Origin of the sequence: Kitasatospora griseola (genome assembly GCF_044999035.1) — a bacterium.
Lineage (GTDB): Bacteria > Actinomycetota > Actinomycetes > Streptomycetales > Streptomycetaceae > Kitasatospora > Kitasatospora griseola.
On record NZ_CP173360.1, the window covers coordinates 5,797,479 to 5,854,356 of the forward strand.

Genomic DNA, 56,878 nt, shown 5'->3' on the forward strand with positions numbered 1-56,878 from the left:
ACACCGCCCGCGGCACCGTCCCGCCCGCCGACCCGGGGCACGCCGCGCTGGCCGCCCCCTACTCGCACTGCACCGCGCCGTTGCGCCGGCTGGGCGACCGGTACGCGTTGGAGATCTGCCTGGCGGTGGCCGGCGGCGTCGATGTGCCGGGCTGGGTGCGGGACGCGCTGCCGCTGGTGCCCGGGCTGCTGGAGGGCGGTGACCGCCGGGCGCACGAGGTGGAGCGGGCCTGCGTGGACCTGGTGGAGGCGGAGCTGCTGCGCGGCCGGGAGGGCGAGGACTTCCCGGCGGTGGTGATCGACGTGGACGAGCGCCGGCCCACCGTCGGCACGGTGCAGCTGCGCCGGCCGGCGGTGGTCGCCAAGTGCGACGCGGCGGACCGGCTGCCGCTGGGCCGCCGGGTGACCGTCCGCCTCACGTTGGCCGACCCGGTCACCCGGACCGTCCGGTTCGCGCTGGTGCCTGGCGCACAACCGTCTTCGAATGCGGCCGGAGCCGGTGCGATGATCGGGGAATGAGCCGATCGATCGCTGTCACCGACCGCCGTCACCGGCTTCTCGTCCTGGCCATCTGCTGTCTGAGCCTGTTCATCGTGGGCCTGGACAACACGGTGGTGAACATCGCGCTGCCCGCCATCCAGCACGACCTGGGCGCGTCCGCCTCCGGCCTGCAGTGGGTGATCGACGCCTACACGTTGGTGCTGGCCTCGCTGCTGATGCTCTCCGGCTCGATCGCCGACCGGATCGGCCGCAAGCGGGTGTTCCAGACCGGGCTGGTGCTGTTCGTGCTCGGCTCGCTGCTGTGCAGCCTGGCCCCGGGCCTGGGCTGGCTGATCGCGTTCCGCGCGGTGCAGGCGGTCGGCGGGTCGATGCTCAACCCGGTGGCGATGTCGATCATCACCAACACCTTCACCGACCGGAAGGAGCGGGCGCAGGCGATCGGCGTGTGGGGCGGCGTGATCGGCGTCAGCATGGCGCTCGGGCCGCTGATCGGCGGGTTCCTGGTGGACAGCGCCGGCTGGCCGTCGATCTTCCTGATCAACATTCCGGTCGGGCTGGCGGCCTTCGTGCTGACGTACCGTCACGTCCCGGAGTCCCGGTCACCGCGGCCCCGTCGGCTGGACCCGGTCGGGCAACTGCTGATGGTGCTGCTGCTGGGCTGCGGCACCACCGTGATCATCGAGGGGCCCGGCCACGGCTGGACCTCGCCGGTCATCCTGGCGCTGGCCGCCGTCGCGCTGGTCGCGCTGCTGGTGTTCCCGTTCTGGGAGCGGCGGGTGCCGGACCCGCTGATCGACCCGCGGTTCTTCCGCAGCGCCCCGTTCACCGGCGCCACCGTCACCGCCGTGTGCGCGTTCGCCGCGCTGGCCGGCTTCCTGTTCCTGAACACCCTGTACCTGCAGAACGTGCGCCACTACAGCCCGGTGGTGGCGGGCCTGTGGACGCTGCCGATGGCCGGGCTGACGCTGCTGACCGCCCCGCTGTCCGGCCGGATCGTCGGCAACCGGGGCCCGCGCCTGCCGCTGCTGGTGGCCGGTGCGGCGATCGCCGCCAGCGGGGTGCTGCTGACCGGGCTGACGGCCGACTCCTCGGCGTTCCTGCTGCTGCCCGCGTACGCGCTGTTCGGGCTGGGCTTCGGCATGGTGAACGCGCCGATCACCAACTCGGCGGTCTCCGGCATGCCGCTGGCGCAGGCCGGGGTGGCCGCCGCGGTGGCCTCCACCAGTCGGCAGGTCGGCCAGTCGCTGGGCGTCGCGGTGATCGGCACGGTGGTGGCCGGCGCGGTCGCCTCGGCCGGCGACTTCACGGCGGCCTCGCACACCGGCTGGTGGATCATCGCCGGCCTGGGCCTGACGGTGTTCGCCCTCGGCCTGGTCACCACCACCCGGTGGGCGGCCGGGACGGCGGCCCTGGTGGCGGCCCGCTTCGACCGGGCGCCGGGCGGCGTACGGGGACCGTCCGTGGAGCGGCTACCATGACCATTACGGCGGACGAGCCGGCCGGGCGGTCGCGTCGGGTCCCTTCTGGGGGCCCGCCGAGGAACGTCCGGGCTCCACAGAGCAGGGTGGTGGGCAACACCCACCCGGGGTGACCCGCGGGACAGTGCCACAGAAAACAGACCGCCCACCGCTTCGGCGGCGGGTAAGGGTGAAACGGTGGTGTAAGAGACCACCAGCGACCGAGGTGACTCGGCCGGCTAGGTAAACCCCACTCGGAGCAAGGTCAAGATCGACACCCTCGGGTGTCGTGCGCGGATGTTCGAGGGCTGCTCGCCCGAATTCGCGGGTAGACCGCACGAGGCTGTCGGCAACGGCAGCCCTAGATGGATGGCCGCCTCCCCGGGCCGCGCAAGCAACCCGGGAGACAGAACCCGGCGTACAGGCCGACTCGTCCGCCGCCCTTTCGCTTTCCGCGCCCGAGGGCGTGGATCGCTCTCGTGCCGAAGGGCCCGGCCGCCGTACGGGACGCTGTTGGTAAATCCGGGCTTGTGCGTGACGTCGGTCTTCAAGACTCAGTTGTGGTCTTGAAGGCCGACGTTGTCGTTTGGGGTGGGTGCGGGTGTCGATGCAGCCGAAGGGGTCTGGGGAGATCCCGGCGGAGACGGTGCGGGTGGCGCGGGCGGCGTTCCCGAAGGGGAGCCTGGCGATCCGGGTCAGGGACGAGCTGGGGCCGCTGTTCACCGATGAGGGGTTCGTGGGCCTGTTCGCGGTGCGGGGCAGGCCTGCCTGGTCGCCGGCGCGGCTGGCGCTGGTGGCGGTGCTGCAGTTCGTCGAGGGCCTGACCGACCGGCAGGCCGCCGAGTCGGTGCGGGCCCGGATCGACTGGAAGTACGCGCTGGGGCTGGAACTGACCGATCCGGGCTTCGACTTCTCCGTGCTGTCGGAGTTCCGGGACCGGCTGGTGGGCGCGGACGGCGGCCGGTCGGTGCTGGACGGCATCCTGGCCGCCGCCCGGGAGAAGGGGCTGGTCGGCAAGGGCGGCAGGGCCCGGACGGACTCCACCCACGTGCTGTCCGCCGCGCGGGAGCTGAACCGGCTGGAGCTGGTCGGGGAGAGTCTGCGGGCGGCGCTGAACGCGGTGGCCCGAGCCGAGCCCAACTGGCTCGCCGTCCACGCCCCGCCGGAGTGGTTCACGCACTACGCGACCCGGATCGAGGACTCCCGCTTCCCGAAGGCCCAGGCCAAGCGGGCCGAGGTGGGGCGCCGGATCGGTGCGGACGGGACGCGACTGCTGGAGATGACCCGGGCGGACGGAGCGCCCGCCCGGCTTCGGGCACTCGCGGAGGTGGAGTTCCTGCGCAGGCTGTGGGTCCAGGAGTTCCACCTGGTGGAGGGCGAGGTGGTGCCGCGGGACCCAAAAGACCGGCCGCCGGGCGCGAAGCGCCTGGTCACGCCCTATGACCCCGACGCGAGGGGCAGCGTCAAGCGCGACACCTTCTGGGACGGCTACAAGGTCCATCTCACCGAGACGTGCGAGCCGGGGCACGTGCACCTGGTCACGAACGTGGCCACCACCGTCGCCACCGTCCCCGACGACCGGATGGCCGCCGTGGTCCATGCCGGCCTCGCGGGGCGCGACCTGCTGCCGGACGAGCACTGGGTCGACACCGGCTACGCCAACAGCGGCGCGATGGTCGCCGCCCGCCGTGACCGCGGGGTCGCGCTGCACGGGCCACTGAAGGCCGTGACCGTCCCGCACGCCCGCGGCGAGGCCGCCTTCGGACAGGACGCGTTCACCATCGACTGGGACAACCGGCGCGTGACCTGCCCGAACGGCACCACCAGCACACAGTGGCACCAGCGCCGCTCGGAGGACGGCCTGCCGACCGTCCGGGTCCGCTTCTCCCCGGCCGACTGCCGCACCTGCCCCCAACTGCGGCAATGCGTCAACTCCCCGACGGCCCAACGCCGGGAGATCAACCTCAGGCCCCGCGACGAATACGAAGCACTCCAACAGGCACGAGCTCTCCAGCGGACCGACGAGTGGAAGGACCGCTACAAGATCCGCGCAGGGGTCGAGGGGACCGTCTCCCAAGCAGTACAGGCCTGCGGCCTGCGCCGATCCCGCTACCGAGGCCTGCCGAAGACCAGCCTCCAACATCAACTCACCGGCGCCGCCGTCAACCTGATCCGCATCGACGCCTGGCTCACCGGCAAACCCCACGCCCGCACCCGCACCAGCCCCCTGACAGCACACCGCCCCGCCGCATAAGCAACGGGGCGAAGTGCCATCAGGCCCGCATTAACCAACAGCGTCCCGTACGGCGGCCGGGCCCTTCGGCGTCAGCGGGGTCAGCCCACCGAGCTGTTGTAGCTCTCGATGGCGGGCTGGAGCTCCTTGGCGGCGTCGGTCAGCGCCTGCTGGGCGGTCTTGGTGCCCGCGATGGTCTGCTCGATCGCGGTCTCCACGCCCTTGCGGGCCTGCGGCATGACGCCGAGCGCGCAGCCGGCGGTGGCCTGGGTGGGCTTGGTGCCCTTCAGCTGGTCGATCGCGGTCTGGAACTGCGGGTACTTGGCCACCCACTCCTTGTCGGCGGGCAGCTCCAGGGCCTTGGAGTTGACCGGGAAGTAGCCGGTGCCGGTGTGCCAGACGGCCTGCTGCTCGGGGGCGGTGAGGAACTTCTCGAACTCCCAGGAGGCGCGCTTCTGGGCGTCGGAGTGGCCGGGGCCGGAGATCCACAGCGAGGCGCCGCCGATGACCGGGCCGCCCTGGTCGCCGGCGGCGGTCTTCGGGAACGGCGCGGTGCCGACGGTGAACTTGGCGGCCTCGGTGTAGCCGCGCAGCACGCCGGTGGACTCCAGGTGCATGGCGACCGTGCCGGCCTTGAACGCGGCCTGCGCGTCCGGGGTCTGCCGGCCGGTGTTGGCCGCGTAGCCGCCCTTGACCAGGTCGGCCCACCACTGGACGACCTCGGCGCCCTTGGCGGAGTCGAAGGTGACCTTGCCGGCCTTGCCGGAGCGGCCGTTGTCGGAGTCGCAGTACAGCGCGCCGTTCTCGGCCAGCAGCTGCTCGACGAACCACCCGTAGATGGCCGCGCCGAAGCCGTACCGGACGGTCTTGCCGCTGTCGTCCTTCTTGGTCAACTTCTGCGCCATCTCGCCGAGTTCGGCGAGCGTCGTCGGCGGCTTGGCCGGGTCGAGGCCGGCCTCCTTGAAGGCGTCGTCGTTCAGGTAGAGCAGCGGCATCGACGAGTTGAACGGCATCGACTGCAGCTTGCCGCCGAAGGTGTAGTAGTTGCGGATGTTCGCCTGCAGGTCGTCCAGCGAGTAGCCGTCCTTGTCGGCGAAGGCCTGCGCCGGGACGATCTGCTTGGAGTCGACCATGAAGCGGCTGCCGATGTCGTAGACCTGCACCACTGCGGGCGTGGCCTTCTGCTGCACCGAGGCCTTGTACTTGGCGATCAGGTCGTCGTAGGTGCCCTGGAACAGCGGCTTGACCTCGATCTTGCCCTGGTGCGCGGCGTTGAACTGGTTCACCAGCGCGGTCAGCGCGTCGGCGTTCTTGCCGGTCATCGAGTGCCAGAACTCGACGGTGGTCACGCCGGACGCCTGGTCCAGCGCGGAGGCGGCCGGGGCGCCGGAGTCGTCGGAGGAGCCGCCGGAGCCGCTCGAACTGCAGGCGGTCAGGGCCAGGCCGGACACCAGCAGTGCGGCGAGCGCGCGGGCACTTCTCTTCACGGGTTCTCTCTCTTCTGCGAGGGTGGGTACCGGGAGCGGTGTTTCGTACGAGGGAGGGTGATCCGCCGTCAGCGGACCGCGCCCGCGGTCAGACCGCGGACGATGAACCGCTGGCCGAACAGCACCAGCGCCAGCGTGGGCAGCAGCGACAGCACCACGCCGGCCAGGATCAGACCGGGGTCGGCCATCTCGGAGTCCCGCAGCGAGGACAGACCGATCTGCAGGGTCTGCATGTTGGCGGTGCGGGTGATGATCAGCGGCCAGAAGTACTGGTTCCAGGAGGACAGGAACACGTAGATGGCGAGTGCGGCCAGGGCCGGCTTGTTCAGCGGCACCAGGATCCGCCACAGGAAGCGCCAGTGGCCCGCCCCGTCGATCCGGGCGGCGTCCCGCAGCTCGCCCGGGAACTGACGGAACGACTGCCGCAGCATGAACGTCCCGAACCCGGACGCCAGGAACGGCAGCACCAGGCCGAAGTAGGTGTTCCCCAGCCCCCAGCCGGACAGCGTCAGGTAGTTGGGGATGATGATGGCCTCCCACGGCACCATCAGGGTGGCCAGGAACAGGCCGAACACCACGGACCGCCCGCGCATCGGCAGGAACACGAAGGCGTACGCGGCGAGCACCGAGGTGAACAGCTGCGCCACCGTGATCAGGCCCGCCACCAGCATCGAGTTGCCGTACTGGCGCACCAGCGGGATGGCGTGCACGGCGCCGGAGAAGTTGTCCCCGGTGACCGAGTGCGGGACCATCGCCGGCGGGTAGCTGGCGATCTCGTCCGGGCGCATGAAGGCGCCGGCGAAGACGTAGTAGACCGGGAAGACGACCGTCAGCACGGCCACGGCCAGTACCGCGTAGACCCCGGCGCGGCCCAGCAGGGAGCGGAGGTGCAGCGGCCGGCGGGCGGCGTGGGCGGGGTCGGCGACGGCGGGCGTCTTGGCGAGGGTGGTCATGCGTAGTGCACCTTCCGCTCCAGGACTCCGAACTGCACGGCCGTGCAGCACAGCACGACCACCATCAGCACCACGGCCTGCGCGCTGGCGGTGCCGAAGTCGCTGGAGCCGTAGGCGAACGCCTTCTCGTAGACGGAGTACACCAGGGTGCGGGTGGCGCCGTCCGGGCCGCCCTTGGTGAGGATGTGGATCTGGCCGAAGCTCTGCAGCGCGTTCACGGTGGAGATCACCACCAGGAAGAACAGGCTGGGGCCGAGCATCGGCACGGTGATCGATCGGGCCAGCCGCAGGCCGGACGCGCCGTCCAGCCGGGCGGCCTCGGTGATCTCGCCCGGGATCGAGCCGATACCCGCGGAGAGCACCAGCACGTTGTAGCCGAGGTTCATCCAGATCGTGGAGATCGCGATGGAGACCAGCGCGTACTGGGAGTCCGTCAGCCAGCCCACCGGGCCCAGGCCGACGTGCGACAGCAACCCGTTGAGCACCCCGCTGGCGGGGTTGTAGAAGACCGAGAAGACCACCGAGGCGCTCGCCACCGAGAACGCGAACGGCAGCGCGAAGGCGGACCGCAGCAGTCGTACGCCGCGGATCCGGCTCTCCATCAGCAGCACCAGCAGCAGCGCCCCGAGCACCCCGGGGACCACCGTGAACAGCACGAACAGCCCGGTGGTGACCAGGGTGCGGCCGAAGTCGGCGGAGGCGAACAGGTCGGTGTAGTGCTTCATCCCGACGAACCGGGAGGGCGCGCCGAACAGGTCGTTGGCGTGCGCGCTCAGGTAGAAGGTGCGCCCCAGCGGATACAGGATGAAGAGGGCGAAGACCACTACCGAGGGCAGCAGGAACGCCCAGGCGAGCCCGTGCTCGCCGAGACGGCGCCGCGGCTCGGGTGGGCTTGATGCGGTCGGCATGGTGCGCGTCCGCCTTTCATGACGTTGGTTCCGGCCAAACCGTTTCGTCCTCGGACGACGGGTCGGCGAGGAGAGGGTGAGCGGAGGGTTGCGCGCATGTTGCGCGTTCGCGTCACATCTGCCGTGCCGGGCGCCGCCACACCCGCTCCGGCCAGTTCTGCGTTCTCCGGGGCCGATGTCCCGTCAGGTCTACCGGCCGGTAGGAATACTGACTTCTGCTCACTGTGCGTGGCAAGGCTTCGGACGCGTCCGATCGATCTTCAGTTGTCCGGGAGGTGGGCCGTCGCCCGGTTCGGTCAGCGCAGCAGGCGGCGCTCCTTGGCGATCGCGACCGCGCCGGAGCGGGTGTCCACGCCGAGCTTGGCGTAGATCCGGCCGAGGTGGGTCTTCACGGTCGCCTCGCTGATGAACAGCGCCCGAGCGATCTCCCGGTTGCCCAGGCCGTGGCCGAGCTGATCGAGGATGTCCTGTTCACGGTCGGTGAGTTGGGGCAGGGGGGAGCGCATCCGGGCCATCACCCGGGACGCCACCGGCGGGGACAGCGCCGGCCGGCCCGCCGCGGCCGAGCGGATCGCGGCGAACAGCTCGGCCGGGCGCTCCGCCTTCAGCAGGTAGCCCGTCGCGCCCGCGTTGATGGCCCGGCTGATGTCGGCGTCGGTGTCGAAGGTGGTCAGCACCAGCACGTGGCTGTCGCCCGGCCCGGCCATGATCCGTCGGGTGGCCTCCACCCCGTCCATGCCGTCGCCGAGTTGAAGGTCCATCAGCACTACGTCGGGCTGCAGGCGGGCGGTCAGCGCCACGGCCTCCTCGCCGGTGCTGGCCTCGCCGACCACCTCGATCGCGCTGTCGCTGGAGAGCAGCGCCAGCAGCCCGGCCCGGACCATCGCGTGGTCGTCGCAGATGAGCAGTCTGACCCGGTCGTCGTCGTTCATGGACCCTCCTGCGGCGGCGGTGCGGCGGTGCGGCGGTGCGGCGGTGCGGCGGTGCAGCGGTGCGGCGTGCTGTCAGCTGACCTCCGGTGGGCTCTCCAGCGGGACGGCCGCCGAAACCACGGTGCCCTCGCCCGGGGCCGACTCGACGGTGAGCGTGCCACCCAACTGTCTCAGGCGGGCCTGCATCGCCGGCAGCCCGTGGCCGCGCCCGCCGCCCGGGACGGCCGGGTCGCGCCCGGCGGGGCCGCCGGGGCCGCCGGGGGACGGGGTGAAGCCGCGGCCGTCGTCCGCGACGTCGAGCACCGCCTGGTCGCCCAGGTAGGAGAGCGTGATCGAGGCGCGGTGGGCCCGGGCGTGCTCCCGGACGTTGGCCAGCGCGCCCTGGGCGATCCGCAGCAGCGCGGACTGCGCGGCGGCCGGCATCGGCACCGGGCTGCCGTCCAGCTGGAAGCGGACCGGCAGGCCGCTCTCCGCCGCCTCCCGCTCGGCCAGGGCGGCCAGCGCGGCCTCCAGGGTGCCCTGCTCGGCGAGGTCGGCCGGGGCGAGGTCGTGCACGAAGCGGCGGGCCTCGGCGAGGTTCCGGGCGGTGATCGCGGCGGCCGTCCGGACGTGGCCGCGGGCGGCCGCCGCGTCCTGCTCCCAGGCGAGGTCGGCGGCCTGCAGCAGCATCTGCTGGCTGGACAGGCCCTGGGCGAGGGTGTCGTGGATCTCGACGGACAGCCGCTCGCGCTCGGACAGCGCGCCCTGCCGGCGCTCCACCGCGGCCAGCTCCCGCCGGGCCCGGATCAGGTCGACGATCAGCTTCCGCTGCCGGGCGCCCTGCCGCTGCATGTACAGGAACACCGCGGTGGCCAGCGCGGCGACCGCCGGCGGCAGCAGCACCAGCGTCGGATCGGCGCCCGGCAGTCGCGCCTGGGCCACCATGACCAGCGCGGTGAGCACCGTCACCAGCGGGATCGCCGCCCGGGGCGGGAACGCCCGCAGCACCGTGTACACCAGCGGGACGGCGCACCAGGCGAAGCTCGGCGCCATCAGCACCAGCACCGCCCATGAGCCCAGCACCGCCGCCAGCCAGGCCGGCCGGCGCTCGGAGAGGCCGGACAGGTGCCCCGCGGCGAGGGCGACGCTCAGCGCGATCACCCACGGCGTCAGCGGGCTGGCGAGGTGGTGCGTCAGGTAGCGCGTCAGCGAGGTGCCCAGCAGCAGGACGAAGACCAGCCGCATGACGGCGGAGAGCCAGCCGGCGTCCGGGTCGGCCGCCCGGGACAGGGGGTGGCGCATCAGGGCCGGCCTCCTTTCGCATGCGGTCGGCGCCCGCCGGCGGGTGCCGGCACTTGGATGGTGCCCGCGGATCGCGGGGCGTACATCAACCGATCGGCTGACACGGTTGTCGTCCATCCTGCTCCGCCGGTCCAGCCGGTTCGCCGATCCGTGGCGGGGGTCCGGCCGCGAACCATGGAGAGCGAGGCCGGAGCACCCCAGCGATCCGGCGCCCAACCACCGATCCAGGAGCCGAAGATGAAGAAGCTGAGCACTCGTACCCGCGTTGTCACCGGTGCCGTCGCGGTGGCCGCGGTCGGGGCGAGCGTGGTCGGCGCCGTCTCCGCCGGCGCCGAGACGCCGAACGCGGCCCCCGCCACCGCCGCCTCGTCGGACGTCCAGAACAAGAACACCTTCGAGACCTCGCACCTGACGGTCGAGGCCGCCACCAAGGCCGCCCGGGCCAGCCTGGACGCCGCGGCGAAGGCCGGCCAGAAGATCTCCGTCGCGGTCGTCGACCGGAACGGCAACGTGATCGTCGAGCTGCGCGGCGACGGCGCCGGCCCGCAGTCCTTCGAGTCCGCCGAGCGCAAGGCCTACACCGCGGTGTCCTGGAACGCGCCGACCTCCGAGCTGGTCAAGCGCCTTGCCCAGGCCCCGAACCTGAAGGACATCCCCGGCACGCTGTTCCTCGGCGGCGGCGCCCCGGCCCAGCTGAAGGGCGCCCCAATCGCGGCCGTCGGCGTGGCCGGCGCCCCCAGCGCCGACCAGGACGAGCAGTTCGCCCAGGCCGGTGTCGCCGCGCTGAGCAAGTGACGCCCGGCCGGCGGCAGGGCTGAGCCGATGGCGCGCTCCCAGGAGGAGCGGGCCACCGGCTCCGGCCGTTGTACCGCGGTGCGAGGGTTCGGACCTCGTGCTGCGGCGGTTCAGGCCTCGTGATAGGCGCACAGCGCCCAGATGATGAAGACGTCCAGCGCGATCACCACCACTGACCACAGCGGGTAGTAGGGGATGGCGAGGAAGGAGTCCACCACGCTCACCGAGGCGATGACGATACCGGCGATCCGGGCCCACGCCAGGCCTCTGATCACGAACAGGCCGGTCAGTGCGACCAGCGCGCCGACCACCACGTGGATCCAGCCCCATGAGGTCAGGTCGAACTTGAAGACGTAGTTGGGGGTGGTGACGAAGATGTCGTCCCGCGCGACCGCCATGATCCCGCGGAACAACTCCAAGAGACCGGTCACCAGCATCAACACACCGGCGAACAGCACCATCCCGGGCACCCAGGGATTGTGCCCCGGCGCCGGTGAACCGCGTGACCCGGGCGGTGCCGGGGTCGGGCCGACGGACGAGCTCATGGGACCTCCTTGGCCGAAGTGGACCTGGGTCGACCCTCGGCCCGTCCACCCGCCGGGGCACACCGGACGACCCCGTTCGGGTGACCTTCCCGACGCCCGCGCACCCGTCGCGAACCCGCCCGCGACAGCCCCGCCACGGCCCCGTCGCGTACCGGATAGCCCCGGCCCCCCGCGCTGTGTTTACTGGTCACAGTGCCCGGGCGCCCGGCGAGGAGGTGCCGCAGCCATGGCCGACACCCGCTGGAACGACCTGCCGCAGCCGCTGCGCCGGCTGCTGGACGGCACGCCCGCCGCCGTCGCCGTCCTCGACTCCCGGCTGCGCTTCCGCTACGTCAACCCGGCACTGGCCGTGATGAACGGCCTCCCCGCCGAGAGCCACCTCGGCCGCACCGCCGGCGAACTGCTGCCCGGCCTCGACGCCCGCGAGGACCTGCTGCGCGCCGTGCTCGCCGACGGCCGCCCCCGCGAGATCATCTCCAGCGGCCACACCCGGGCCGGCTCCCCGCAGCACCTCCGGCACTGGCACGGCGCCTACCACCGGCTGGAGGAGGACGGGCGGCCCGTCGGACTGGTCGGCATCCTGCTGGAGGTCACCGCCGCCCACCGGCAGCAGCACGAACTCGAACAGGCCCGAGCCCGGCTCGCCCTGCTCGACCAGGCCGCCACCCGGATCGGCACCACCCTCGACGTCGAGACCACCTGCGGGGAGCTCGCCGCCTTCCTGACCGACCACCTCGCCGACGCCACCACCGTCGAACTGCTCCCGCACCTCGACAGCCGGCACGCCCGCCCGCTCCCCGACGGCGGCCGCCGGCTGCTGCGCACCGCGATCGCCGCCAAGCCCGAGCTGCTGGAGCAGGTCCGCCAGGTCGGCGAGCGCGGCGAGTACGTCGACTACCGGCCCGACTCCGCCGTGCCGCGCTGCCTGGCCGAGGGCCGGCCGGTGATCGAGAACCTGCTGACCGAGGCCGAGCTGCGCCGCACCGCCCCCAACCCGGAGCGGATCGCCGACATCCGGGCGATCGACATCCACTCCGGCATGGTGGTGCCGCTCACCGCCCGCGGCCACCGGATCGGCACCGTCACCCTGCTGCGCGCCGACCCCTCCCCGGGCTTCGACGAGGACGACGCGGTCGCCGCCCAGGACCTCGCGGTGCGCGCCGCCATCACCCTGGACAACGCCCGCCGCTACAGCCGCGAACACGCGGTCGCCGTCGACCTGCAGCGCGCCATGCTCGCCGAACCCGGCACCCCGCACCCCGACCTCACCGTCGCCTTCCGCTACCGCCCGGCCGGCACCGGCGCTCTGGTCGGCGGCGACTGGTACGAGACGGTGGCGCTGCCCGACGGCCGCACCGTGCTGGCCATCGGCGACGTGATGGGCCACGGCATCGAGGCCGCCGCCCACATGAGCCACTACCAGGCGATGCTGCGCGCGATGGCGCTGCTGGAGCCGACCGCCGACCGCCTGCTGACGCGGATGGACGGCCTGGCCGGCGACGTGCACGACTACCGTCCCTCCACCTGCCTGGCGGTGTACGCCGAACCCGCCCGCGGCCGCTACTGCTTCGCCAGCGCCGGCAACCTGCCGCCCGCCGTGGTCCGCCCGAACGGCGAGGTGGCGCTGCTGCCGGTGGAGCCGGGCCCGCCGCTCGGCACCGGGCAGAACGGCTACCTGCCGAGCATCGCGGTGCTGCCGCCCGACCACACCCTGCTGCTGTTCACCGACGGCCTGGTCGAGCGCCGGGGCGAGGACATCGACCGCTCGCTGGAACGGCTCACCGCCCGGCGGCTGCCCGCCGGGGCCGGACCGGACCGGCTGCTGGACGCGGTGCTGGCCGGCGCCCCCGACCCGGCCGAGGACGACATCGCGCTGCTGGCCGCCGCCCCCGCCCGGCCGCGGCCGGGCCAGGTCCGCAGCCGGGAGGTGCTGACGGTGCTGACCGGCGGCCGCTGGCAGCCGCTGCGCTGAGCGCCGCGGCGGCGCTCAGCCGGTGAGCGTGCGCAGCGCGAGGGTGCGCAGGTCGGCCAGCCGGGCCCGGTCCCAGCCGTGGTAGACGGCGTTGGTGCAGAGCACCACGTAGCGGCCGGTGGCCGGGGCCAGGAAGAGGCTGGTCCCGGTGAAGCCGTGGTGGTAGGCCGCCCCGCCGTCGTCGGTGACCAGCCAGGCGAGGCCGCGGTGCAGGCCGGGTTCGACGGCGGCGCGCGGGCGGCGGCTCTCGGCGAACCAGTCGGCCAGCGGGCTCGCCCCGGTCAGCAGGTGTTCGGCGTAGGCGGCGAGGTCGTCGGCGCAGGAGAACACCCCGGCGTGGCCGGCCACCCCGCCGAGCAGGGCGGCGCTGGGGTCGTGCGGGGCGCCCCAGGTGCGGGGAGCGTCGCGCAGCCGCTGTTCGGTCGGGGCGAGCTGCGGGTCGCGGGGCAGCGGCCCGTAGGCGGTGCGGGTCAGGCCGAGCTCGCGCCACAGGTCCTCGGCGAGCAGGTGCAGGGGGCGGCCGAGGACGGCGGGCAGCAGCAGGCCGAGCAGGATGAAGCCGCGGTCGATGTAGCGGTGACGGCTGCCGGGCGGGCTCACCAGCGGCTCCGCGCACAGGTGCTCGATCAGCGGCCGGCCGGAGTGCTCGTAGCGGGCCAGCCCGGTCTTCGGGAGCAGCCCGGAGGTGTGGGTGAGCAGCTGCCGAACGGTCAGGTCGCCGCCGGGGGGTGGCAGTTCGGGGAGTGCCGCGCGCAGCGGCGCGTCCAGGTCGAGCAGGCCGGTGCGGACGGCGGCGCCGACCAGCGGCCAGGTGGCGAGCACCTTGGTGAGCGAGGCGAGGTCGTAGCGGGTGTGCGGGCCGGGCCGGGCGTCGCCGCACTCGGGGGCGACCAGGCCGTGGCCGACGGTGACCCGGTCGCCTCCTGCCCGACCGACCGTCAGCACGCCGCCGGGGAACAGCCCGCCGTCCACGGCCTCGGCGAGGGCGGCGCCGAGGTCGGCGACGGTGGCGGCGGTCCAAACGGAGTCCTGCACGGCGTCCCTCTCGTCCCGGCCGGTGTTGGCGTCCGTTCGGATTCTCGCCCGTGCCGGACGCCGGAAACCGGGCTGCCGACGAGGCGTCAGGCGTGCCGTGCGCCCAGGGCGTCGAGAGCGGCCAGGGCCCGGTCGGCGTCGGCGGCCGGGACGAACAGGTGGTCGTGGTGGAAGCCGGCCACCACGTTGCAGCTGATGCCGTGTTCGGCGAGCGCGGTGGCGACGGCGGCGGTCAGGCCGACGGCGTCCAGCGCGGAGTGCACCCGCAGGGTGATCCAGGCGGCGGTGAACGCGTGCGGCAGGCCGAGCGAGTCGGCCTCCTCCTCAAGGACGACGAACGTGACGCCCTCGGGTTCGGCCACCGTGACGACCGGCCGCAGCCCGGCGGGCACCCGGCCCGGCAGCGTGCAGTACACGTAGCGGCCGGGGTTGAGGACGGGGCTCAAGCCGGAGAGCAGCTGTCGAAGATCGCGTTCGCCTGCCATGGCCGTCACCGTAGTGGCTCCGGGCGACGACCGGGGCGCTGCGGGGGCGTGTCGGGACGGCCGGAACTTTCGGCCGGAGGCGCCGTCGCCCGGAGCGGGCTCGCGTGCGCCGGCTCGCGCGCCGGTGCCGGCGAGCTGTGCGCCGGGTGGCTCCGACCGTCCGGGATGATCGTCAACTCCCTTCATGCGTAAGGTTTTTGTTTGCTCTGCGCGGACGGTGGTACCACCTCTGTGGTGAGTTCTGTCGCGTGCTGTGTTCTGTGCCGCAGGTAGTGCTCAAGGGGGGTGACATGACCACGGACCCGAACAACAAGGCGCCCGGGAACGCCGTGCCGCCGATGAAGCCCACGTTCGCGCCGCCCGATCCGCCGGCCGGCGCTGCGGCGGGGCCTTCGTCCAGCACCTGGGCGGTCGCTCCCCAGGCCCCGCTCCGGCAGCCTCCGCGGTCGGCGGCGGACGCCACCCGCTACCTGTGCGTCGCCGTCCAGCTGGACAGCAAGCTGTGCGACCGGGCCATCGAGTCCGTGCTCAAGGAGCCGCACCGCACCGTCGCGTTCTCGCCCGGCGTCGACCTGGTCTGCGTGCTGCGGTACGCGATCGCCGCGCAGGTCCGGCAGGCCGCCACCCGGGCCCTGCTCACGCTGGTCGCGCTCGGCGTGGTGGCCTCCTTCGCCTTCCAGTCCTTCCCGGACAGCGCGGAGACCGTCCTGCCGGTGCCGCTGCCACCGCTCGTCGTCCCCCTGCTCTGCGTGGCCTGGGGGATCGTGCTGGCCGAACGGCTCATCACGTTCTACGGCGTGCTGAGGGCCAAGCTGAGCCGGGACGCCTTCGACCCGGCCCGGGCTCCCCGTGGCGATCCGCACGAGGAGAAGCTGCTGGGCCAGGTCGCCGCCGAGCAGCGGAAGGGGAACGTCTCGGTCTTCTCGGGCTTCGAACCGTTCCTCGGCTACGGCAGGCTCGTCTCCCCGTGGAACTTCACCATCGCCGTGGACCGGCCCGACGAACAGTCCGACCACGTCGTCCCGTTCACCCTCCAGGAGTTGACCGCCGAAGTCACCGGCGCGCTCCAGGCCCTCGGGCTGCCCGGCGTGGCGGTCTCCGAGCGGGTCTTCGTGAACGGCGCCGACCTGGCCCAGGGGCTGGACCCCGCGCTCCGCCGGCTGCTGCTTCCCCAACCGGACGGCAGGCCGCGGACGGAACTGCGCCCGGACGTGCTCGACCGGCTGCGGGAGGACGGCTCGGGGCGGGCCCGCCCCTACCTGGTCACCACGGTCTCCGGGTGGAGCGGCGAACTGGTGGCCGGCTCCGTGGTCCGGTTCTCGCTGAGCGCTGCCCGGGACCTGCTCTTCGTCGAGGGCGGCACCACGCTGCTCCCCCCGATCCACCACCGGTACCACCAGGTCGACCACCTGCTCGACCACCCCACCTGGCGGCAACTGCTCGCCCTCGTCGCCTCCTCGGCCGGCGCCGTGCCGCGCGGACTGATCGTCAGCCCGTTCAAGACGCTCGAACTGCTGGTCGGCGGCCTGACCGACCGTCAGAAGAAGAAGGAACAACTGCGCCTGATCGCCCTCGGGGCCTTCAACCACGGCGCCGAGCTGAGCATTCGGGAGGCGGCGGCCGAACCCAGGTTCCACCGGTACTTCCAGCAGGTCGACAGCCAGATGTACACCAAGATCGTCGAACGCCGAGCCCTGGACACGCTCACCGACTTCCTGGCCGACCGGCAGGTCGACGTCTCCGAACTCCGGGAGCGCCAGAGCGTGATCTACAACGGCGGCGTGTTCGCCTCCGACAACGCCAACGTCAGCTTCGTCAACTCCCCGGTGGCCGCCGGTGCCGGCAGCAGACTCGTGCGCCTGGCAGAACGCGCCTCGGGCAGCAGAAGGAAGGAAGGCCGATGACCGAGGACCGGCGTATCACCGGCGGACTCCACATCAGCGGCAACGCCCAGGTCACCATCAGCGGCGGCGCGATCGCCGCGGGCCAGGACTCCTCCGCGACCGTCCACACCTCGGCGGTGGACGAGGAGGCCGTCGTCCGACGGGTGCTCGCCCTCGTCGAGCAGCTGCGGCAGAGCCCCGACCCCGACGCGGTCCGCGCGGCGGAGGACCTCCAGCAGGTGGTGGCCGAGCCCGTGCGGCGCTGGGACCAGGTCCTGCGCTTCCTCTCCCGGGCCGGCCAGGGCGTGGCCGCCACCACCGCGATCGCCGCCGAGATCCAGGGCCTGGACGAGGCGGTCAGGGCACTGCTGCCCTGACGCCCGAAGCACCGCCGACAGTGGGACATCAGGTGTCGCTCGCGCGACGTGGATGGGGGACGCAATGGCCGAGATCAAAGGTGTGCTGCTGCCTGCGTACGTGCTGGCCGACGAGTCGGGCTCGATGGGCCCGTACCGGGAGGAGCTGTCCGAGGGCCTGGTCTCGCTCTGCGAGGGGCTGCGGGCCGAACCGATGGTCGCGGCGAAGCTGAGGCTCGCCGTGCTCGGGTTCTCCGACGACGTGCAGGTCCGGCTCGCGGTCGCCGACATGCGGGCCGAGACCAGCCTGCCCGAGGTGGTCATCCGGGGAACCACCCGCTACCGGGCGGTCTTCGACGACCTGCGGCAACGCATTCCCACCGACGTGCAGTGGCTCCGCGGCCAGGGGTACAAGGTGCACCGCCCGGTGGTGTTCTTCCTCAGCGACGGCCAGCCGACCGACGGGGACGCCTGGCGGCGGTCGCACGCCCTGCTGGTAGACCGGTCCCGCACTCCCACGGCGCCCAACATCATCGCCTGCGGCATCGGCAGCGCCGAGGCCCGGACCATGCTGGAGGTCGCGACCCGGCCGGAGTTCGCCTTCGTGGCCGTGCCGGGGGCCGACATCGGCCGGGCCATCTCGGAGTTCTTCCACTCGCTCACCGCGAGCCTGGTCTCCTCCGGCCAGGCGCTGAACTCCGCCAACCCGCAGCTCGTCGTCAACCGGCCGGACCAGTTCACCATGGCCATCGACGAGGTCGGCCTGTGAGTCCGGACGGCGCCGAGGGCACGCCGTCCCCGCTGCCCTGGCAGCGGATCGCCGTCGGGGCGCCCGGGGTCGAGTTCGAGGCCCGGCCGCCCGGCGGGGACGTCCTCGACGTGCCCGACACCGAGTGCGACGGCTGGTCCACCGCGGGCCTCACCGTGCGGCTGGCGTCGGTGCGGGGCGCCCACCACCGCTACTACGGCAAGCCGCGGCAGGACGCCGCCCGCGCCGTGCCGCACGCGCCCACCGGGGCCGTCGTGTTCGCCGTCGCCGACGGCGTCTCCAGTGCCACCAGGGCCGAGCGCGGCGCCGGCGAGGCCTGCCGGGCCGCGCTGGAGCGGATCCTGCTCCAACTCGCCTGGAGCCCGGACGCCCTCGACCTCCACGATGTCGCCCGGCACGCCGCCGAGCGGCTGCGGCGGCTGGCCCGCGGGCGGCTCAACGAGGCCGAGCCGAGCACCGCCGAGGTCGCGGGCCGGTACGCGACCACGCTGGTCACCGGCCTGGTCCGGCCCCACCCCGACGGGCCGGTCGTCGAACTGTGCCGGATCGGGGACTCGGGCGCCTGGCTGCTCGACAGCCGGCGGGGCGCCTACTGGCCGGTCTTCCCGACGAAGACCGGCTCGGACGCCCTGCTGGTCTCCAACGAGGTCACGGCACTGCCCAGCGTCCCCGCCGCCCTCGAACAGGCCACCCTGCGCCTGACGCCGGACCAGGTGCTGGTGGTCGGCACCGACGGCTTCGGCGACCCGCTCGGCGACGGCGACGGCCAGGTCGGCGCGCTGTTCGCCCGTCAACTCGCCGCACCGCCGTCACCCCTGTGGCTCGCACACGTGCTGGACTTCGCCCGGGAGACCTTCGACGACGACCGGACCCTGCTGGCGATCTGGCGGCGCAGCCCGGCCCCGCCCCGATGAACGCCGCTCCCGGCGGCGCCGTCGACCGCGGCGCCCTGGTCCTCGACCGCCGTCTCGGGCAGGGCGGCCAGGGCGTCGTCCACCGGGTGGCCAACCTGAGGATCAACCGGGCCGCCGCCGACGGCGGCTGGGACGTGGTCTACAAGGAGTACGCGCCCGCCCTGCTCCCCGACCTCGACGCCGCCGCGCTGACCGCGATGGTGGACCTGCTCGACGAGCTGAGCGGCGACGAGGGCCGGTGGCTGTGCGAGAAGACCGCCTGGCCGGCCGCCGTGGTCCGCACGGACGGCCAGGTCAGCGGGTTCCTCATGCGGGCCGCCCCGGACCGGTTCCGGTTCGACTTCCGCAGCCTGAGCGGCGCGGGCAGCGGCACCCGCCGACTGGCGAACCTGGAGTTCCTGCTCAACGACGACGCGTACACGGCCGGAATCGGACTCACCGTCGGCGAACGGGACCGCCTCCTGCTGCTCGCCGACCTGGCCGGGACGCTCGACCGGCTGCACCGCATCGGCATCGGCGTCGGGGACCTGTCCCCGAAGAACCTGCTGCTCGCCACCACCGGTCCGCCCGAGTGCTTCCTCATCGACTGCGACGCGATGCGGCTGCGGGGCGCCAGCGTCCTGCCGCAGGCCGAGACGCCGGACTGGCAGCTCCCGGCGGGCGAGGAGAAGGCCACCCCGGCCGGCGACGTCCACAAACTCGCGCTCCTCGCCGTCCGCCTGATCGCCCGGGACCAGGTCACCACCGATCCCACCGCACTGACGGCGCTGAGCCCGGACCTCGGCGAGCTCGCCCGCCGGAGCCTCGACCCCGCCCCGGCCCGCCGGCCGTCGCCGGCCGAGTGGGCGGAGTGCCTCCGGGCGGCCGCCCCGACGGTCCCCACCGCCTCCGCCGCACCACCGGCCGACGCGGTCTCCGACGGTGCGGCCTCCGACGGGGCGCCCGCGCCGCAGGGCCGGTCGAAGTCCTCGTTCGTCGCCCCCGTCGTCTTCGTGGTGCTCGTCCTGGTCCTCCTGGCCGTCATGATCGCCCGCTCCCGAGGCACCGGTGACCACGCGGAGGGACCCGGCACCACCCGGCCGCCGACCCCTTCTCCGACCTCCGCGAGCCCGACCCGTACGCCTGCGCCCGTCACCACCACCCCCGCTCGCACCCCCACCGCCACCTTCGACCCCAGGTCGCTCGACAGTGCGCAGACCGACCGGACCCCGCTGACCGCGAGCGCGCTGCTGCCCGTCTCCTTCACCGACTCCAAGGGCGTGACCTACACCCGGAACAGCGGCTCCACGGGGGACTGCCCGGACGACTCCATGAAAGAGAGCCTCCAAACGGCACTGCGCAAGGCCGGCTGCGACAAGCAGGTGGTCGGGACGTACATCGACGCCAACGCCAGGATCGCGGTGGCGGTCTGGGTGATACCCCTGGCCGATGCACAGGCCGCCGACCGGGGCAAGCAGGCGCTCGCGGAGTTCTCCATCACGGACTGGAGCCTCTGGTGTCCGACGACCGGCCCCGGCTCCCAGCTCTGCGACAGGGGCACGGACATCCGCAGCGCCACCCAGTCGGGTTACCGGATGAACAGCCACCGCTACCTGCTGCAGTCCCGGGCTCTCTACATCAACCTGACCACCGACAGCAGCGCCGAGGAGTGGACGAATGCGGCGGCCTACGCCGCGATCACCGAGGCCGGGCCGTAGCACTGCGCGCGGACCGGCGGCCGGGTGTCGACATCCCTTGTCGTTCGACAGTTACCGATATATCGTCGAGTTATCGAGATGCTTCGACGATCGGAGTGTCCGACAACCATGGGAAGCGGGTGTTCGTCATGCGGTACGACAAGCGTTATCGCGGGGAGGGTCGGCGTCGGTGGGCCGAGCGGCCCGAGGAGGGGGAGCAGTTCGAGGCGCGGGCGGCGTTCGGGCCGTTCGGGGCGCAGGGGCGGCCGATGCCGCCGTTCGGGCCCGGGTTCGGGCCGCGCGGGCGGGGTTTCGGCGGTCACGGGGTGCGCGGCGGGCACGGCGGGCGGCGCGGGGGCCGGGCGCGGCGCGGTGACGTGCGGGCCTCGCTGCTCGCGCTGCTGCGGGAGCGTCCGATGCACGGCTACGAGATGATCACCGAGATCGGCGAGCGCACCGGCGGGGTCTGGCGGCCCAGCCCGGGCTCGGTGTACCCGACGCTCCAGCTGCTGGAGGAGGAAGGCCTGATCAAGGCCAACGAGGAGTCCGGCAAGAAGCTGTTCGAACTGACCGAGCAGGGCCGGGCCGAGGCCGAACAGGGGCCCGAGTCCCCGTGGGACGAGGCCGGCCGGCGGGACGACTGGGAGGCCGTGCAGGAGGTCGGCGCCGCGCTCGCGGCGGTGGACCACGCGGTGCGCCAGGTCATGATGACGGGCACCGAGGAGCAGCGCGCCAAGGGCCTGGCGGTGCTGGCGGAGACGAAGAAGAAGCTGTACCTGATCCTGGCCGAGGAGGCCTGATCCCCACCCCGGGGCGGGGCGTGACGGACGGTCAGCCGCTGGCGGCGTCGTCGTACTCGTACCGCCAGCGGAAGCGGCCCTTCGCGTTGTACTCCTTGGCGCGCCGGTAGACCAGCGTGATCGCCGGGGTGTCCCCGTGCGCGGGGACGGGCACCCGGTAGACCTTCGGCACGGTGTGCAGCGGGCTCAGCAGGATCGGCAGGACTCGGCCGTCCAGCGGCCCCCCGAGGAATTCGGTGTCGGCGCTCTTCACCGGTCCAGGGTAGGCACGCGGCGGGATGTCCGGTGCGGGCGGGTGTGTCCGTCGCGTCGCGGCGGGTGTGACGCGGACAGCATCGCCGACGGTCATGGGAAGGGCCTTCGGACCCTTATCCTGCTACGTACGCCCCCGGGGGTTGCCCCGGGTCCGCGGGCCCGTACGGGCCGGGTGGGGCGCGCCGTGGTGCGCCCGCCCGCCGAGCGAGACTCTCGAACTCCGTACCCGCCCCGGACGTCGGCCGGCCGGAGAACCCGGCCCCGGTCGACGGCAGACGCCCCCGCGCGCGGTGCACCGATTCGGGAAGCAGCGAGCGGCTCCGTGCGTTGGCGTCGGGTGTTGCGTCGGTGGCCGTGCCGTACCAGGTGCGGCAGCTCAGCAGGTGCGGAAGGGGCCAGATGGAAGCCAGCAGCAGGTGGACGTCCTGGTGGCGGCGGGACCGGAAGGACGACCCGGACGCCACGGGGGACGCGGCTGCGAAGCTGGATCTGCTGCTGGGGGCGGTCCGGGCGGGGTTCCCGGTGGCGCCGGCGGCGCACCCGGCGGCGGGGTACCGGTGTTCGTGCGACCGGGTCGGCTGTCCGGCTCCGGCCCAGCATCCGGTGTCCTTCGCCTGGCAGTCCCAGGCCACCGTCGACGCCGAGCAACTGGCGCACTGGCTGACGCGTGACCCGGAGGCGAACTTCGTCACCGCGACGGGCCGCGTGCACGACGTGCTGGACGTGCCGGCCGAGGCCGGCGAGCTGGCGCTGCGGCGGCTGGACGCGCTCGGTGTGGGCGGTCCGGTGGCGGCGGTCGGCGGCGACCGGTACCTGTTCTTCACCGCCACCCGCGGCACCCCGCAGGACGAGGACGAGTGGTGGCCCAGCGCGCTGGACTCCACGCCCGAGACGGTCTCCGAGCATCCCGGGCTGCGCTGGCACTGCCGCGGCTCGTACACCCTGGTCCCGCCGGCCGCGCTGACCGACGGCTCCCGGGTGCGCTGGCTGCGCGGCCCCGACCAGCCGCTGCCGGACCCGCTGCGGGTGCTGGACGTGCTGACCGACGCGTGCACCGAGGTCGGCGCGGTCGCCGAGGAGCAGTGGCTGATCGGCTGAGCCGAGCAGGCACGCGGCGCAGGAACGACGCAGCGGCCCGTCGCCCCGGGTAGGGCGACGGGCCGCTGTGCTGCCCGGTCAGGGGAGGGTGAGGATCTCCGCGCCGTCGGCGGTGACCACCAGGGTGTGCTCGAACTGGGCGGTGCGCTTGCGGTCCTTGGTGACCACCGTCCAGCCGTCCGGCCAGATGTCGTAGTCGTAGCTGCCCAGGGTGAGCATCGGCTCGATGGTGAAGGTCATGCCCGGCTTGATCACCTCGGTGGCCCGGTCGCTGTCGTAGTGCGGGACGATCAGGCCGGAGTGGAACGAGGTGTTGATGCCGTGGCCGGTGAAGTCGCGGACCACGCCGTAGCCGAACCGCTTGGCGTAGGACTCGATGACCCGCCCGATCACGTTGATCTGGCGTCCGGGCTTGACCGCCCTGATCGCCCGGTCGAGGGACTCCCGGGTGCGCTCCACCAGCAGCCGGGACTCCTCGTCCACGTCGCCGCACAGGTAGGTGGCGTTCAGGTCGCCGTGCACCCCGTGGATGTACGCGGTGGCGTCGATGTTGACGATGTCGCCGTCCTGCAGCACGGTCGAGTCCGGGATGCCGTGGCAGATCACCTCGTTGATCGAGGTGCAGACCGACTTCGGGAAGCCCCGGTAGCCGAGGTCGGACGGGTACGCGTCGTGGTCGCACATGTACTCGTGCGCGACGGCGTCGAGTGCGTCGGTGGTGACACCGGGGGCGATCAGCTTCGCGGCCTCGGCCATCGCCTGCGCCGCGATCCGGCCGGCGATCCGCATCTTCTCGACGGTCTCCGCGGTCTGCACCTCGGGGCCGGTGTACGGGGTCGGCGCGGGCTTGCCGACGTACTCCGGACGCGCGATGTGCGCGGGGACCTTGCGGGTGGGGGACTGCGTGCCGGGTACCAGAGCCATGACCGCGAGTGTATCGGCCGCCGTCCGCCCGCCCCGGGCCGTGTGCGCGGGCGGGCCACCGGGAATGATCACAGCTGACCGCCGCGGCCGCCGCCGCGAGGGCCCACCAGGACGGGAGACGAGACGATGGTGTTCGGCCGCAGCAAGCCCACCGGCAAGCCGGGGGAGTGGTTCTACTGCATCAAGCACGGCAAGGTCGAGGAGGGCCCGGAGTGCCCGGCCAAGGACCGGCTCGGCCCGTACGCCACCCGCGAGGAGGCCGCGCACGCCCTGGAGACCGCCGCCGAGCGCAACCAGGAGTGGAAGCAGGACCCGCGCTGGAACGACGAGACGCCCGAGGCCTGACGCCCCCTCACACTTCGGCGGCCGCGGCCTCGGCCTGCTGCTTCTCGTGCTGCGCCCGCACCGCCAGGACGTGCGGGTCGGTGCGGGAGTCCCAGGCCAGCAGCTTCGGGATGGACGCCGTCAGGGCCAGCACGCCCAGCACGCACATCACGCCGCCCGTCCAGATCGAGGCCCGGGTGCCGACCAGCGCGGCCATGCCGCCGGCCCGGACCTGGCCGAGCTGCGGGCCGACCGAGTACGACAGCAGCTCCACCCCGGCGAGGCGGCCGCGCAGCTCGTCGGGGATGGACTGGTTCCAGATCGTCGACCGGGCGACGCCGCTGATCTGGTCGGCCGCGCCCGCCAGCGCCAGGCACAGCAGCACCAGCCAGACGTTCCCGGCCAGGCCGGCCAGCGCCATCGACCCGCCCCAGCCGAGCGCCGCGAACAGCAGCATCCGTCCGTGCCGGTGGACCCGCGACAGCCAGCCGCCGGTCGCCGACACCAGCAGCGCGCCGACCGCCGTCGCCGCGTACAGCAGGCCCAGCGCCCACTCGGCGTCCAGCGAGTCCGCCAGGAACGGGAAGACCGCGACCGGGAAGGCGAACAGCATCGCCACCGTGTCGATCGCGTAGGTGCCCAGCAGGTCCTTGCGGCTCCACGCGTAGGCCAGGCCCTGCCCGAGGCTGCGCAGCGAGGGCCGGTCGGCGCTCTCGGCGGGCGGGATCGGACGCATCCGGGCGATCAGCGCCAGCGACACCAGGAAGGTCAGCACGTCCAGCGCGTAGGCGCTGCGCGCGCCGGCCACCGCGACGACCACGCCCGCCAGCGCCGGGCCGGCCACCGAGGCGGCGTTGCGGTACAGCGAGACGAGGGTGAACGCGGCGGGCAGCTGGTCGTGCGCCACCACCCTGGGGAACATCGAGTCCAGCGCCGGGCGCTGGATGCCGTCCAGCGCTGCGGTCAGCGCCCCCACCAGGTAGATCGGCCACAGCATCGGGTGCGGCAGCACGGAGTTGGCCAGCAGCAGTACGGCCATCAGCGTCAGCCCCGCCTCGCTGAGCAGCACCAGGCGGCGACGGTCCAGCGCGTCCGCCAGCGCCCCGCCCCACAGGCCGAACACCACCAGCGGCACCAGCTCGAACGCGCCGGCCAGGCCGACCGCGAGGGTCGAGCCGGTCAGCTGCTTGATCTGGATCGGCACCGCGATGTAGGTGAGGAAGCTGCCGAAGGCGGTGACGCACCCCGACGTCCAGAGCAGCCGGAACTCCCGGGAGGCGCGCCAGGGCGTCAGGTCCGGGATCAACTTGCGGAAGAAGTGGGCAGCAGCTGTCACATGGTCAGATGCTGCGGGAGGCGGACGGACCGGGGCAACAGGTTTTCTGCCGGCCCGTCACCAGCGCACCACCGGCGAGGCGGTCAGCCGCTCCACCAGCCGGGCCAGCCGGGAGCGCGGCGGCACCGTCGAGGTGGCCGAGCTGACCAGGTGCTGCACCAGCTCGAACGGCTCGGGTTCGGCCTCCGGCACGGTCAGCCGCTCGTGCGCCAGCGCCGTCAGCTCGGGGTCGCCGTCGTCCAGGGCGAGCAGCACCGCGCCGGCCCGGCGGGCGCCGTCGAGCCGTTCCAGCAGGGGCGCGTCGGCGGGCGCGGGGGCGACCAGCAGCACCGTCGCGCCGTTCCGCGCCTCCTCCAGCCGGGGCAGCCCGCACGCCAGGTGGCTCGGCGCGCCCGGCGGGACGGTGTGCCGCAGCAGCGTCGGGACGAGCTCCGGCACCCCGCTGTACGCGGCCTCGTCGCTCAGGTGCGCCGCCAGGTGCCACGGCTCGTAGCGGGGGGTGCCGACCAGCAGCAGGCCGGTGGCGCTGCGCCGGGTGACCGAGCCGCGCAGCGCGGCGGCGAAGGCGCCCGCCCGCTCGGGCCAGCCGGTGCCGGCCAGCGACTGCCGGAGTGCGGAAACTCTCACCGCGTCCATGCGCGACAGCATGCTGCCCGGGCAACGGATTTGGCAGGATCTTCGGCATGACGCAACCCGATTCAGTGAACGCGACGGCCGGACCGGGCCGACAGCTGCCGGACGTCTCCGACCTGGTGGTCGGCGTCCTCGGCGGCACCGGTGACCAGGGCCGCGGCCTGGCCTACCGGCTCGCCAGGGCCGGCCAGCAGGTGATGATCGGCTCCCGCAGCGCCGAGCGCGCCGAGGACTGCGCCGCGGCGCTCGGCCTCGGCGTCCGCGGCGCCGACAACGCGCGGTGCGCCCGGGAGAGCGACGTGGTGATCGTCGCGGTGCCGTGGGACGGCCACGCCGAGACGCTGACCTCGCTGCGCGCCGAACTCGCCGGGAAGATCGTGGTGGACTGCGTCAACCCGCTGGGCTTCGACAAGCAGGGCGCCTACGCGCTGCAGGTCCCGGAGGGCTCGGCCGCCCAGCAGGCCGCCGCGCTGCTGCCGGACTCCACCGTCACCGCGGCCTTCCACCACCTGTCGGCGGTGCTGCTGCAGGACGAGTCGGTGGAGTCGATCGACACCGACGTGATGGTGCTCGGCGAGGACCGCGCCGCCACCGACACCGTGCAGGCGCTGGCCGGCCGGATCCCCGGCATGCGCGGCGTCTTCGCCGGGCGGCTGCGCAACGCCCACCAGGTGGAGGCGCTGGTGGCCAACCTGATCTCGGTCAACCGCCGCTACAAGGCGCACGCCGGCCTGCGGATCACCGACGTCTGAGCGGGAGACGGCGCCGCGGTGTGACCGACGCCGCGGCGCGCACCCGCCACCCCCGGCCGGTGCGGCGTGTTCGGTCGGCGAGAATGGCGGGGCCACACCGCGCCCGCCCGAGGAGTCCCGCCATGCCCCGCAACGCCCTGTACGCCACGATCGTCCTGGTCCTGGCGGTGATCGCCGCGGTGGTCTCGTTCATCCAGGGCAACTGGCTCGGCGTGGTGTGGGTGCTGATGGCCGGCGTGTCCAGCAACATCGCCTGGTACTACCTGCGCCGGGACCGCGCCGCCCGGGCCGAGCAGGCCCAGGCCCAGTAGGTCCGGCCCGGGCCCGGCCGGCTCAGTAGGTCTTCCAGAAGCTGAACAGCAGCCGGCCGACCGTCGCGTAGTGCGAGTCCGCGCCGAACAGGTCGAAGATCCCCATGGTGAAGTCGTACAGCCACTGGCCGACCTGGCTCTGCCACACCAGCGCGAACAGCAGCAGCATGCCGTAGGGCGCGTACGGGGCGATCGCGCGGCGGGTCCTGAGCGACAGCCAGGGCTCGATGATGCCGTAGCCGTCCAGGCCGGGCACCGGCAGCAGGTTCAGGATCGCCGCGGTGACCTGCAGGTAGGCGAGGAAGCCGAGGGCGGCCGGCAGCGGGGAGAATCCCAGCTCCTGGCCGTCGTAGTGGGCCGGCACGTCCGGGTTGTCGAACCAGCCCTGGCTGACCGCCACCAGCAGCAGGACGCCGAACACCGCGTTCACCAGCGGGCCGGCCGCCGAGATCAGGCTGTGCTTGAGGCGGCCGGAGATCCGGTCCCGCTCGATGTAGACCGCGCCGCCGGGCAGGCCGATGCCGCCCATCAGCACGAACACCACCGGCAGCACGAAGCTCATCACCACGTGCCCGTACTTCAGCGGGTTCAGCGTCAGGTAGCCCTTCATGCCGACCGTGATGTCGCCGCCGGCCAGCGCGGTGCGCGCGTGGGCGTACTCGTGCAGGCAGAGCGACACCATCCAGCCCGCCACCACGAACAGGAAGATGCCGAACCGGTCGTTGCCCCAGCCGGTGGCCAGCGCGAGGCCGGCGGCGACGAAGGTGCCGGCCAGCGCCAGGAAGATCGGGCTGACCCGGCTCTCCGCGCTGCGCTGGCCGGTGCTGGCGTAGGTCATGGCGAGAAGGCTCCGGAGCTGGGGGCGGATGGACGTCCGATCATGCCGGGCGCCGGGCGCGCCGGACAAGCGGCCCAGGATGAACGGACGGCGGCAGCCGGGCGTTCCGCACGGATGTGCGCCCGGCGTCCGGCGCGTCGCGCAGAATGGGCGGGTGCATTACGGCATCCTCGGCACCACCACCGCCCACCACGACGACGGCACCCCGATCGCGCTCGGCGGCGCCCGGCTGCGCGCCCTGCTGGCCGCGCTCGTGCTGCGCCAGGGCCGGCCCGTCCCGGCCGAGCTGCTCGCCGAGGAGGTGTGGGCGGACGAGTCGCCGCAGGACACCGCCGCCGCACTGCAGACCCTGGTCGGCCGGCTGCGCCGCACCGTCGGCCGGGCCGAGATCGGCTCCGGACCGGCCGGCTACTGGCTGACCGGCCCGCACACCGACGTCGCCGAGTTCCAGCGGCTGGCCGGCGACGGCGCCCGCGCCCTCGCCGACGGCGACCCGGCCGGCGCCGCCGACCGGCTCACCGCCGCCCTCGCGCTGTGGCGCGGCCCCGCGCTCGCCGACCTGCCCGACCGCACCGCCCCCGCCGCCCGCCTGGAGGCGCAGCGCGAGGAGGCCCGCCGGCACCGGCTGACCGCGCAACTCGCCCTCGGCCGGGCCGCCGAGGTCACCGCCGAGCTCGCCGAACTCTGCCGCGACCACCCGCTCGACGAACAGCTCCAGGCACTCCGGCTGCGTGCCCTGCGCGCGGCCGGCCGCACCGCCGAGGCACTCGTCCGCTACGAGGAGATCCGGCACACCCTCGCCGAACAGCTCGGCACCGACCCCGGCCCCGAACTGCGCGCCCTGCACCGCGAGTTGCTCACCACTGCGGCCGAACCCCCGCGCGCCGCCGCCGCAGTGGCCCCGGCCGCCGGCAACCTGCGCCCCGGCCGTACCAGCTTCGTCGGACGCGAAGGCGAACTCGTCACCGTGGCAGGCGCGTTGACGGCCGGGCGGCTGACCACCCTGACCGGCCCGGGCGGCTCCGGCAAGACCCGGCTGTCCGTCGAGGCCGGCCGCCGCGAACAGGACGCCGCGCACTGGCCCGGCGGCGTCTGGCAGATCGAACTCGCCCCGCTGGAGGACCCCGCCGCCGTCCCCGCCGCCGTCGCCTCCGCGCTCGGCCTGCGGGAGACCGTGCTGCACACCGGCGGCGTCGCCGAGGTGATCGAGGGCGGCCGCAAGGACCCGGTGCGCCGGGTGGTCGACCACCTCGGCCGCCGCCGCGTCCTGCTGCTGCTCGACAACTGCGAGCACGTCGTGCAGGCCGCCGCCGACCTCGCCGACCGGCTGCTCGCCGACTGCCCCGGCGTCACCGTCCTCGCCACCAGCCGCGAACCGCTCGGCGTCCCCGGCGAGACCGTGCTGCCGGTCGAACCGCTGCCCGACCCGTCCGCGCTGCGCCTGCTCGCCGAACGCGGCGCCGCCGCCCGCCCCGGCTTCCGCACCGACCAGGACCCGGAGGCCTGCGCCGAACTCTGCCGCCGCCTGGACGGCCTGCCGCTGGCCATCGAACTCGCCGCCGCCCGACTGCGCGGACTGACGCCGCGTCAACTCGCCGACCGGCTGGACTCCCGGTTCGCGCTGCTCACCGCCGGCTCCCGCACCCTGCTGCCCCGCCAGCAGACCCTGCGCGCCGTGGTCGACTGGTCCTGGGACCTGCTGGGCCCGCGCGAACGCGCCGTGCTGCGACGGCTCTCGGTGTTCGCCGGCGGCTGCACCCTGGAGTCTGCCGAGGCCGTGCTCGCGGACGCCGAGGTGCCCCGGGCGGAGGTCGCCGACCTGCTGCTGTCACTGGTCGACAAGTCCCTGCTGGTGGCCGGCCTGGGCGAGCAGCCGCGCTACTGGATGCTGGAGACCATCCACGAGTACGCGACGGAACGGTTCGCCGAGGCCGCGGAACCCGAGGTCGCCGACCGGCACACCGCCCACTACCGCGAACTCGGCCGCACCGCCCATCTGAACCTGCACGGCCCCGGGCAGCTCGACGAACTCGCCCGGCTCGACCGCGAGCAGGAGAACCTGCGGGCCGCGCTGCGCCGCGCCGTCGACGCCCGCCAGGAGCAGGAGGGCCTGGCGCTGGTGCTGTCGATGGCCGGCTACTGGATGCTGCGCGACTACCGCATCGAGTCCCGCGCCTGGTACGAGGCGGTCGCCGCGCTCGGCCCCGACCCGTACGCCGAGGACGCCCCGCCGCCCGTCCCGCTCACCGCCGGGCCGCTGGACGCGCCGCTGCCGATGCCGCCCGAGCTCCTCGACGAGGCCCGCCGCCAGCTCGGCCTGCATCGGTTGATCAGCATGTTCTCCGGGGACATGAGCATGCTCGACAGCTCGGGCGCGCTGCACACCGCCGAACGCATCCTGGCCACCTACACCCCCGACCTGCCGCAGTCCTACCGGCAGCCGGTGCTCGCCCGGATCTTCACCGTCTTCCTCACCGGCGAGATCGAGCGCACCCGTGAGGTGATGGACGACGCGGTGGCCGGCGCCCGGGTCCACGGCGGCCCGCTCGACCTGGCGTTCGCCCTGCAGCTGCGCGCCCGGCTGCTCAACGACCTGGCCGGCGCCCTCGACCGGGCGATCGCCGACAGCGAGGAGGCGCTCGCCCTCTACACCGCCCTGGGCGACCGCTGGGGCATGTCCGACGCCCTCTCCGGCAAGGCCGAGAACGCCACCAAGTCCGGCGACGCCGCCCAGGCCGAGGCGGCCTTCCGGCAGGCCATCGAGCTCTCCACCCAGCTCGGCGCGCACCAGGAGGTCCCGATGCTGCGGGCCCGGCTCGGCGAGGTGCTGGCCGAACGGGACCCGGAGGCCGGCGAGCGGATGGTCCGCGAGGCGGTCGCCGCCGCGGCCGAGGAGCACACCGACGCCGAGGGCGCCCGGATGTACGGGCGGCTGGTGCTGTGCAACCTGGCGGTGCGCCGCGGCGAGTACGCCGAGGCGTTGGCCCTGCTCGACGAACTGCCCGTCGGCCACGCCCTGCGCGGCCCCGTCCCCTCGGTGTTCGCCGGCATCGTCGCCTGCATCCGCGGCTGGGTGGTGGCCCGGTCCGGCGACCCCGCGGCCGGCCTGGAGCTGATGCGCGCCGGCCGGCGCTCGATGACCGACGTCGAGGGCGGCGCCACCATCTTCGTCGAGCACATGGCGATGATGCTGATGGTTCCGATGGCCGGCGCCCTGGTCGAGTACGCCCGGACGTACGACGAACCCGCCGCCGCCCGCCGCGCCGCCGAACTGCTGGGCGCGCACGAAGGCATCAGCGGCATGCCCGGCTCGTTCATGGAGCGCAGCGAGCACGCCCGGTGCGTGGCCGCGGCCCGCGAACTGCTCGGCGCGGACGCCTACCTGAGCGCCTACGAGCAGGGCGGACGCCTCACGTTGCGTGAGGCGTCCGCCCTGCTGAACGATCCCGGCTCGTTCCGCTCCGAGGCCGGCTGATCCACCGTCAGGTGCGCTTGCGGAAGCGGGCCACCGCCAGCGGCGCGGTCACCACGGTGATCGCCGCCGACCAGATCAGCACCGTCACCACCGAGTTGCCGACCGCGCCGTCGTTGATCAGCGCGCGGCAGGCGTCCGCCAGCGCCGACAGCGGGTTGTGCTTCGTGAACGCCTGCAGCCAGCCCGGCATGGTGGAGGGGTTGGCGAAGATCGAGCTGCCGAACTGCAGCGGCATCATCACGATCATCGCCATGCCCTGCACCGCCTGGGCGCTGCGCAGCGCCATGCCCAGCAGCATCGACACCCACATCAGCGAGGCGCCGAACACCAGCGAGAGGCCGACCGCGGCCAGCAGGTTCAGCGGGCCGCCCTTGACCTCCAGGCCGAGGAGCAGCGCGAAGCCGATCAGCACCGCGAAGGCGACCAGCGCCCGCAGCGTCTCCGCGATCATCTTCGACAGCAGCACCGCGGAGCGCCCGATCGGCAGGGTGCGGAAGCGGTCCATCACGCCGGTCTGGAAGTCGGTGTTCAGGCCGGTGCCCAGCGCCATCGCCAGGTTCAGGCCGGTGGTGCCGAGCAGGCCGGGCACCATGTACTGCATGTACTCGTGCTGGTTGGTGGCCATCGCGCCGCCGAACACGTAGACGAACAGCAGGATCATGATGACCGGCACCAGCAGGGCGTCCAGCATGGACTCCGGGTCGGCCTTGATCCGCATCAGGTTCCGGCGGGTCAGCGCACCCAGATGGCGCAGGTTCGCCCGCAGGCCGATCCGGGTGTCGTCGCCGCTCGCCCGGGCGGGAGCGGACGCGGGTGCGGGGCTCAGGGTGGCGGTGCTCATGCGACGGGCTCCTTGTCACGGGCCGGGGCGGGGACGGACGGCTTGCCGGTGATGGTCAGGAAGACCTCGTCCAGGCTGGGCAGCTTGGTGTCGATGCCCGCGATCCCGAACCCGCGGGTGCCCAACGCCGCTATGACGGTCGTCAGTTGCTCCTCGTCGGTGAGATGCACCGAGAGCAGGCCGGACTCCTCCGAGAACGTCGCCGGGACGCCGGTCTCGCGCAGGCACCGGGCCATCTCCGGCAGTTCCGCCGGACGCAGCGGACGCACCTGCAGACTCTTGCCGCCGACCTGGGCCTTCAGCTCCTGAATGCCGCCGTTGGCGATCACCCGGCCCTTGTCGATCACGGTCAGCGCGTCGGCGAGCTGCTCCGCCTCCTCCATGTACTGCGTGGTCAGCAGCACCGTGGAGCCCTCGCCGACCATCCGCTGCACCTCGTCCCACACCTCGTTGCGGGTCCGCGGGTCCAGCCCCGTGGTGGGCTCGTCCAGGTACAGCACCTTCGGGCGGCCGATCATCGACGCCGCGAGGTCGAGCCGCCGCCGCATGCCGCCCGAGTAGCCCTTGGCCGGACGCCGGGCCGCCTCGGTGAGCGAGAACCGCTCCAGCAGCTCGGCGGCGCGGGCCTTGGCCTCCTTCCCCGACAGGTCCAGCAGGCGCCCGATCAGGTAGAGGTTCTCGTAGCCGGACAGCAGCTCGTCCACCGACGCGTACTGGCCGGTCAGACCGATGGTCCGCCGCAACTGCTTGGGCTGGTGCAGCACGTCGTACCCGCCGACGAACGCCGTGCCCGCGTCCGGCTTGATCAGCGTCGACAGCACCCGCACCAGCGTCGTCTTCCCGGCCCCGTTCGGCCCGAGCAGCCCGAGCACCGTCCCCTCGCGCACCGTCAGGTCGACCCCGTCGAGGGCCTTCGTCTCCCCGTAGTGCTTCACGATGCCGTGGACCTCCACGGCGTTCCGTTCGATTCGCGTCATGGGAACACCGTGCCGGGGCCACCTGTCAGGCGACCTTCATCCGACTGTCAGGGGAAGGACGGGGGGTGACAGTGAATGGGCGCGGGCAGGTGGCAAACCAGGGGCGCGGGGAACTGCGCGAGGCGGAAGGCACCTGTCCGCAAGGTCGCGACGCAGGCAATGACTTGCCGTTGATCGCGACCTTGCGGACAGGTGTGCGCTTGTCGCGCAGTTCCGCCCCCTCGGCTTCGCCTGGGGCACCCCCAGCGCCCCTGTTTTCGCGCCCTTTTTGCCCTTACTGGAAGCTGTGCTCCGGGCCCGGGAAGGCGCCTTCGCGCACGTCCGCCGCGAATTCGCTCGCGGCCTGCGCCAGCGTCGCGCGCAGGTCGGCGTACTGCTTGACGAACTTGGGGACGCGGCCGGCCGTCATGCCGGCGAAGTCGGTCCAGACCAGGACCTGGGCGTCGGTGCCCGGGCCGCCGCCGATGCCGACGGTGGGGATCGCGGAATGGGTGGTGACCTCGGCGGCGAGTTCGGCCGGGACGGCTTCCAGGACGACGGCGAACGCGCCGGCCTGCTGGACGGCCTTCGCGTCGCGGAGCAGCTGGTGGGCGGCCTCGTCGCCGCGGCCCTGGACGGGGTAGCCGCCGTAGGCGTGGACGGACTGGGGGGTGAGGCCGATGTGGGCCATCACGGGAATGCCGGCCTCGACGAGGAGTTCGATGGTGCGGGCGCTGCGCTCGCCGCCCTCGAGCTTGACGGCGTGGACACCGGCCTCCTTCATCAGGCGGGCGGCGTTGTGCATGGCCTGGGCGGGGGACTCCTGGTAGGAGCCGAAGGGGAGGTCGGCGACGACGAGGGCGCGCTGGGTGCCGCGGACGACGGCGGCGGAGAGCATCACCATCTGGTCCATGGTCACCGGTACGGTGGTCTCGTAGCCGAGGTGGCAGTTGCCGGCGGAGTCGCCGACGAGCAGGACGGGGATGCCGGCTTCGTCGAAGACGCCGGCGGTGAGGGCGTCGTAGGCGGTGAGCATCGCCCACCGTTCGCCGTTGCGCTTGGCCTTGGCGAGGTCCCGGACGGTCACCCGTCGGCTGGTGACCCCACCGTAGAGGGTGTTGACGGGCGCGTCCTGCGTCTGGGCAGGCTGAAGCGGAGAGGCGTTCATCGAACAGACTCCTGGTGTGTGTCGTCTCGTGGCGCCGTGCGGCGTCCCCGGATCTGGCTCCATGCTTGCACGCCACGGGCCGTCAGCAAAGAGGCGGAAGTCCGTCGGGGGTTCTCGACCCCGGGGGGCTCTTGGGGAGGTCTTTGCCGTTCGGTGTCCCGACCGTTACGATACGGAACCGTCTCGTATCGAAATGGCGGCTAGTGTGTTCGTATGACCTCGCCGACCGCGCCGCTCCAGGCCCCTCGGGTGCCGGAAGCCGTACACCGCCGACGCTGGTGGATCCTGGGCACCCTGGTGCTCGCCCTGCTCGTCGTCGTACTCGACAACTCGATCCTCAACGTGGCGATGAAGACCATCGCCACCCCCGCCCCGGTGGGCCTCGGCGCGAGCCAGAGCGACCTGGAATGGGCGATCAACTCGTACACCCTGGTGTTCGCCGGGCTGCTGTTCACCGCCGGCCTGCTGGGCGACCGGTTCGGCCGCAAGTGGACCCTGCTGTCCGGCATGGTGGTCTTCGGACTCGGCTCGCTGCTGTCGGCGTTCGCCGCCGGCCCGGGCGAACTCATCGGCTACCGCGCGGTAATGGGCCTCGGCGGCGCGTTCGTGATGCCGGCGACGCTGGCCATCATCATGAACGTCTTCGAGCGGCACGAGCAGCCCAAGGCGATCGGCATCTGGGCCGGCGCGGTGGGCCTGGCGATCGCCATCGGCCCGATCACCGGCGGCCTGCTGATCGAGCACTTCTGGTGGGGCTCGGTGTTCCTGGTGAACGTCCCCATCGTGGTCCTCGCGCTCGGCCTGATGGGCTGGCTGGTCCCGGACTCCAAGGACCCCAACCCGGGCAAGCTCGACCCGGTCGGCGTGCTGCTGTCCGTGATCGGCCTGGTCGCGCTGATCTACGGCATCATCAAGGGCGGCGAACTCGCCGACTTCACCGCGCCCGAGGCGTGGGTGCCGACCCTGGTCGGCCTGCTCGCGCTGGCCGCCTTCGTGCTGTTCGAGAAGCGCACCAGCCACCCCGCGCTGGACGTCACCTGGTTCCGGAACAAGGTGTTCTCCGCGTCGATCAGCGTGGTCGGCATCGTGTTCTTCGCGCTGATGGGCGTCTCGTTCTTCGGCGTGTTCTACACCCAGAGCGTGCGCGGCTACAGCGCCCTGCAGGCCGGTGAGCTGATGCTGCCGCTGGCCGTCGCCCAGCTGATCTTCGCGCCCCGGGCCCGCCTGGTGGTGGACCGGATCGGCATCCGGCTGACCTGCGCCGGCGGCATGCTGCTGGTCACCGTCGGCTTCCTCGGCTACGTGTTCCTGACCGCGACCAGCCCGATCTGGCTGCTGATCGTGCTCGGCTTCGTGATGGGCACCGGCATGGCGCACGTGATGCCGCCGGTCACCGTCGCGATCATGGGCGCGCTGCCGCGCGAGAAGGCCGGCGCGGGCTCCGCGCTGAACAACACCTTCCGCCAGGTCGGCGGCTCGCTGGGCATCGCGGTGCTGGGCGCGCTGCTGTCCACCGTGTACCGCAACGGCATGGAGGACCACCTCGGCGCGGTGCCGGAGCAGTTCCGCTCGCGGGCCGGCGAGTCGATCGAGTCCACCCTCGGGGCGGCCGAGAGGCTGCACCTGCAGGCCCTGGTCGACCCCGCCAAGGACGCGTTCATCCACGCCATGCACGTGGTCTCCGCGGTCTCGGCCGGCGTCACCGTGCTCGGCGCGGTGCTCGCGATGGCGCTGCTGCCCGGCAAGCTCCCCGCCGCCCCCGGCGGCCCCGCCGGGAAGCCCGGCGCGCAGGGCCGGACGGGCTCCGACGCGAGTCCCGCCAAGGTCTGATCGCAAGGGTGGAGAATAAGGCCATGACAAGCGCCGACACTCCGCTCACGCCGTGCCACGGCCCCGCCGCGGAGCAGGACGCTCCGCGGCGGGGCCGTCCGCGCAGCGAGGCCGCCGAGCACGCGATCTTCGGCGCCGTCGAGAAGCTGATGGAGGACGGCGTCGGCCTGGCCGAGCTGTCCATCGAGCGGATCGCCGCCGAGGCGGGCGTCGGCAAGGCCACCATCTACCGGCGCTGGCCCAACAAGGAGGCCCTGCTGGTCGACGTGGTCGACCGGCTGGAGGAGCCGATGCCGCCGCTGGCCGGCCCGACCTACCGGGACGACCTGATCAGCGCCGTCGACTACATGCGCCGGCGCGGCCTGATCAAGCGCTCCCGGTGGATCGTCAAGTCCGCGCTCGGGCAGATGAACAGCTGGCCCGAACTCAAGCAGACGTACCACGAACGGGTGGTCCGTCCGCGCCGCGAGCTGATCCGGCAGATCGTCCGCCGCGGCGTCGAGGCGGGCGAGCTCCGCTCCGACCTGGACGTCGAACTGCTCTGCGAGATGCTGATCGGGCCGATCCTGCTGCGCACCGTCCTGTGGGACGACGCGCCGCTGGAGGACCCCGACCTGCCCCGGCAGATGATCGACGCCGCACTCGACGGCCTCGCCGCCCGCTGAGCCCTTCCGGCCTTTCGGCGGGAACTCTTCGCACACTTTGTCGCGTCCCTCCCGTCATAGGCTGAGCCGAGAATCGGATCGGAGCAGGTCGGACGGGGTCGACGGGGAGTCGGCGGACACGACGGACACGGCGGCGAGGAGCGGGCATGGTGCGGGCGGAGGGCCCGGCGGTAGCGGCGGACGAGCAGGAGCAGACCCGGCGCGGCCGGCTGCGCCGCTGGTTCGACTGGCGGCGCAGCTGGCCGCTCACCCTGCTCGGCGTGCTGGTGACGGTGCTGCTGGTGGCGCACGCACAGGTGCCGAACGCGGTCGGCAACCTGGGCAGCCTGCTGGAGACCTTCCTGCCCTGGCTGGGCCTGACCGTGCCGGTGCTGCTGGCGCTCGCTCTGTGGCGGCGCTCCGGCGTCGCCGTGCTGGCCGCGCTGCTGCCCGCCGCGGTGTGGCTGAACCTGTTCGGCGCGCTGCTGGTCGACAAGAGCAGCAGCCCCGGCGACTTCACCGTGCTCAGCCACAACGTCGCCGCCGCCAACGACGACCCGCAGGGCACCATCCGGATGCTCACCGGCTCCGGCGCGCAGATCGTCGCCCTGCAGGAACTCTCCGGATCCGCCGTCCCCGTGTACGCCGCCGGGCTGGCCAAGACGTACCCGTACCACGCGGTCGAGGGCACCGTCGGCCTGTGGTCCAGCTACCCGATCGACGGCGTCCAGGTGGTCGACATCAAGATGGGCTGGACCCGGGCCTTCCGCGCCGAGGTCACCACCCCCAAGGGCCCGCTCGCCGTGTACGTCGCCCACCTGCCCTCGGTGCGGGTCAAGTTCGACAGCGGCTTCACCGCCGGCCGCCGGGACGTCAGCGTGCAGGCGCTCGGGGATGCCGTCGCGCACGAACCGCTGCGCAAGGTGCTGCTGCTCGGCGACCTCAACGGCACCGTGAACGACCGCAGCCTGGCCCCGATCACCTCGCAGCTGCGCTCCGCCCAGGGCGCGGCCGGCGACGGCTTCGGCTTCTCCTGGCCGGCGTCCTTCCCGATGGCCCGGATCGACCAGATCCTCAGCAAGGGCGGGCTGGTCCCCACCGACTCCCGCACCCTGCCGGCGGACGCCAGCGACCACCTCGCGGTGGTCGCCGGCTACCGGTACTAGGGCTGGGCCCAGAACCCGCCGATCACCACGGTGGCGTCCCGGTCCTCGTCCTGCTCGACCCGGACGGTCAGGCCCTGATCGGCCATCAGTGCGGTCGTCGCCGGGGCCTGCCGTTCGCTGGTCTCGATCAGCAGGTGGCCGCCGGGCGCCAGCCAGCGCGGTGCGGCGGCCGCCACCCGGCGCTGCACCGCCAGGCCGTCGGCGCCGCCGTCCAGGGCGACCGGCGGCTCGTGGTCGCGGGCCTCCGGCGGCAGCAGCGGGATCTCGCCGGTCGGCACGTACGGGGCGTTGGCCACCAGCAGCCCGACCCGGCCGCGCAGCGCCCGCGGCAGCGGGGCGTCCAGGTCGCCCAGGTGCACCGTGCCGCCGTACGGGGCCAGGTTGCGGCGGGCGCAGGCGGCGGCCGCCGGGTCGACGTCGGCGGCGTGCAGCTCGACCTCGCCGAGCCGGTCGGCCAGCGCCGCGCCGATCGCGCCGGAGCCGCAGCACAGGTCCAGCACCACCGTGCCGGGCGTGCCCAGCGCGGCGGCCCGCTCGACCAGGAACTCGCTGCGGCGGCGCGGCACGAACACGCCCGGAGCCAGTGCGATGCGCAGCCCGGCGAACTCGGCGAAGCCCACCACCTGCTCCAACGGGTGCCCTGCGCACCGCAGTTCGAGCATCTCGGCGAGCCGGGCGGGGTGGTCGGCGGCGGACAGCAGCAGCCGGGCCTCGTCCTCGGCGAAGACGCAGCCGGCCGCCCGCAGCCGGTCGGCCAGGCGGGCGGGGGAAAGTTCGGCAGAGGGAAGGGGGAACGACACGAAGACCTCTTCGAAGAGCCTTGCGGGCTCCCGTGCGGTCAGGCCGCGGCCCGACGGCGGGGGAGCACCTCGACAACCTGCACGGTGATCTCTCCCACCTCCTCCGGCCGGCGCGCCGTCCATGATCGGGCGCGTCTCGCGGCGCTCACCCTAACCCCTGCCGTCCGCGTTGTCAGCCCTGCCGCCAGCGGTTGGTGATCGGCAGTCGGCGGTCGCGGCCGAAGTTCTTCGGCGAGACCTTCGGGCCCGGCGGGTACTGCCGCCGCTTGTACTCGGCGGTGTCTACCAGGCGCACCACCCGGTCCACCACCTCGGCGGGGAAGCCCTCGGCGACGATCGCGTCCCGGCCCTGGTCGCCCTCGACGTACCGGTCGAGGACGGCGTCCAGCAGGTCGTAGTCCGGCAGCGAGTCGCTGTCCACCTGGTCGGGCCGCAGCTCCGCGGACGGCGGCTTGCTGATGGTGTTCTCCGGGATCGGCGGCACCTCGCCGCGCGCCTCGGCCTGCGCGTTGCGCCAGCGGGCCAGCCGGAAGATCAGCGACTTGTAGACGTCCTTGATCGGGCCGTACGCGCCGACCGAGTCGCCGTACAGCGTCGAGTAGCCGACCGCGAGTTCGCTCTTGTTGCCGGGGGCGAGGACGATCTGACCCTCCTGGTTGGAGATCGCCATCAGCAGGGTGCCGCGCAGCCGGGACTGCAGGTTCTCCTCGGCCAGGCCGGTCAGCTCGGTGGCGCCCAGGTAGGCGTCGAACATCGGGGCGATCGGCACGGTGCGGAAGTGCAGGCCGGTGCGGCGGGCCAGCTCGGCGGCGTCGTCCCGGGAGTGCTGCGAGGAGTAGCGCGAGGGCATCGAGACGCCGTACACGTTCTCCGCGCCGATCGCGTCCACCGAGATCGCCGCGACCAGCGCCGAGTCGATGCCGCCGGACAGGCCGATCAGCACCGAACGGAAGCCGTTCTTGCGGACGTACGCCCGGGTGCCCTCGACCAGCGCCGCGTACACCTCGGCCTCGTCGTCCAGGCGCTCGCCGACCCGGGGCGGCACGGGCTCGGCCGGGGCGGGCTTCGGCGCGCCGCCGAGGTCGACCCGGGTCAGCCGCAGGCCGTCGGCGAGCACCGTGCCGTCCGGCAGGCCCGGCTCGGTCGCGGCCGGCAGGTCGAGGTCCATGACCAGCAGCGACTCCTCGAACTGCGGTCCGCGGGCCAGCAGTTCGCCGTCCTCGCGGACCACCAGCGACTCGCCGTCGAAGACCAGCTCGTCCTGCGCGCCGACCATGTTCAGGTACACCAGCGGGCAGCCGGCCTCGGCGGCGCGGCGCTTGACCAGCTCCAGCCGGACGTCGTCCTTGTCGCGCTCGTACGGCGAGCCGTTGATCGACAGCAGCAGCCCGGCGCCGGCCTGGCCGGTCGCGGCGACCCGGCCGCCCTCCTGCCAGATGTCCTCGCAGATCGCCAGCGCGATGTCCACGCCGTGCAGCCGAAGGACCGTCAGCTGGTCGCCCGGCACGAAGTAGCGGTACTCGTCGAACACGCCGTAGTTCGGCAGGAAGTGCTTGGCGAACCGGGTGACCACCTCGCCGCCGCGCAGCACCGCCGCGCAGTTCTGCGGCTTCCCCGCGAACCGGCTGCCCGGCTCGCCGCGGCCCAGGTAGCCGACCACCACCGGGACCTCGCCCAGGCCCTCGGCCTGCAGCTCGGCCGCCAGGTCCACCAGGGCGGCGCGCGAGCCCTCCACGAACGAGTTGCGGAACGCCAGGTCCTCGACCGGGTAGCCGGTCAGCACCATCTCGGGGAACGCGATCAGGTCCGCGCCGGACTCGGCGGCCCGCTTCGACCAGCGCAGCACCTCCTCGCTGTTGCGGGCGAGGTCACCGACCCAGGGGTCGATCTGGCACAGGGCGAGACGCAGATTCGGCATGACCACGAGTGTAATCGTCTAACTGACGTTATGTCGCTCGGGGTGGCCCTCGGACCTGGTTGCCTCCGGGGCCGCCGCGGTCGGCAAGCGGGCGGGGATCCGCCATGATGGGGACGGCGCGTTCGGGCGCGGTGCGGATCCGGCGTGCAGCGGGTCCGGCGCGGCGCGCACGACACGGCGCGCACGACGCGTGGGACGCGCAGGGCGTAACACGGGCGTAAAGAGCAGAGGTGAGACTGTCCCCATGGGCAAGCAGCAGGAGTTCGTGCTTCGCACACTCGAAGAGCGTGACATCCGGTTCGTCCGGCTGTGGTTCACCGATGTCCTCGGTTTCCTGAAGTCGGTGGCCGTCGCCCCCGCGGAACTGGAGCAGGCCTTCGAGGAGGGCATCGGCTTCGACGGCTCCGCGATCGAGGGCTTCGCCCGGGTGTACGAGTCCGACATGATCGCCAAGCCGGACCCCACCACGTTCCAGATACTGCCGTGGCGCTCCGAGAACCCCGGCACCGCCCGGATGTTCTGCGACATCCTGATGCCCGACGGCTCGCCGTCCTACGCCGACCCGCGCTACGTCCTCAAGCGCACCCTGGAGAAGGCCTCCGAGCAGGGGTTCACCTTCTACACCCACCCCGAGATCGAGTTCTTCCTGCTCAAGGACCTCCCCGGCGACGGCACCCCGCCCACCCCCGCCGACCAGTCCGGCTACTTCGACCACACCCCGCGCGGCATCGGCCACGACTTCCGCCGCCAGGCCATCACCATGCTCGAATCCATGGGCATCTCGGTCGAGTTCAGCCACCACGAGGGCGCCCCCGGCCAGCAGGAGATCGACCTGCGCTACGCCGACGCGCTCTCCACCGCCGACAACATCATGACCTTCCGGCTGGTCATGAAGGAGGTCGCGCTCGAACAGGGCGCCCACGCCAGCTTCATGCCCAAGCCGTTCTCCAACTTCCCCGGCTCCGGCATGCACACCCACGTCTCCCTGTTCGAGGGCGACCGCAACGCGTTCCACGAGTCCGGCGCCGAGTACCAGCTCTCCAAGGTCGGCCGCTCCTTCATCGCCGGCCTGCTCAAGTACGCCGCCGAGACCGCCGCCGTCACCAACCAGTGGGTCAACTCCTACAAGCGCATCTGGGGCGGCTCCCAGCGCACCGCCGGCGCCGGCGGCGAGGCCCCCTCCTACATCTGCTGGGGCCACAACAACCGCTCCGCCCTCATCCGGGTCCCCATGTACAAGCCCGGCAAGCAGGGCTCCACCCGGATCGAGGTCCGCTCCCTCGACACCGGCTGCAACCCCTACCTCGCCTACGCCGTCACCCTCGCCGCCGGCCTCAAGGGCATCGAGGACAACCTGGAACTCCCGCCCGGCGCCGACGACGACGTCTGGGCCCTGACCGACGCCGAACGCCGCGCCCTCGGCATCCAGCCCATGCCGCAGAACCTCGGCGAAGCCATCGATCTCATGCAGCGCAGCGAACTCGTCGCCGAGACGCTGGGCGAGCACGTCTTCGACTTCTTCCTCCGCAACAAGCGGCAGGAGTGGGAGGAGTACCGCTCGGAGGTCACTCCGTTCGAGCTGAAGAAGATCCTCCAGGTGCTGTAGCGCGTACGGGACCCCGGTTCGGCGGCGAAGGCCTGCCGGGCCGGGGTCCGGCTTGCTAGGCTGCCGCGCCGGGGGGTGATCATGGCCGGGCCGCGCGAGTTGCTGGTTGTGGAACACGAGGTGATCGACGCCGAGGCGGAAATCGACCAACTGATGTTCCGGAAGCGGCTGTCGATGCTGTGGGGGTTCGGCGGAATTCCGGTGCTGGTGCTCGGAATCGTCGCCGTCAACGTCTTCGTCGACTATTCGCGCCCCGGACAGGGCCGGATCGGGCTGAACTTCCTGCTCGGGGCTCCCCTCGCCTTCTCGCTCTTCATGGCGCCCACGATGTGGTTCGACCTGCGGGGGAGCCTGCTCGCCGCCCGGACGAAACTGAAGAAGCTGGAATCCGAGCGCAGGTCGATCCTGGCGAAGCAGAACCAGGCCGTGGCCAGTTCGTTCCACGAATACCGCGAGTCGGTCGTCGAGATCCGGGACAGCTACCGGCAGGGCGCCGCGAAATACCGGAACCGGCACAACTTCTTCCAGGTCTCGGTCCTGGTGGGGTCGATTCTGACGTCGGTCTTCACCACGGCCTCGGCCGAGGACGACGGCTGGCGCTGGATCGCGGTGGCGCTGAGCGCGACGGTGAGCATTTCGGCCGGCGTCATCACCTACTTCAAGTTCCGCGAGCGGAGCATGAACCTCCAGCAGACCGCCGATGCGCTCGACATGGAGATCCAGTCGCTGAACCTCGGGATCCGCCGCTACAAGCGCCTGCCGCCGGAGGATGCCGCGGCCTGCTTCGCCGAGGAGGTGGAGCGGCTGAAGGAGGAGCAGCGCAAGAAGGAACTCCAGCTGGAACAGCCGCCCGAGGCCCAGCAGCGCGACGCCGCGCCGACAGGCGTGCTGGCCCAGTGAGCAGCGGCGGGCGGGCGCCTTCGCGGCAGGAGCTGATCCGGCGTCGGCGGCGCACCGGCTTCGTCGGCCGGCGCAGTGAACTGGCCACGTTCACCGAGGTGTTGCGGCAGGCGCCGGAGGACGCGACGCAGTTCCTGTTCCATGTGCACGGGCCCGGTGGCGTCGGGAAGTCCACGCTGGTGCGGCAGATGGAGACGGCGGCGCGGGAGGTGCAGGCCGTCACCGGCTACGTGGACGAGTCGGTGACCGACCCGGTCGAGGCGATGAAGTCTCTCGCCGGGCAGTTCGCGCAGCAGGGCGCCCCGATGAAGGCGCTGGAGCGGCTGCTGAACACGTACCAGCAGCGGCGGCACGAGGCGGATGCCGGTGTGGTGGAGGGCAGCCCCGCGCCGTCGCCGGGCAGTGTGATCGCGTCGCGGGTCGGCCTGGTCGGGCTGGGGCTGATCCCCGGGGTCGGGGCGTTCGCCGGGGCGCTGGACGCGAATCAAGTCGCCGCCGGGGCGGAGCAGTTGAAGGGCATGCTCAGCGCGAGGTTCCGCAGCCACGAGGACGTCCAGCTGGTGCTGTCGCCCGTCCGGGCGCTGGCGCCGGTGTTCCTCCAGGAACTGGCGGAGATCGCGCAGCGCCGCAGCTGGGTGGTGCTGTTCTTCGACACCTACGAACGCACCGGGCCGATGCTCGACACCTGGCTGCGGGACGTCCTGGTCAGCGACCGGTACGGCGAACTGCCCGCGAACGTCCTGGTGGTGCTCGCCGGGCAGGGGCGGCTGGACACGCAGTGCTGGGGCGACTGGCTGGACCTGGTCGCGGATCTGCCGCTCGACGTGTTCACCGAGACCGAGGCGCGCCAGCTGCTCGCGGCGAAGGGCGTGACGGACGAGCACGTCATCGAGGTGGTGCTGCGTCTGTCCGGACGCCTGCCGCTGCTGGTCTCCACCCTCGCCGAGTCGCACCCCACGGCGCCGGCGGAGGTCGGCGACCCGAGCGGCACCGCCGTCGAGCGCTTCCTCAAGTGGGAGACCCGGCCCGAACGGCGGGCGGCCGCGCTGGCGTGCGCGCTGCCGCAGGAGCTGGACGAGGACGTCTACCGGGCCGCCGTGGCGGACGAGGACGCCCGGGAGCTGTTCGGGTGGCTGCGGTCGATGCCGTTCGTGATCGACCGGGCCGGACGGTGCCACTACCACGAGGTGGTGCGGACGGCGATGCTGCGCCTGCAGCGTCAGCAGTCGCCGGCGCGGTGGCGGCAGCAGCACGCTCGGCTGGCGGCGACGTTCGCCGAGTGGCGGACCCAACTCGCCTGTGACGATTTGGGGCTGAGTGAGCGTTGGCGGGACGAGCGGTGGTGCGGGTACCGCCTCCAGGAGACGTACCACCGGCTGTGCGCGGACCCGGACCGGGCGCTGCCGCTCGCGCTGCGGGAGTTGCTCGACGCCTGGAGCGACAGCACCACGACGCTCCGCCGGTGGGTCCAGATGCTCGTCCGCGCCGGTCAGGACACGGACGCGAGGGGGCTCCGGGAATGGGGCGATCGGCTGGTGGCAGCGATGGGCGAGCCGGAGCCAGGGATCGCCGTGATGACACTGCTGCTGTCCGGTACGGCCCTCGACCGCCCGGGCCGAGCCGTGGCGTATCGCCTGCGTGGCATCGGGCACCACGGGGAGGGGCGGCACGACCTGGCGCTGGCGGACTTCGACCAGGCAGTCGCCCTGGATCCGGACCGGCCGGAGGCCCTGCACAGCCGCGGGCGCGCCCTGATCGCCGTGCAGCGGTACGAGGAGGCGTTGATCGATCTCGGCCGTGCCGTCGAGTTGGACCCGGACTTCTCGGCGGCGTTCGCCACCCGTGGGGAGGCCCTGCGGTTGTCGGGCCGTCAGCAGGAGGCGCTGACCGACTTCGACCGGGCCATCGAGCTCGACCCTCAGCACAGCTGGGCCATCGCGCATCGAGGCGAGACCCACCATGAGCTGGGGCGAACCGAAGAAGCGTTCGCCGACCTCGCCCGGGCCGTCGAGCTCAATCCTGAGGACCTCTGGGCCCTCACTGGCTGGGGGCAGATCCAATGGGAGCTGGAGAGGTTCGAGGAGGCGCTCGCCACTCTCGACAGTGCGATCGAGGTCGACTCCGAACACGTTTGGTCCTACACCGTTCGAGGCGAGATCCACCGGCAGTTGGGGCGGTTCGAGGAGGCGCTGGCCGACCTCGACCGGATCACCGAGCTCGACCCCGATTCCGTCTGGGCCCTTGCCGTTCGTGCCGACACCTGCCGGGAGTTGGGGCGCCACGAGGAGGCGCTGGCCGACCTCGCCCGGGCCATCGAGCTCGACCCCGGGTACGTCCCGGCTCTGATCACGCGGGGTGACACCCTCCGCGAACTCGGCCGGTTCGAGGAGGCACTGGCCGACTACGGCCGGGCAGTTGAACTCGACCCTGGCTCCCATTGGGCGATGCTGGTACGTGCGCAGCTGTACGGGGAACTGGGACGTCACGAGGAGGCGCTGGCCGACCTCGACCACGCCGTCCGGCTCATGCCTGACGAGGCAGAGGCTTTCGCTGCCCGGGGTGCCACTCACCAGGCGATGGGAGATCGCCAGGAGGCGCTGAACGACTTCGACCGGGCGCTCGCCCTCGAACCCGACAACCTGGAGAACCTCGTCCGGCGCGGCGGCCAGCACCTGGCGATGGAGCAGCACACGGAAGCCCTGGCGGATTTCGACCGGGCCGTGGAGCTCGACCTCGGGGGCAGCTGGGCCATCATGCAGCGGGCGAATGCCTACCGGGTGATGGGCAGGTACGAGGAGGCACTGGCGGACTTCGACCAGGCGGCCGCGCTCTCCCCCGAGGACGCCGGGGTGGCCGGTATGCGTGCCTTGGTGCACCGGGCCATGGGGAGACTCACGGAGTCCTTGGCGGCATGCGATCGTGCGGTGCAACTCGATCCGGGCTCAATGCCCCATCATGTGCATCGGGCTCTCGTGCGGCGGCTCCTGGGTCGGCACCAGGAGGCGTTGGCCGACTACGACCAGGCCGTCGAGCTCGATTCCCCGGTCTGGACCGTTGCGGCGCGGGGGCTTACGCACCGTCTGCTGGATCGCTATCCGGAGGCGTTGGCCGATCTCGACCGGGCGCTCGAAGAGGATCCGGGCACGGGCTGGTTCCACTTGGAGAAGGCCGTGGTCCTGCACGCCCTCGGCCGGCCCGAGCGGGACGCCTGCCTCGCGCGTGCCGTCGAACTCCTGGGCTCGGGTCACGGCATCGACGACCTGAGCAACCTGGTGCTCGCCCACACCGTCGCACCGGATCCGGCCGAAGCCGCTCGCGTGCTGGAGTCGTTGCTGCAGGCCGCCCCGTCGGCCGGGCAGATCGCCACACTGCACATCGAACTCGCCACGTTGGTCCGGGTGATCCCCTCGGCTGCCGAGCCGGTGGCCGCCCTTCAACGGCGGCTGCTGGACGCCCTGCCTCCGGAGGTCCGAGCAGGGCTGAGCTGATGGGCGGTCGGAGCGGAGCCGTCGGGGAACAGCGCGTGGCGGTGGATGGTGCCAACGATGTGCGAACCGACCGGTTCGTGGCCGTCACACGCCCCTGATGACCACACGGTTCCCGCAGAGCATCGACCAGTCGTCGCGGTCGGAAGTCAGCACCGGGCCCGGAACCCGGAGTGCGAGTGAGGCGACGAGCGCGTCGATGGCGTACTTGTGCCCGTGCAGTCCGCCTGCGTCCCGAAGCAGGGCCGCTGCGGTCAGGGAGTCCTCCGGGGTGACCGGTTCTACTCGTAGCCGAGGCAGGATCCGGGGTGCAGTCGTGCCGGATCGATTGGGTGAGCTGATCCTTCATACGGCGTCCCGTCCGGTGCCCTCCCCGAACAGCTCGCGACGGGCTTCTTCGATCTCCTGTGCCGTCAGTGCGCCGTGGTCGGCCTCGTGCGCGGCGACGATTTCTGCGAGGCCGTCCATGGCGAGTCGGTGTCGGACCGCCTTGGTGACGTAGTTGGACACGCCGCGGCGTCCAGCGCGTGTGCGGAGCTCCGCGATGAGGTCTGCGGGCATGGACACGGAGAGGTTCTCGGTGGTTCCGGCGCGGGCGGGCTTCATGACTCAGAGCGTGATACGAGGACTCCTGCAGGTGGCGTGAAGGCGTGCGCAGGGACGGGTCGGTGATCGTGGAACCAGCCAGAGCAGGGGCGGCGGTGCGCAGGCCGGTGAGGGACGGGAGTGGTGTCGCCTCCGGGCCAACGAGCGCGCCGGACGGTGCGTCATGGGCGGTGCCCGGGCCCGGTGGGAACGTACGCTTCGGACGCGGGAGACGAACGGGGACGAACGGGAGGCGGAGCGGTGGAGGAACGGTCCGGGAGCCGGGTGAGCCGGCTGGAGACCCGACTGGTGCGGCGCGGGTTCTCCGATCCCGACCAGGCGGTGCGGCTGCTCGACGAACCGGCGCTGCACGGGCTCGCCGCCGACCCGGTGCTGCTGGACGCGCTCGGTGCGGCCGCCGACCCCGACCAGGCGCTGTTCGGCCTGGCCCGGCTGCTGGAGGCGCTCGATCCGCACGAGCGGCACACCCTGCGCGACACCCTCACCGCCTCCAAGCCGCTGCGGGACCGGCTGCTCGGCGTGCTCGGCGCGTCCTCCGCGCTCGGCGACCACCTGGCCCGCCACCCGCGGGACTGGCACGCCCTGGTCAGCTTCGAGCTGCGCGACATCCACCCCGGGGCCGGCGACTTCCTCGGCGAGCTCGCCCGCCGCGTCCGGCCCGGCGGGAGCGAGGCCGACGCGCTGCGCGTCGCGTACCGGCGCTGCCTGCTGACGATCGCTGCCCGCGACCTGTCCGGCACCACCGACCTGCCGCAGACCGCCGCCGAACTGGCCGACCTGGCGGGCGCCACCCTGCAGACCGCGCTGGACCTCGCCGCCGCCGAGGACCCGGAGGCCGCGGCCGCCTGCCGGCTGGCGGTGATCGGCATGGGCAAGTGCGGCGGCCGGGAGCTGAACTACGTCTCCGACGTGGACGTGATCTTCGTCGCTGAGCCGCGCGACGGCGTGGACGAGCAGCGGGCGATGCAGGCCGCGACCCGGCTCGCCGCGCACCTGATGCGGCTCTGCTCGGACACCACCGGCGAGGGCGTGATCTGGCCGGTGGACGCCAACCTGCGCCCCGAGGGCCGCAACGGCCCACTGGTGCGCACCCTGGCCAGCCACCTCGCCTACTACCGGCGGTGGGCCAAGACCTGGGAGTTCCAGGCCCTGTTGAAGGCCCGCCCGATCGCCGGGGACGCCGAGCTCGGCCGGGCCTACGGCGAGGCCGTCGCCCCGCTGGTGTGGGAGGCCGCCGCCCGCGAGCACTTCGTCGCCGACGTCCAGCAGATGCGCCGGCGGGTGGTCGACGCGATCCCGGCCGGAGAGCTGGAACGGCAGCTGAAACTCGGCCCGGGCGGCCTGCGGGACGTCGAGTTCGCCGTCCAGCTGCTGCAGCTCGTGCACGGCCGGAGCGACGAGAGCCTGCGCAGCGGCAACACCCTGGAAGCGCTTTCCGCCCTCTCCTCCGGGGGCTACGTGGGCCGCGCCGACGCCGCCTCGCTGGACGGCGCGTACCGCTTCCTGCGCACCCTCGAACACCGCATCCAGCTGCACCGGCTGCGCCGCACCCACCTGATGCCCACCGACCCCGACGACCTGCGCCGACTGGCCCGCAGCATGGCCCCGCTGATCAACGGGGACACCAGGGACGACCCGGTCACCGCGCTGCAACGCGAGTGGAAGCGGCACTCCGTGGAGGTGCGCCGACTGCACGAGCGGCTGTTCTACCGCCCGCTGCTCGACGCCGTCGCCGAACTGCCGGTCGCCGAACTCCGGGTCACCCGCTCCGGCGCGGCCGGGCTCACCGCCGAGGCCGCCCGGCAGCGCCTCGCCGCGCTCGGCTACGCCGACCCGGCCGCCGCGCTCCGGCACATCTCCGCGCTCGCCTCCGGGGTCAGCCGCAAGGCCGCCATCCAGCGCACCCTGCTGCCGGTGCTGCTCGGCTGGTTCGCCGACTCCGCCGACCCGGACGCCGGCCTGCTCAACTTCCGGCAGGTCTCCGACGCGCTCGGCGCCACCCCCTGGTACCTGCGGCTGCTGCGCGACGAGGGCGCGGCCGCCGAACAGCTGGCCCGGGTGCTGTCCGCCGGCCGGCTGGCCCCCGACCTGCTGCTGCGCGCACCCGAGGCGGTCGCCATGCTCGGCGACTCCACCGGGCTGGCGCCGCGCAGCCGGGCCGCGCTCGAATCGGAGATCCTCGCCGCGGTCGGCCGCGCCGCCGGCCCGGCGGCCGGGGTGGCCGCGGCCCGGTCGGTGCGGCGCCGCGAACTGTTCCGCACCGCCGCCGCCGACCTGCTCGGACGGCTCGACGACGACCCCGCGACGGCACTGGACGCCACCGGCGAAGCCCTCACCTCGATCACCGCCGCCACCCTGCAGGGCGCGCTGCGCGCGGCCGTCAACGGCTGGGAGGACCGGAACGGCGAACTGCCCACCCGGATCGCGGTCATCGGCATGGGACGGTTCGGCGGCCACGAACTCGGCTACGGCTCCGACGCGGACGTGCTCTTCGTCCACGAGCCGCGACTCGGCGTCCTGGAGGAGGACGCGGCGGGCGCGGCGAAGGCCGTGATCGGCGAGATGCGCACCCTGCTCGCCGCACCCTCCGTCGAACCGCCGCTGGAGGTCGACGCGGACCTCCGCCCGGAGGGCCGCAACGGTCCGCTGGTGCGCACCCTCGCCTCGTACGCCGGGTACTACGCCCGCTGGTCGCACGCCTGGGAGAGCCAGGCACTGCTGCGGGCCGAACCGATGGCCGGGGACCTCGACCTCGGGGCGCGGTTCCGGGACCTGATCGACCCGCTCCGCTACCCGGGGGCGGGCGTCCCCGAACGCGACCTGACGGAGATCCGCCGGATCAAGGCCCGCATCGAGGCGGAACGACTGCCCCGCGGCGCCGACCCCACCACCCACACGAAGATCGGCCGCGGCGGGCTGGCGGACGTCGAATGGACGGTGCAACTGCTGCAGCTGCAGCACGGGCACGAGATCCCGGGCCTGCGCACCACCCGCACCCGGGCGGCGCTGGCCGCGGCGACGGCGGCCGGCCTGGTGGAACGGGAGGACGCGGAGGTCCTGGACGCCGCGTGGGTCCTGGCCTCCCGGGTGCGGGCCGCGGTCATGCTGGTCCGCGGCCGGGCGGGGGACAGCTTCCCGGGCGACGCGAGGGAGCTGGCGGGCGTGGCCCGGTACCTGGGGTACGGGGTCGGGCACTCCGGGGAGCTGCTGGACGACTACCGTCGCGTGACGCGACGGGCGCGGCACGCGGTGGAGCGACTGTTCTACGGCGCGGAGTAGGACCGGCGAGGAGCACGACCAGGGCTGGGAGGTACCCCCACGCGCCCTGGTTGTGCGCTCCCTGGATGTTCCCTACGCGGAGACCTTCGCGTCCCAGGAGACCGGAACCGTCAGAGCTCGGTCCGAGGCGTCGTCCGGGTCGCGGGGGAGGCGGTAGACCCAGTTGTGGTAGATCAGGCGGGCCGCGACGAAGCCGATGAAGAGGCAGATCTCGCCGCCGACCGCGTCCAGCCAGAAGTGGTTCGCGGTGGAGATGATCACGCTGAGGGTGACCAGGGGGTAGGCGAGGCCGAGGACGCGGACCCAGGTGCGGCGGGCCAGGAAGAAGATGGTCAGGCCGCACCACATGGACCAGCCGATGTGCATGGAGGGCATGGCCGCGAACTGGTTGGAGACGTGTGCGCCCGCGCCGGAGGCCATGGAGCCCCAGGTCTGGTGGACGGTGACGGTGTCGACGAAGCCGGCGCCCATCAGGCGGGGCGGGGCGAGCGGGAAGAGGTAGAAGCCGAGGAGCGCGATGCCGGTGGTGACGAAGAGCACCGAGCGGGCAGCGGCGTAGCGGCCGGGGTGGGAGCGGTAGAGCCAGACCAGCACGCCGATGGTGACGATGAAGTGCAGGGTGGCGTAGTAGTAGTTCATTCCGACGATCAGCCAGGTGACCGAGTTCACGGCGTGGTTGATCGAGCGCTCGACGGCGATGCCGAGGGTGTGTTCGAGGTTCCAGACCCAGTCGGCGTGCTTGTGCGCTATCGCGGCCTGTTCGGGAACGGCGTTGCGGACCAGCGAGTACAGCCAGTAGCTGATGCCGATCAGGGCGAGTTCGAAGAACAGGTGCGGGCGGCGCGGGGTGCGTCGCTGTTCGCGCAGGCGGCCGCGGAGGCCGGTGGCGGGTGGCTGGGCGACGCGGGTGGCTCCGCCGGGCTTGCGGGCGGTGTGGTCCGTGCCCGGGTCGGAACCGCCGCGCGTGCTCTCGGCGCGGTCGGCGCCGGCTGCGTGGATCTCGGTCGGTTCCCCCATGGACGAGAAGTCTGCCAGACGAGGTGTGGCCGCTTGCTCATCCTCTGGTCGGGGATTCTTCACCGACTGTCCCCCTACGGGGGTAGGGGTCGATCGGTTCTCGAGGCGCATGCGGTCCATTGTGTCGCGCGGGTTACCGGGGGTCGAACCGGGGTCTCGTTCGTGCCCGGACGCCGCGGGGGAGCGGAAAGCGCCCGTAGGGGCTCAGGTCACGACTCGGTATGACTCGCGCCCGGAAGAGCTTTCGCATCTTGCTGAAACATCTTGCAGAGCGCTAGGTTCCACGCCACCCACCCTGCCCGAGCGCCTCAGAGGGAGAGCCCTGCCGTGGCCGACGCCCAAGCCCGTTCCCCGCGCCGCACCACCCCGTACCGCCGTCCCGGACGGGCCTCCGTCCTGGTGGCGGCCTCGCTGATCGCCGCCACACTGGGCGCCGTGCCGCTCGCGTCGGCCGCGCCGTCCGCTCCGCCGGCCGCGCCCTCGGACGCCTCGCTGGCGGCGACCGCGGCCCGGCACGACCTGACCCGGGAGCAGTTCTACTTCGTGCTGCCGGACCGGTTCGCCAACGGCAGCACCGGAAACGACGCCGGCGGGATCACCGGGGGCCGGCTGGACAACGGCTTCGACCCGGCGGACAAGGGCTTCTACCACGGTGGTGACCTGCAGGGCCTGATCGACCGGCTGGACTACATCCAGGACCTCGGCACCACCGCGATCTGGATGGCCCCGATCTTCAAGAACAAGCCGGTGCAGGGCACGGGGGCGGACACGTCGGCCGGCTACCACGGCTACTGGATCACCGACTTCACCCAGGTCGACCCGCACTTCGGCACCAACGCGCAGCTCAAGGAGCTGATCGACAAGGCGCACCGGCGCGGCATCAAGGTCTTCTTCGACGTCATCACCAACCACACCGCGGACGTGATCGACTTCGCGGAGGGCGGCTACGACTACCGCTCCACCGGCGCCTATCCGACGCTGGACGCGGACGGCAACCCGGTGGACGAGACGGCGGTCGCCGACGCGCGGGCCCAGTGGCCGAGCGTCTCGAAGGACTCCTTCCCCTATACCCCGGTGTTCCGGAGCCCGGCGGACGCGACCGCGAAGACCCCGTCCTGGCTGAACGACCCGGCGCTCTACCACAACCGGGGCAACTCGACCTTCGTCGGCGAGTCCGCGACCGAGGGCGACTTCTCCGGCCTGGACGACCTGGACACGCAGAACCCGAAGGTCGTCGCGGGGATGGCGAAGATCTACCAGCAGTGGGTGGCCGACACCGGGGTGGACGGGTTCCGGATCGACACCGTCAAGCACGTGAACCTGGCGTTCTGGGAGCAGTGGGCGCCGGCGCTGAAGCAGTTCGCGGCCCGGCAGGGCAACAAGAAGTTCTTCATGTTCGGCGAGGTGTACTCGGGCGACCCGGCGGTGACCTCCCCGTACGTCACCAAGGGCAAGCTGCAGGCGACGCTGGACTTCGCGTTCCAGGAGGCGGCGCGGAAGTACGTGTCGCAGAACGGTTCGGCGAAGGCGCTGAGCGAGCTGTACGCGCAGGACTACCGCTACACCACGGCCGACACCGACGCGTACGAGCTGCCGACCTTCCTCGGCAACCACGACATGGGCCGGTTCGGGTCGTTCCTGCGGAGCGACAACCCGGGGGCGTCGGACCAGGCGCTGCTGGCCAAGGACCGGCTGGCCAACGAGCTGCAGTTCCTGACCCGCGGCCAGCCGGTGGTGTACTACGGCGACGAGCAGGGCTTCACCGGCGCGGGCGGCGACAAGGACGCCCGGCAGGACATGTTCGCCTCGAAGACCCCGTCGTACAACAGCGACCCGGTGATCGGCGGCGCGTCCGGTTCGAAGGACCGGTACGGCAAGGACGGTGCCCTGTACCAGGGCATCGCCGGGCTGGCGAAGCTGCGCAAGGACAACCCGGCGCTGGCGGACGGCGCGCAGGTGGAGCGGTACGCGGCGGACGGGCCGGGCGTGTACGCGTTCTCCCGGATCGACGCCAAGGACCAGGTGGAGTACCTGGTGGCGGTGAACAACGCGGCCGAGGCGAAGACCGTCACGCTGGACACCTTCTCGGCGGGCATGGACTTCGACGGCCTGTACGGGTTTCAGGGGAAGGCAACCAGCGGGGCGGACCGCAAGGTGACGGTCACCGTCCCGGCGATGTCCTCGCTGGTGCTGAAGGCGAAGCACAAGTTGGCCAAGCCGTCGGCCGGCCCGTCGATCACGGTGAACGCGCCGCATGGGGGCACCTCCCAGACGGAGTCCGGGGGAGGCTCGTACGGCACGGTGGCCCTCGGCGCGACCGTGCCGGGCGGCGGCTTCGACCGGGTGACGTTCGCCGCGCAGGTCGGCAACGGGCCGTGGCAGACGCTGGGCACGGCCGACAACGGGGTGTACCGCGTCACGCAGAACCTGGACGGGGTCGCGCCGGGCACGGTGGTGCGGTTCAAGGCCGTGGTGCAGGACTCGGCGGGCCGACTGGCCTCCGCGAGCGGGCAGTTCACCACCGGGCAGCAGCCGCCGACGCCCGCGCCCAGCGCGGTGTCCCGGCCGTACGCGGTGGTGCACTACCAGCGGCAGGACGGCGACTACGACGGCTGGAACCTGTACACCTGGGGCGACATCGCCGACGGCGAGGGCACCACCTGGCCGGACGGGCACGGCTTCGTCGGGCGGGACGCGTACGGCGCGTTCGCGTACGTGAAGCTGAAGGGCGGGGCGTCCGACGTCGGGTTCGTGGTGGAGAAGAACGGCGTCAAGGACGTCGAGCAGGACCGGCACATCGACATCTCCACCACCGGCGAGGTGTGGATCAAGCAGGGCGACCCGGCCGTCCGCACCGCGAACCCGGACGGCGCACAGCCGGTGCCGGAGGGCAAAGCGGTCATCCACTACCGGCGTGCCGACGGCGACTACGACGGCTGGGGCCTGCACGACTGGACGGGCGCGGCCACCCCGACCGACTGGGGCAACCCGCTGATGCCGGCCCGCAAGGACGCGTTCGGCGCGGTGTTCGAGGTGCCGCTGGCGCCGGGCGCGACCAGCCTGAGCTACATCATCCACAACGGCAACGACAAGGACCTGCCGCAGGACCAGTCGCTGGACTTCGCCGTCTCCGGCCGCGAGGTGTGGATCATCGGAGGCCAGGAGGGCCACCTGCTGCCGCAGGCCGCCGGCGCCTCCTCGCAGCTCGACCTGGGCTCCGCGAAGGCCCAGTGGATCGACGCGAGGACCGTGGTGGTGCCCGCCGACTACGGCGCGGCGGACCCGCAGCTGAAGGGCGGCACCAGCGCCCAGCTGATCTACGACCCGGCCGGCGGACTGAGCGTCGAGCAGGGCGTGCTGTCCCGGCCCGGCCACTGGATCCGGCTCACCCCGGCCACCGGCCTGACGGACGCCCAGAAGGCGAAGTTCCCGCACCTGGCGGGCTACCGGGCCTTCACCGTCGACGCGCGCGACGCCGGCCGGATCACCGATGCGCTGCGCAGCCAGCTGGTCTTCGCCGAGCACCTGCCGAACGGCGCGGCGCTGGCCGCCACCGGCGTGCAGATCCCCGGCGTGCTGGACGACCTGTACGCGGGGAAGGCTGCCGAGGCGCAGCTCGGCCCGGTGTACACGGGGCCAGGCCAGGGCAACGGCCGCAACCGCAAGGTGACGCTGTCGCTGTGGGCGCCGACCGCGACCGAGGTGGCGGTGCAGCTGTTCGACCGGGCGAGCGGCGGCACCCCGAAGACCGTGCCGTTGAAGCGTGACGAGGCGTCGGGCGTGTGGTCGTTGACCAAGGACGCCAAGGAACTGGACGGCAAGTACTACCTGTACCAGGTCAAGGTGTGGGCGCCGAGCGTGCAGAAGGTGGTCACCAACACCGTCACCGACCCGTACTCGACGGCGCTGGCCGCCGACTCCAGGCGCAGCCTGGTCGCCGACCTGTCGGCCGCCGCGACCAAGCCCAAGGGCTGGGACCAGCACCGCAGCCCGGCGGCGATCCCGGCCGTCGAGCAGCAGATCCAGGAACTGCACGTGCGGGACTTCTCGGCCGCCGACACCACCGTGCCGGCCGACGAGCGCGGCACCTACCTGGCGTTCACGCAGTCCAAGTCCGCGGGCATGCAGCACCTGAAGGAGCTCGCCGCGGCCGGGGTGACGACCGTTCACCTGCTGCCGACCTTCGACATCGCCACCATCCGGGAGAACCGGGCCGACCAGAAGCTCCCCGCCTGCGACCTGGCCGCGCTGCCCGCGGCGTCGGAGAAGCAGCAGGAGTGCGTGGCGGCGGTGAAGGCCGACGACGCCTACAACTGGGGCTACGACCCGCTGCACTACACCGTCCCCGAGGGCTCGTACGCCACCGACCCGACCGGGACGGCGCGCACCGTGCAGTTCCGCGAGATGGTGCAGGCGATGCACGACGCGGGCCTGCGGGTGGTGCTGGACGTGGTGTACAACCACACCGCGGCGGCCGGGCAGGACGAGCATTCGGTGCTGGACAAGGTCGTCCCCGGCTACTACCAGCGCCTGAGCGACAGCGGCAAGGTCACCACCGACTCGTGCTGCGCCGACACCGCGCCCGAGCACGCCATGATGAACAAGCTGGTCGTCGACTCGGTGGTCACCTGGGCCAGGCAGTACCGGGTGGACGGCTTCCGGTTCGACCTGATGGGCCTGGACCCGAAGTCCACCATGCTGGACGTGCGGTCGGCGCTCGCCGGACTGACCCCGCAGAAGGACGGCGTCGACGGGAAGAACATCTTCCTGTACGGCGAGGGCTGGAACTTCGGGACCGTCGCCAACGACGCGCGGTTCGTCCAGGCCACCCAGGCCAACATGGCCGGCACCGGCATCGCGACCTTCAACGACCGGATCCGGGACGCCGGGCGCGGCGGCAACTTCATGCTGTCCTCGGCCCCGCAGCAGGGCTTCGCCTCCGGCCTGTACACCGACCCGAACGGCTCGCCGGACAACGGCGCTCCGGCGGACCAGAAGGCCCGGCTGCTGCACCAGATGGACCAGATCAAGGTCGGTCTGACCGGCAACCTGGCCGGCTACGCGTTCACCGATTCCGCCGGAAAGGCCGTCACCGGCAAGGGAGTCGACTACAACGGCGCCCCGACCGGCTACGCCGCGCAGCCCGGCGAGGCGGTGGAGTACCTGGACGCGCACGACAACGCCGACCTGTACGACGCGCTGGCGTTCAAGCTGCCGCAGGGCACCTCGCCCGCCGACCGGGCCCGGATGCAGGCTCTCGGCCTGTCGCTGACCGCGCTCGCCCAGGGCCCGGGGTTCGCCCAGGCCGGCAGCGACCTGCTGCGCTCGAAGTCGCTGGACGCCAACTCCTACGACTCCGGCGACTGGTTCAACTCCGTCAACTGGGACTGCAGGCTGGGCAACGGCTGGGGCCGCGGCCTGCCGATGGCAGCCGACAACCAGGAGATGTGGGCCCGCGACAAGCAGTTGCTGGCCGACCCGAAGCTGCGGATGGGCTGCAACGAGACGGGCGCGAGCACCGCCCTCTACCAGCAGTTCCTGAGGATCCGTCAGTCCTCGCCGCTGTTCGCCCTGTCCAGCGCAGCTGAGGTGCAGCGCCGGCTGTCCTTCCCGCTGTCCGGCACCGCGGGGGAGAACCCGGGCGTGATCACCATGCACCTGGACGGCACCGGGCTGCCGGGTGCGGAGAAGGGCCTCACGGTGGTCTTCAACGCCACCCCGACCGCGCAGAGCCA

General features: G+C 72.6%; 44 protein-coding genes, 1 other RNA gene and 1 pseudogene (2 of these 46 only partly in view). 25 read left to right on the forward strand and 21 right to left on the reverse strand.

The features are described 5' to 3' along the window. The 4 genes from ACI1MP_RS26355 to ACI1MP_RS26370 all read left to right on the forward strand — a co-directional run. Nucleotides 1-518, forward strand: partial view of an RNB domain-containing ribonuclease gene (locus tag ACI1MP_RS26355; RefSeq protein ID WP_404869616.1) — the end only. It extends 982 nt beyond the left edge of the window; the window shows 518 of its 1,500 coding nt (coding positions 983-1,500); its start codon lies beyond the left edge, outside the window; its stop codon occupies nt 516-518. Next, nucleotides 515-1,978 (forward strand): MFS transporter, encoded by a 1,464-nt coding sequence (locus tag ACI1MP_RS26360; RefSeq protein WP_380343454.1) that lies wholly within the window; start codon nt 515-517, stop codon nt 1,976-1,978. Before ACI1MP_RS26355 ends, ACI1MP_RS26360 begins: the two co-directional genes overlap by 4 nt. A 13-nt stretch (nt 1,979-1,991) precedes the next feature. After that, an RNA gene (gene rnpB / locus ACI1MP_RS26365) (RNase P RNA component class A) lies at nt 1,992-2,394 on the forward strand. Between the two features lie 164 nt (nt 2,395-2,558). Then, on the forward strand, nt 2,559-4,211 hold the full coding sequence (locus tag ACI1MP_RS26370) for an IS1182 family transposase (protein ID WP_404867862.1): 1,653 nt from the start codon (nt 2,559-2,561) through the stop codon (nt 4,209-4,211). A gap of 80 nt (nt 4,212-4,291) precedes the next feature. On the opposite strand, the gene ACI1MP_RS26375 is transcribed toward ACI1MP_RS26370, so the two are convergent. The 5 genes from ACI1MP_RS26375 to ACI1MP_RS26395 all read right to left on the reverse strand — a co-directional run bounded on the left by ACI1MP_RS26375 (nt 4,292) and on the right by ACI1MP_RS26395 (nt 9,751). Continuing rightward, nucleotides 4,292-5,677, reverse strand: a complete 1,386-nt coding sequence (locus tag ACI1MP_RS26375; RefSeq protein WP_380344773.1) for an ABC transporter substrate-binding protein — start codon at nt 5,675-5,677, stop codon at nt 4,292-4,294. Between the two features lie 68 nt (nt 5,678-5,745). Beyond that, complete coding sequence (locus ACI1MP_RS26380) at nt 5,746-6,630, reverse strand: carbohydrate ABC transporter permease (RefSeq protein WP_380344770.1); 885 nt, start codon at nt 6,628-6,630, stop codon at nt 5,746-5,748. After that, nucleotides 6,627-7,538 carry a carbohydrate ABC transporter permease gene (locus ACI1MP_RS26385; protein WP_043913693.1) on the reverse strand — a complete coding sequence of 304 codons (912 nt, stop codon included), beginning with the start codon at nt 7,536-7,538 and terminating at the stop codon, nt 6,627-6,629. The genes ACI1MP_RS26380 and ACI1MP_RS26385 overlap by 4 nt, the downstream gene beginning before the upstream one ends. 296 nt (nt 7,539-7,834) lie before the next feature. Further along, nucleotides 7,835-8,470, reverse strand: a complete 636-nt coding sequence (locus ACI1MP_RS26390; protein ID WP_380344766.1) for a response regulator — start codon at nt 8,468-8,470, stop codon at nt 7,835-7,837. Between the two features lie 72 nt (nt 8,471-8,542). Then, a complete protein-coding gene (locus ACI1MP_RS26395; protein ID WP_380344763.1) occupies nt 8,543-9,751 on the reverse strand; it encodes an ATP-binding protein in 1,209 nt (402 codons plus the stop codon). A gap of 237 nt (nt 9,752-9,988) precedes the next feature. Here ACI1MP_RS26395 and ACI1MP_RS26400 point away from each other — a divergent pair, with 237 nt between their 5' ends. Beyond that, complete coding sequence (locus ACI1MP_RS26400) at nt 9,989-10,546, forward strand: heme-binding protein (protein WP_380344760.1); 558 nt, start codon at nt 9,989-9,991, stop codon at nt 10,544-10,546. 110 nt (nt 10,547-10,656) lie between these two features. On the opposite strand, the gene ACI1MP_RS26405 is transcribed toward ACI1MP_RS26400, so the two are convergent. Continuing rightward, the gene (locus ACI1MP_RS26405; RefSeq protein WP_100585856.1) at nt 10,657-11,007 is read right to left on the reverse strand and encodes a hypothetical protein; all 351 of its coding nucleotides are present in this window, start codon (nt 11,005-11,007) and stop codon (nt 10,657-10,659) included. Nucleotides 11,008-11,317: 310 nt separating this feature from the next. On the opposite strand from ACI1MP_RS26405, the gene ACI1MP_RS26410 reads away from it, so the two are divergent. Beyond that, on the forward strand, nt 11,318-13,063 hold the full coding sequence (locus tag ACI1MP_RS26410) for a SpoIIE family protein phosphatase (protein ID WP_404869617.1): 1,746 nt from the start codon (nt 11,318-11,320) through the stop codon (nt 13,061-13,063). 15 nt (nt 13,064-13,078) lie between these two features. Here the strand turns inward: ACI1MP_RS26410 and ACI1MP_RS26415 are convergent, their stop codons facing one another. Together ACI1MP_RS26415 and ACI1MP_RS26420 are read right to left on the reverse strand one after the other, a co-directional pair. Further along, nucleotides 13,079-14,098 (reverse strand): serine hydrolase domain-containing protein, encoded by a 1,020-nt coding sequence (locus tag ACI1MP_RS26415; RefSeq protein ID WP_404869618.1) that lies wholly within the window; start codon nt 14,096-14,098, stop codon nt 13,079-13,081. 86 nt (nt 14,099-14,184) lie between these two features. Further along, entirely contained in the window at nt 14,185-14,583 is a 399-nt protein-coding gene (locus ACI1MP_RS26420; protein WP_380341129.1) for an ACT domain-containing protein, read from the reverse strand. A gap of 290 nt (nt 14,584-14,873) precedes the next feature. On the opposite strand from ACI1MP_RS26420, the gene ACI1MP_RS26425 reads away from it, so the two are divergent. The 6 genes from ACI1MP_RS26425 to ACI1MP_RS26450 all read left to right on the forward strand — a co-directional run bounded on the left by ACI1MP_RS26425 (nt 14,874) and on the right by ACI1MP_RS26450 (nt 20,981). Continuing rightward, nucleotides 14,874-16,487 carry a hypothetical protein gene (locus ACI1MP_RS26425; protein WP_380341132.1) on the forward strand — a complete coding sequence of 538 codons (1,614 nt, stop codon included), beginning with the start codon at nt 14,874-14,876 and terminating at the stop codon, nt 16,485-16,487. After that, a complete protein-coding gene (locus ACI1MP_RS26430; RefSeq protein WP_100585861.1) occupies nt 16,484-16,843 on the forward strand; it encodes a hypothetical protein in 360 nt (119 codons plus the stop codon). Before ACI1MP_RS26425 ends, ACI1MP_RS26430 begins: the two co-directional genes overlap by 4 nt. A 64-nt stretch (nt 16,844-16,907) precedes the next feature. After that, nucleotides 16,908-17,591 carry a hypothetical protein gene (locus ACI1MP_RS26435; protein WP_380341134.1) on the forward strand — a complete coding sequence of 228 codons (684 nt, stop codon included), beginning with the start codon at nt 16,908-16,910 and terminating at the stop codon, nt 17,589-17,591. After that, nucleotides 17,588-18,505 carry a protein phosphatase 2C domain-containing protein gene (locus tag ACI1MP_RS26440; protein ID WP_404869619.1) on the forward strand — a complete coding sequence of 306 codons (918 nt, stop codon included), beginning with the start codon at nt 17,588-17,590 and terminating at the stop codon, nt 18,503-18,505. The genes ACI1MP_RS26435 and ACI1MP_RS26440 overlap by 4 nt, the downstream gene beginning before the upstream one ends. Next, on the forward strand, nt 18,502-20,202 hold the full coding sequence (locus tag ACI1MP_RS26445; RefSeq protein WP_404869620.1) for a hypothetical protein: 1,701 nt from the start codon (nt 18,502-18,504) through the stop codon (nt 20,200-20,202). The genes ACI1MP_RS26440 and ACI1MP_RS26445 overlap by 4 nt, the downstream gene beginning before the upstream one ends. 128 nt (nt 20,203-20,330) lie before the next feature. Next, nucleotides 20,331-20,981, forward strand: coding sequence for a PadR family transcriptional regulator (locus ACI1MP_RS26450; protein ID WP_189270315.1), 651 nt, complete (start codon nt 20,331-20,333; stop codon nt 20,979-20,981). 31 nt (nt 20,982-21,012) lie between these two features. Here ACI1MP_RS26450 and ACI1MP_RS26455 read toward each other — a convergent pair whose 3' ends face one another. Beyond that, on the reverse strand, nt 21,013-21,234 hold the full coding sequence (locus ACI1MP_RS26455; protein WP_043913673.1) for a hypothetical protein: 222 nt from the start codon (nt 21,232-21,234) through the stop codon (nt 21,013-21,015). A gap of 401 nt (nt 21,235-21,635) precedes the next feature. Between ACI1MP_RS26455 and ACI1MP_RS26460 the strand changes: the two genes are divergently transcribed. Continuing rightward, on the forward strand, nt 21,636-22,334 hold the full coding sequence (locus ACI1MP_RS26460) for a bifunctional DNA primase/polymerase (protein WP_404869621.1): 699 nt from the start codon (nt 21,636-21,638) through the stop codon (nt 22,332-22,334). Nucleotides 22,335-22,412: 78 nt separating this feature from the next. On the opposite strand, the gene map is transcribed toward ACI1MP_RS26460, so the two are convergent. Next, entirely contained in the window at nt 22,413-23,258 is an 846-nt protein-coding gene (gene map / locus ACI1MP_RS26465) for a type I methionyl aminopeptidase (RefSeq protein ID WP_380341144.1), read from the reverse strand. Nucleotides 23,259-23,384: 126 nt separating this feature from the next. Between map and ACI1MP_RS26470 the strand changes: the two genes are divergently transcribed. Beyond that, nucleotides 23,385-23,603: a hypothetical protein gene (locus ACI1MP_RS26470; RefSeq protein ID WP_043913668.1), complete on the forward strand. Its 219-nt coding sequence runs from the start codon at nt 23,385-23,387 to the stop codon at nt 23,601-23,603. A 7-nt stretch (nt 23,604-23,610) separates the two neighbouring features. On the opposite strand, the gene ACI1MP_RS26475 is transcribed toward ACI1MP_RS26470, so the two are convergent. Further along, nucleotides 23,611-24,918, reverse strand: coding sequence for an MFS transporter (locus ACI1MP_RS26475; protein ID WP_404869622.1), 1,308 nt, complete (start codon nt 24,916-24,918; stop codon nt 23,611-23,613). A gap of 57 nt (nt 24,919-24,975) precedes the next feature. Continuing rightward, nucleotides 24,976-25,554: a hypothetical protein gene (locus tag ACI1MP_RS26480; RefSeq protein ID WP_100586019.1), complete on the reverse strand. Its 579-nt coding sequence runs from the start codon at nt 25,552-25,554 to the stop codon at nt 24,976-24,978. 47 nt (nt 25,555-25,601) lie between these two features. Between ACI1MP_RS26480 and npdG the strand changes: the two genes are divergently transcribed. Together npdG and ACI1MP_RS26490 are read left to right on the forward strand one after the other, a co-directional pair. Beyond that, nucleotides 25,602-26,303, forward strand: a complete 702-nt coding sequence (gene npdG, locus ACI1MP_RS26485) for an NADPH-dependent F420 reductase (protein ID WP_404869623.1) — start codon at nt 25,602-25,604, stop codon at nt 26,301-26,303. A 122-nt stretch (nt 26,304-26,425) separates the two neighbouring features. Next, nucleotides 26,426-26,614, forward strand: coding sequence for a hypothetical protein (locus tag ACI1MP_RS26490; protein ID WP_100585870.1), 189 nt, complete (start codon nt 26,426-26,428; stop codon nt 26,612-26,614). A 22-nt stretch (nt 26,615-26,636) separates the two neighbouring features. On the opposite strand, the gene ACI1MP_RS26495 is transcribed toward ACI1MP_RS26490, so the two are convergent. After that, nucleotides 26,637-27,452 carry a site-2 protease family protein gene (locus tag ACI1MP_RS26495; protein WP_100585871.1) on the reverse strand — a complete coding sequence of 272 codons (816 nt, stop codon included), beginning with the start codon at nt 27,450-27,452 and terminating at the stop codon, nt 26,637-26,639. Nucleotides 27,453-27,606: 154 nt separating this feature from the next. Between ACI1MP_RS26495 and ACI1MP_RS26500 the strand changes: the two genes are divergently transcribed. Then, a complete protein-coding gene (locus ACI1MP_RS26500) occupies nt 27,607-30,927 on the forward strand; it encodes a BTAD domain-containing putative transcriptional regulator (protein ID WP_404869624.1) in 3,321 nt (1,106 codons plus the stop codon). A gap of 7 nt (nt 30,928-30,934) precedes the next feature. Here the strand turns inward: ACI1MP_RS26500 and ACI1MP_RS26505 are convergent, their stop codons facing one another. The 3 genes from ACI1MP_RS26505 to panB form a co-directional block, all read right to left on the reverse strand. Continuing rightward, nucleotides 30,935-31,768 carry an ABC transporter permease gene (locus ACI1MP_RS26505; RefSeq protein ID WP_404869625.1) on the reverse strand — a complete coding sequence of 278 codons (834 nt, stop codon included), beginning with the start codon at nt 31,766-31,768 and terminating at the stop codon, nt 30,935-30,937. Then, entirely contained in the window at nt 31,765-32,745 is a 981-nt protein-coding gene (locus ACI1MP_RS26510; RefSeq protein WP_100585874.1) for an ATP-binding cassette domain-containing protein, read from the reverse strand. Before ACI1MP_RS26510 ends, ACI1MP_RS26505 begins: the two co-directional genes overlap by 4 nt. A gap of 274 nt (nt 32,746-33,019) precedes the next feature. Beyond that, nucleotides 33,020-33,892 (reverse strand): 3-methyl-2-oxobutanoate hydroxymethyltransferase, encoded by an 873-nt coding sequence (gene panB, locus ACI1MP_RS26515; protein ID WP_363481801.1) that lies wholly within the window; start codon nt 33,890-33,892, stop codon nt 33,020-33,022. Between the two features lie 213 nt (nt 33,893-34,105). Here panB and ACI1MP_RS26520 point away from each other — a divergent pair, with 213 nt between their 5' ends. The 3 genes from ACI1MP_RS26520 to ACI1MP_RS26530 all read left to right on the forward strand — a co-directional run bounded on the left by ACI1MP_RS26520 (nt 34,106) and on the right by ACI1MP_RS26530 (nt 37,532). Beyond that, nucleotides 34,106-35,722, forward strand: coding sequence for an MFS transporter (locus ACI1MP_RS26520; RefSeq protein WP_380341168.1), 1,617 nt, complete (start codon nt 34,106-34,108; stop codon nt 35,720-35,722). A 23-nt stretch (nt 35,723-35,745) separates the two neighbouring features. Next, on the forward strand, nt 35,746-36,387 hold the full coding sequence (locus ACI1MP_RS26525) for a TetR/AcrR family transcriptional regulator (RefSeq protein ID WP_404869626.1): 642 nt from the start codon (nt 35,746-35,748) through the stop codon (nt 36,385-36,387). 146 nt (nt 36,388-36,533) lie between these two features. Further along, the gene (locus ACI1MP_RS26530; RefSeq protein ID WP_404869627.1) at nt 36,534-37,532 is read left to right on the forward strand and encodes an endonuclease/exonuclease/phosphatase family protein; all 999 of its coding nucleotides are present in this window, start codon (nt 36,534-36,536) and stop codon (nt 37,530-37,532) included. On the opposite strand, the gene ACI1MP_RS26535 is transcribed toward ACI1MP_RS26530, so the two are convergent. Together ACI1MP_RS26535 and ACI1MP_RS26540 are read right to left on the reverse strand one after the other, a co-directional pair. Then, nucleotides 37,529-38,332, reverse strand: coding sequence for a putative protein N(5)-glutamine methyltransferase (locus tag ACI1MP_RS26535; protein WP_380341177.1), 804 nt, complete (start codon nt 38,330-38,332; stop codon nt 37,529-37,531). The two genes, ACI1MP_RS26530 and ACI1MP_RS26535, sit on opposite strands and share 4 nt — an antisense overlap. A gap of 172 nt (nt 38,333-38,504) precedes the next feature. Continuing rightward, nucleotides 38,505-40,250 (reverse strand): NAD+ synthase, encoded by a 1,746-nt coding sequence (locus tag ACI1MP_RS26540; RefSeq protein ID WP_404869628.1) that lies wholly within the window; start codon nt 40,248-40,250, stop codon nt 38,505-38,507. A gap of 244 nt (nt 40,251-40,494) precedes the next feature. Between ACI1MP_RS26540 and glnA the strand changes: the two genes are divergently transcribed. The 3 genes from glnA (at nt 40,495) to ACI1MP_RS26555 (ending at nt 46,244) form a co-directional block, all read left to right on the forward strand. Next, a complete protein-coding gene (gene glnA, locus ACI1MP_RS26545) occupies nt 40,495-41,856 on the forward strand; it encodes a type I glutamate--ammonia ligase (RefSeq protein WP_043913642.1) in 1,362 nt (453 codons plus the stop codon). A gap of 81 nt (nt 41,857-41,937) precedes the next feature. Beyond that, nucleotides 41,938-42,756 carry a DUF4231 domain-containing protein gene (locus ACI1MP_RS26550; RefSeq protein ID WP_380341183.1) on the forward strand — a complete coding sequence of 273 codons (819 nt, stop codon included), beginning with the start codon at nt 41,938-41,940 and terminating at the stop codon, nt 42,754-42,756. Further along, entirely contained in the window at nt 42,753-46,244 is a 3,492-nt protein-coding gene (locus ACI1MP_RS26555; protein ID WP_404869629.1) for a tetratricopeptide repeat protein, read from the forward strand. Before ACI1MP_RS26550 ends, ACI1MP_RS26555 begins: the two co-directional genes overlap by 4 nt. A gap of 84 nt (nt 46,245-46,328) precedes the next feature. Here ACI1MP_RS26555 and ACI1MP_RS26560 read toward each other — a convergent pair. Both ACI1MP_RS26560 and ACI1MP_RS26565 read right to left on the reverse strand, forming a co-directional pair. Further along, nucleotides 46,329-46,544, reverse strand: a pseudogene (locus tag ACI1MP_RS26560) (PIN domain-containing protein); the annotation flags it as partial. Nucleotides 46,545-46,586: 42 nt separating this feature from the next. After that, nucleotides 46,587-46,847 carry a hypothetical protein gene (locus tag ACI1MP_RS26565; RefSeq protein ID WP_380341189.1) on the reverse strand — a complete coding sequence of 87 codons (261 nt, stop codon included), beginning with the start codon at nt 46,845-46,847 and terminating at the stop codon, nt 46,587-46,589. Nucleotides 46,848-47,087: 240 nt separating this feature from the next. Here ACI1MP_RS26565 and ACI1MP_RS26570 point away from each other — a divergent pair, with 240 nt between their 5' ends. Continuing rightward, entirely contained in the window at nt 47,088-50,126 is a 3,039-nt protein-coding gene (locus ACI1MP_RS26570; protein ID WP_404869630.1) for a bifunctional [glutamine synthetase] adenylyltransferase/[glutamine synthetase]-adenylyl-L-tyrosine phosphorylase, read from the forward strand. 72 nt (nt 50,127-50,198) lie between these two features. Here ACI1MP_RS26570 and ACI1MP_RS26575 read toward each other — a convergent pair whose 3' ends face one another. Next, complete coding sequence (locus ACI1MP_RS26575; protein WP_404869631.1) at nt 50,199-51,143, reverse strand: phosphatase PAP2 family protein; 945 nt, start codon at nt 51,141-51,143, stop codon at nt 50,199-50,201. 327 nt (nt 51,144-51,470) lie between these two features. Here ACI1MP_RS26575 and pulA point away from each other — a divergent pair, with 327 nt between their 5' ends. Beyond that, nucleotides 51,471-56,878, forward strand: the 5' portion of a protein-coding gene (gene pulA, locus ACI1MP_RS26580) for a pullulanase-type alpha-1,6-glucosidase (protein ID WP_404869632.1). It continues 151 nt past the right edge of the window; 5,408 of the gene's 5,559 nt are visible here — the first part of the coding sequence; the start codon lies at nt 51,471-51,473; its stop codon lies beyond the right edge, outside the window.

Excerpts from the sequence above, each read along its gene's own strand:
- ACI1MP_RS26360 (WP_380343454.1), top strand. The coding sequence starts at position 515 with ATGAGCCGATCGATCGCTGTCACCGACCGCCGTCACCGGCTTCTCGTC.
- ACI1MP_RS26380 (WP_380344770.1), bottom strand. The coding sequence starts at position 6,630 with ATGACCACCCTCGCCAAGACGCCCGCCGTCGCCGACCCCGCCCACGCC.
- ACI1MP_RS26385 (WP_043913693.1), bottom strand. The coding sequence starts at position 7,538 with ATGCCGACCGCATCAAGCCCACCCGAGCCGCGGCGCCGTCTCGGCGAG.
- ACI1MP_RS26390 (WP_380344766.1), bottom strand. The coding sequence starts at position 8,470 with ATGAACGACGACGACCGGGTCAGACTGCTCATCTGCGACGACCACGCG.
- ACI1MP_RS26395 (WP_380344763.1), bottom strand. The coding sequence starts at position 9,751 with ATGCGCCACCCCCTGTCCCGGGCGGCCGACCCGGACGCCGGCTGGCTC.
- ACI1MP_RS26400 (WP_380344760.1), top strand. The coding sequence starts at position 9,989 with ATGAAGAAGCTGAGCACTCGTACCCGCGTTGTCACCGGTGCCGTCGCG.
- ACI1MP_RS26405 (WP_100585856.1), bottom strand. The coding sequence starts at position 11,007 with ATGGTGCTGTTCGCCGGTGTGTTGATGCTGGTGACCGGTCTCTTGGAG.
- ACI1MP_RS26410 (WP_404869617.1), top strand. The coding sequence starts at position 11,318 with ATGGCCGACACCCGCTGGAACGACCTGCCGCAGCCGCTGCGCCGGCTG.
- ACI1MP_RS26420 (WP_380341129.1), bottom strand. The coding sequence starts at position 14,583 with ATGGCAGGCGAACGCGATCTTCGACAGCTGCTCTCCGGCTTGAGCCCC.
- ACI1MP_RS26425 (WP_380341132.1), top strand. The coding sequence starts at position 14,874 with ATGACCACGGACCCGAACAACAAGGCGCCCGGGAACGCCGTGCCGCCG.
- ACI1MP_RS26430 (WP_100585861.1), top strand. The coding sequence starts at position 16,484 with ATGACCGAGGACCGGCGTATCACCGGCGGACTCCACATCAGCGGCAAC.
- ACI1MP_RS26435 (WP_380341134.1), top strand. The coding sequence starts at position 16,908 with ATGGCCGAGATCAAAGGTGTGCTGCTGCCTGCGTACGTGCTGGCCGAC.
- ACI1MP_RS26445 (WP_404869620.1), top strand. The coding sequence starts at position 18,502 with ATGAACGCCGCTCCCGGCGGCGCCGTCGACCGCGGCGCCCTGGTCCTC.
- ACI1MP_RS26450 (WP_189270315.1), top strand. The coding sequence starts at position 20,331 with ATGCGGTACGACAAGCGTTATCGCGGGGAGGGTCGGCGTCGGTGGGCC.
- ACI1MP_RS26460 (WP_404869621.1), top strand. The coding sequence starts at position 21,636 with ATGGAAGCCAGCAGCAGGTGGACGTCCTGGTGGCGGCGGGACCGGAAG.
- map (WP_380341144.1), bottom strand. The coding sequence starts at position 23,258 with ATGGCTCTGGTACCCGGCACGCAGTCCCCCACCCGCAAGGTCCCCGCG.
- ACI1MP_RS26470 (WP_043913668.1), top strand. The coding sequence starts at position 23,385 with ATGGTGTTCGGCCGCAGCAAGCCCACCGGCAAGCCGGGGGAGTGGTTC.
- ACI1MP_RS26480 (WP_100586019.1), bottom strand. The coding sequence starts at position 25,554 with ATGGACGCGGTGAGAGTTTCCGCACTCCGGCAGTCGCTGGCCGGCACC.
- npdG (WP_404869623.1), top strand. The coding sequence starts at position 25,602 with ATGACGCAACCCGATTCAGTGAACGCGACGGCCGGACCGGGCCGACAG.
- ACI1MP_RS26490 (WP_100585870.1), top strand. The coding sequence starts at position 26,426 with ATGCCCCGCAACGCCCTGTACGCCACGATCGTCCTGGTCCTGGCGGTG.
- ACI1MP_RS26495 (WP_100585871.1), bottom strand. The coding sequence starts at position 27,452 with ATGACCTACGCCAGCACCGGCCAGCGCAGCGCGGAGAGCCGGGTCAGC.
- ACI1MP_RS26505 (WP_404869625.1), bottom strand. The coding sequence starts at position 31,768 with ATGAGCACCGCCACCCTGAGCCCCGCACCCGCGTCCGCTCCCGCCCGG.
- ACI1MP_RS26510 (WP_100585874.1), bottom strand. The coding sequence starts at position 32,745 with ATGACGCGAATCGAACGGAACGCCGTGGAGGTCCACGGCATCGTGAAG.
- panB (WP_363481801.1), bottom strand. The coding sequence starts at position 33,892 with ATGAACGCCTCTCCGCTTCAGCCTGCCCAGACGCAGGACGCGCCCGTC.
- ACI1MP_RS26520 (WP_380341168.1), top strand. The coding sequence starts at position 34,106 with ATGACCTCGCCGACCGCGCCGCTCCAGGCCCCTCGGGTGCCGGAAGCC.
- ACI1MP_RS26525 (WP_404869626.1), top strand. The coding sequence starts at position 35,746 with ATGACAAGCGCCGACACTCCGCTCACGCCGTGCCACGGCCCCGCCGCG.
- ACI1MP_RS26530 (WP_404869627.1), top strand. The coding sequence starts at position 36,534 with ATGGTGCGGGCGGAGGGCCCGGCGGTAGCGGCGGACGAGCAGGAGCAG.
- ACI1MP_RS26540 (WP_404869628.1), bottom strand. The coding sequence starts at position 40,250 with ATGCCGAATCTGCGTCTCGCCCTGTGCCAGATCGACCCCTGGGTCGGT.
- glnA (WP_043913642.1), top strand. The coding sequence starts at position 40,495 with ATGGGCAAGCAGCAGGAGTTCGTGCTTCGCACACTCGAAGAGCGTGAC.
- ACI1MP_RS26550 (WP_380341183.1), top strand. The coding sequence starts at position 41,938 with ATGGCCGGGCCGCGCGAGTTGCTGGTTGTGGAACACGAGGTGATCGAC.
- ACI1MP_RS26565 (WP_380341189.1), bottom strand. The coding sequence starts at position 46,847 with ATGAAGCCCGCCCGCGCCGGAACCACCGAGAACCTCTCCGTGTCCATG.
- ACI1MP_RS26575 (WP_404869631.1), bottom strand. The coding sequence starts at position 51,143 with ATGGGGGAACCGACCGAGATCCACGCAGCCGGCGCCGACCGCGCCGAG.